This is a genomic window from Algoriphagus confluentis (genome assembly GCF_036245625.1).
GTDB lineage: Bacteria > Bacteroidota > Bacteroidia > Cytophagales > Cyclobacteriaceae > Algoriphagus > Algoriphagus confluentis.
In genome coordinates this window covers 286371-344041 of the sequence record NZ_BTPD01000005.1, presented here as the reverse complement: position 1 = coordinate 344041, position 57671 = coordinate 286371, and the positions used below count along the sequence as shown (strand labels likewise).

The window sequence follows — 57671 nt, the reverse complement described above, 5'->3', positions numbered from 1 at the left end:
ACCTCAATCCTAATTTAAAGTAGTTACTTTTTGGAATCTAAAATTGAGGAACAAAAGAATGTCGTAAATCAAAAATCGTAATTCGTAAATCCCTATTCTTTTTTCACCGTCGGATACGTCACCCCAAGCTGCTCCAAGTAGGTATCGTATTTCGTCTCGTCATAGTAAAATTTCTCCAAAGCTGGACGGAACTGCTTCATAATGCCTTCATTTAGATAAATCGGAGGAGCGTCATCCTTCGTAATCATTGGCTTGTAGGTTTCTTCTTTGGTCTGCACATTTTTGAAGTAGTCCCAAGCCTGATCCACCAGTTCGGGAAGAAGCAGAAAGTCCAAAATAGTCATCGCTTCCGCTTTGGCACCGGCTGTTACACCCTTATGAGCAATAGGTGTCGCCATAGCAATGGCATTGCTCCAGTGATGACCTGGAAGTCCAGGAATATTGGAAGGGAATCTCAAAGTCACGGTAGGCACGACCCAAGACACATCTCCGATATCGTCTGAGCCACCCGAGACAGGCTCTTTCACAGGCAGTCCCAAAGTATCCAGTTTGGTAGCCAGGCCTGTTGGTTTGGAACCCATCTCTTCCTGAACAGCCTTTGCCAAAGTTTGATCGTTTTCATCCCACTCGGGAAGCCCTACCTTAAGGATATTTTGATACATCCTCTCAGCGATCACCTTATTAAAGTGCCTTGGCCATGCAGTGCCCAGCACCTTGTACTCCATGGTCGTTCCGGTCATGAGTGCCGCTCCTTTGGCGATATCATTGGCCTGTGCATACATTTCCATGATCCCGTCGTACTTCACATCCCGGAAATAGTACCAAATCGACGCCTTGGATGGCACCACATTGGGCTGATCTCCTCCATCGGTGATTACAGAGTGCGATCTTTTCAGTGGATGCAAATGCTCCCGCTTGTAGTTCCAGCCAATGTTCATCAGCTCTGTGGCATCAGCGGCACTTTTTCCCCTCCATGGCGCACCAGCGGAGTGTGCGGCATCTCCGGAGAAGGTATATTCCACGGAAATCAATCCTGTGCCGCTAGCCTGTCCGTAGCTGACCGCAAGATTATTTGCCACGTGGGTGAAAATGCAAAGATCAATTCCGTCAAATTTCCCATCCCGAACAAACCACGCCTTTGCAGCTACCAATTCCTCGGCAATCCCCGGCCAAAGAATTAAGGTGCCTCCGATATTCTCCCGCTCCATAATCTGCTTCACGGCCAAGGCAGCCGTGATATTCAGGGGAATCCCGGCATTATGTCCTTCTCCATGGCCCGGAGCTCCTTCAACCATGGGTTTGTGGTAGGCAACTCCCGGATACTGAGAGGCTTTGGGAATATTGTCCACATCAGAACCCAAAGCAATCACCGGACCTTCCCCATTACTCCAAGTAGCCCACCATGCCGTGGGGATGGCAGAGATTCCCGTTTCGATGGTAAAGCCATTTTGCTCCAAAATCCCGGTCAAGTATTTGGAAGATTCAATTTCCTGAAAGCCCAATTCGGCAAAGGAAAAAATCTTGTCCACCATCACTTGGCTTTGCTTGTGATTGGCTTGGACGATTTGGGCCGCTTCGGCTTTGAGTGCCTCTATTTGCTTGGGAGTGTATTTCTTCTGGGGAAAAGCCGAAAGGCAAATTCCTCCAGCCAAGGCGAGTGTAAGCAGTAATTTTCTTCTCATAAGGTTGATTGGTTAGTGTTCTGAAAGTACAAAAAAGACTCCTCTGCCTCAAACAAAATTGATCAGTGGCCAAAATCCCGATTTGGGAGGAATTGGAAATTTGACTACCAAAGCCGCCTGATTTTTCTATTTTTGCAGGCATTTAGTCAAAAAATCAAGAATATTTCAATCATGGCGGAGTACAACTTCAGGGAAATCGAGCAGAAATGGCAAGGCTACTGGAAAGAAAAAGGAACCTTTAAAGCCGAGGTGGACCCCAATCGTCCCAAGTTTTATTCCCTGGACATGTTTCCTTATCCATCCGGTGCCGGGCTACACGTCGGCCACCCGCTGGGATACATCGCTTCAGATATCGTCTCCCGATTTAAGATGCTGAAAGGTTTCAATGTCCTTCATCCAATGGGCTATGATTCTTTTGGTTTGCCGGCAGAACAATATGCCATCCAAACCGGGCAACACCCCGCCATCACTACCGAGCAAAACATCACCCGATACACCGAGCAGCTTAAAAACATCGGCTTTGCTTTTGACTGGGATCGGGAAGTTCGCACCTCGGACCCATCCTATTATAAATGGACCCAGTGGATTTTCATGCAGCTGTTCAAGAGCTATTACGACTTGGATGCGGACAAGGCACTTTCCATCGAGTCTTTGGTTTCCCGATTTGAAAAAGAAGGAAACGCAAAAGTGAAAGCGGTTTGCGATGATGACACAACTATTTTCAGCGCAGAAGAATGGAACGCTTTTTCTGAAAAAGAAAAGCAGGAAATGCTGCTCAAATACCGATTGAATTTCTTGGCTGAAACCACCGTAAACTGGTGTCCGGCTTTAGGAACCGTGCTTTCCAATGACGAAGTAAAGGACGGTTTCTCCGAAAGAGGAGGGCATCCTGTAGAGCGTAAGAAAATGATGCAATGGTCCATGCGGATCACGGCTTATGCAGATCGCTTGCTCCAAGGTTTGGAAAAAGTAGACTGGTCCGAACCCATCAAGGAAATGCAACGCAACTGGATCGGAAAGTCGATCGGCGCTGAAGTTTTGTTTGATGTAAAAGGTTCAGATAGGAAAATTAAGGTCTTTACCACTCGAGTAGATACGATCTTCGGAGTAACCTATTTGGCTTTAGCTCCAGAGTCAGATTTGGCCGCCGAACTGGTCACAGACGATCAGCGGGAAACTGCCGAAGCCTATATCCAAGTCGCTAAAAACCGCTCCGAGCGCGAGCGAATGAGTGATGTAAAGACCATTTCAGGTGCGTTTACCGGTTCCTATGCGATCAATCCATTCAACGGAGAGGAAATCCAAATCTGGGTGGCTGACTATGTATTAGCTGGGTATGGAACAGGCGCTGTCATGGCTGTACCTGCACACGACGAGCGCGACTACAACTTTGCCAAGCACTTTGGACTGGAAATCCGCCAAGTGATCGAAGGCTCGATGGAGAACGGTTCTTTCCCCGGAAAAGGTGGCTTGATTATCAATTCAGGCTTTATTTCTGGGCTTTACATGAAAGAAGCCATGGATAAATGCATCGAGTTTTTGGAGGAAAAAGGGATCGGAAAAGGTAAAATCCAATTCCGAATGCGGGATGCGATTTTCACCCGTCAGCGCTATTGGGGTGAACCGCTTCCCGTATATTTCAAAGACGGCTTGCCTTATTTACTTGAAGAAAAAGACCTTCCTTTAGTCCTTCCAGAGGTAGATAAATATTTGCCTACCGAAGACGGCGAACCCCCACTCGGTCGAGCAAAAGACTGGACTTACAAAACGGCTGACGGTGAATATCCTTTAGAACTCTCCACCATGCCAGGTTGGGCGGGATCGAGCTGGTATTTCTTCCGTTACATGGATCCGAAAAACGAAGCTGTTTTCGCAGATAAGGCCAAAACAGACTATTGGGGTGCCGTGGATTTGTACATCGGTGGTTCCGAACACGCCACAGGCCACTTGCTCTATTCCCGATTCTGGACCAAGTTTTTGTATGATTTGGGCGTAGTGAGCATCGACGAACCTTTCCAAAAGATGATCAACCAAGGGATGATTCAAGGAAGGTCGAATTTTGTGTATCGATTAAAAGGCACGAACACCTTTGTTTCCTACGGATTAAAAGATCAATACGACACCTCTGCCATGCATGTGGATGTAAATATAGTCCACAACGATCAGCTGAATCTGGAGAAGTTCAAAGCTTGGAGACCGGACTTGGCTGATGCCAAATTTATTCTGGAAGACGGCAAGTACCTCTGTGGATCGGAAGTGGAAAAAATGTCCAAATCCAAGTACAATGTGGTCAACCCAGACGATATTATCGAGCGATACGGCGCCGACACGTTGAGATTGTATGAGATGTTCCTTGGACCTTTGGAGCAGTTCAAGCCTTGGAATACCAATGGCATCGATGGAGTGTATAAGTTCCTAAGGAAGGTTTGGAATCTTTACCATAATGCAGCTGGTGAATTTGCGGTTTCTGATGAAAAAGCCACCAAAGAGGAACTGAAGGCCCTTCACAAAGCCATCAAGAAAATGGAGGAAGACATGGCCAATTATTCCTTTAATACCTCCGTGTCCAGCTTTATGATCTGCGTGAATGAACTCACTGCCATGAAGTGCAATAAGCGGGAAGTATTGGAGCCTTTGTCGGTTTTGATTTCTCCATACGCACCGCATATTGCCGAAGAACTTTGGTCGCTTTTAGGTCATTCAGATTCAATTACCACTGCAAGATTCCCTAAGTTCAAAGAAGAATACTTGGTTGAAAGCAACTTTGAGTATCCGGTCATGATCAATGGTAAGATGCGCGCAAAGTTGGACTTGCCACTTTCTTTATCCGTTCCTGAAATTGAAAAAGCAGCTTTGGCCGATACCACCGTACAAAAATGGCTGGAAGGCAAAGCTCCAAAGAAAGTGATTATCGTACCGGGTAAGATTGTGAATTTGGTGGTATAAAGAGCTTAAACACCTAAAAATCAAAGGACCAAGAGAAAATCTTTTGGTCCTTTTCTTTTAATTTGAACTATGGATGAGAAATTAGAAGATAGAGAAAAGATCATTCTGTTTTGGAAAGAATCTTCTGATCAGGACTTTAAGACCATGCAGAACTTATTTAAATCAAGGGATTTTAGTTGGGGATTGTTCATCGGACATTTGGTTCTAGAAAAACTTTTGAAGGCCCACTATGTCAAAGACAATCAAAAACATGCTCTTTTTACCCACGACCTTTTGAGATTAGCTGATAAATGCAATTTTTCACTCGATGAAACCCAAAAAGATTGGCTGGATCAAATCTCTACATTTAACCTAAATGCCCGATATGACAGTTATAAAAGAGAATTTAATAAACTTTGCACCGAAGAATTTTCTTTCCTTTGGAAAGAACGAATCGAAACGCTTAGGCTATGGTTAATTCAGAAATTCTGAAAAATGTAAAAAGCTTCCTAACCTTAATCCCTGAAAACTTGGGATTGAGAGAAGCCTACCTTTTTGGCTCGTACGCTAAAGGCCTTGAGAAAGAATCCAGCGATGTAGATGTGGCCTTGGTCTTTGACCGAATGGATGATTTTTTTCGAACTCAACAGGAAATGAGAAAGCTTAGAAGAAAAATAGATCTGAGAATCGAACCACATCCTCTTAATTCAAAGGACTTCAATTCTCAGAATCCTTTTGCCAAAGAAATCAAGGAAACTGGGATTTTAATAGGCTAAAAATCTATCTCCAAAAGGCTCAATTTTAAGGAATTGAGCCTTTTTCGGTTTAATGGAAATAAGACTATCTTTGATTAATGAACCTATTGAAGACAAATCATGAAGCAATTAACGTTCTTTGTGAAAAACACAAAGTATCAAAGCTTTATGCCTTTGGTTCGGTGCTTACTTCTGCTTTTAATGATGAAAGCGATGTGGATTTTTTGGTGGAATTCCATATTAAAGATATTGATAAGTACGTGACCAATTTTTTCTCCCTCAAAGAGGAACTGGAAACACTTTTTAATAAAGAAGTTGACCTCATAGAATATAGGTCAATTAGCAACCCTTACTTTAAAGAAGAAATCGACGAAACTAAATCTCTTTTGTATGAGTCGAAAAATTAAAAAATACCTTTTTGATGATTTGACCTGTATTGATGAAATCGAATCCTTTTTTGATGGAAAAGAAATCACAATCGAACACCTAACTGGAGATCGGAAAACGCTCCGAGCAGTCGAGCGAAATCTTGAAATAATTGGGGAAGCAACTAAAAGATTGATCAAAGTCGGGCCAAAAATCCCAATCTCTGACGCAAATGAGATAATTGGGGCTAGAAACTATATTGCTCATGAATATGAGTCCGTTTCGTATATTATTATTACCAGAACTATTAGGGATCATTTCCCACTTTTGAAAAAAGAAGTCAAAAAACTCTTGGAGGAAAAATGATCCTCTACGCCTTCCCCGTCCGCACCGCATTTACCGACCGTGACCTGGAAATGATCAGTCCGGTGGCTGCAATCAAGCCTTTGGAGTTTACCCAAAGCCCGGTCAAACTTCCATTTCATTTTATTCTTCAGTTTTTTCAACTGCTTTGGTTTCTACCCCGCACCAGTCAATACCTCTGCTTTTTCGGAGGATACCATAGTGTGTTGCCGGTTTGGTTTGGGAAGGTGTTTGGAAAAAAATGCACCATCCAAGCAGGAGGCACCGACTGCATCAATATGCCCGAGATAGGTTATGGGAATTTTCGGAAAAAATGGCTTCGCAAAGCCACGGTTTACTCTTTTAAAAACTGCTCGTTGATTTTGCCAGTAGCCGAGGCCTTGGTCAAGCAGGATTATTCGTATGATTCAAGTATTTCGCCAAAGCAAGGTCTTTTGAATTTGATTCCAGATCTGAAAACCCCCATTCAGGTCATCCCCAATGGTTTTGATACAGATTTCTGGAAAGCTTCAGGAAAAGAACGTAATACGTTAACCTTTATATCGGTAGCAACCGGCACTTCCAATCTTTCCCGCGCGATGGTCAAAGGCTATGATTTGATCGAAAAATTAGCAAAGGCTCATCCAAATTGGGAATTCACCTTGGTTGGCGATTCGAATTATGTATCACCAAATTCGAACGTAAAGGTTTTAGGAAAAATGAATCCTTCCGAACTTTTGAAGCTTTACAATTCCCATCAATTTTACCTTCAACTTTCTACTTCGGAGGGTTTCCCAAATGCACTTGGAGAAGCCATGGCTTGCGGATGCATTCCCATCGGATCGGCGGTAGGTGCCATTCCGGAGATTATTGGGAGGGCAGGCTGGATAGTGAAAGTAAAGGAATATGAGGTTTTGGATAAGGCAATAAAAACACTCCTGGCGAAAGATTTAAAGATGATATCCAAAGAAGCCACAAGTAGAATTTCCCAAAATTATCCTTTCGAATCGAGAAAGATTCTCTTGTTGAAAAACCTTGACCTTTTGAAATAAAGTCCAATTTAAAGTCTGGGATTGCCTCGCAAAATCCCGCAACCTCTCAAATCTTCCAAAAATCCATTTTTCATTTCGTACCTACAGGAGATTATTCCTTTTTACTTTTATTTGATTCGATCAAGCAGGTCGGCCCTTTCTCACCCACCGGAAGGATTGTAGGTCAGGGAGCCAATTGGGGTTAAGCCGTAACTTTCTTCTCAGCAAGAATTAACTTGGTGCCTGGATTCCCAACTCGGTCACTGGGTTTGCGCAAATGTAGAAGTCATTTTGATGTACAAACATCCTTGAGAAAATCATAAATAAAAATCATTAAAGAGAATGAAGAATGTATCGGGTCAAAATCGGCAATATTTATTCATTTCATGATTTTTTTGAAAAAGGTCATTTTCCAGAGGAAACAAAGAATAAGAAGCATCTCTAAAGAAACCTAACTTTACCAAATATTAGGGAAGGTTTCTTTGATTTTTGGCCTTTAAACAGAATTTCCAAGAAATCGATTTCCTAAAATCAAGAAAACCAATTTTTCTACTTTTTACAAAAATTAGTATAAAACAGGCTTTTTTTTAAACCACTTTTTTCACTTTATACAAAAACAATAAATTATATAGCAAAAAAAAAGGGAGCCTTTTTGAAATTTGGCTCCCTGTTGGGGTTTATTGTTAATGGATTAAAACCATATAAACTTTGGCTAAGTACTGGGTTGAGCTATTTTTCTTGTTGCCAAAGTTTGATAAACCTATCAAAAGCAAATAAAAAATCAAAATTTCAGTAAAAAATTTCCTGAATATTTTACGATGAGCTCAGAAATACCATCGCTGTCAGTTGAACGTCTTTCTTGAATCCACGGATGAAATGAGCAAAATTTTTAGAAATCCAACATCAATTCTACTTCCCCAAGGTCTATATCCCCAATCAGATGAATGCAGGTTTACAGATGTTGCTTGGTCAATTCCATCCTTTCTTTGAGTACAGGCTATTAGAAGGTCAAGCTCAGTTCCTGCTTTTCTCACTTAACCCCTTAGTCCATGCTGATCTTTACTTTTTGAGACTATCCTACCAATTTTCAATTGAAATATTGCTTTCGCCCTTTCCAGTAAATTTCCCATGCGATCTGAACAATAAGAACAAATTCCAAGACCTCTCTTCCCGACCATTTTAGCTATATTCATTGGCAAAACCCCAGCAGATGAAAAAAATCCTAATCTTCCTAGCCCTTCTTTTTATCGTATATCTGATCGGGATAAACACGGTCCCCCAGTATATAGAGATGCAAAGGAATCCGGTAAAAAGCCCGGCCCCTTATTCCGTTTCTCTGGAAGCTCAAGCCCTTTATGACAGGTTGGATTTCATATCTGACCTTCACTGTGACGCCCTTCTCTGGGGTAGAAATCTTAACGAACGAGGGGACAGAGGCCATGTGGATTTTCCCCGAATGCGAGAAGCCAATGTGGCTCTGGAGATGTTTACCATCGTATCCAAATCTCCGGCAGGGCAAAACATGCAAAGCAATTCGGAAGATGCCTTTGACAATATTACTCCACTGACCATCGCCAAAGGGGAAAGTCCTTGGAATTGGTTTAGCCTGATCAACAGAACTCTGGGCCAAAGTGAAGCACTTGCTCAATTTGTAGAAAAGGAGGAAGGGAAAGCCATCTTCATCCGATCCAAGGCAGACTTGGAGAAGCTTTTGGAAGCCAGAAATACCGATAAGTCAGTGATTGGAGCTATGCTCGGAGTAGAAGGTGGGCATGCACTGGAAGGAAGCTTGGAAAACCTGAGCAAAGTCTACGAGGCAGGTGTGCGAATGATAGGACCCACTCACTTTTTTGACAATGAATTTGGTGGTTCGGCTCATGGAGAGAATGGAGCAGGGCTTTCTGATTTTGGAAAAGATGCCGTGAGGAAGATGAATGAATTGGGAATTTTTATAGACTTGGCACATGCTTCCCCTGCCATTGTGGAGGATGTATTGAACCTTACTTCCAAACCAGTCATCGTATCTCATACTGGTGTGCGGGCCGTTTTAGACTCTCAGCGAAATCTTAGCGATGCTCAAATCCAAAAAATTGCTGCCAATGGGGGGATAATCGGTATTGCTTTTTTTGACATGGCTGTAGGCGAACCCGAACTCCCCAATATCCTCGCCTCCATCAAACATGTACGTGATTTGGTTGGTGTGGAATATGTAGCCTTGGGTTCGGATTATGACGGTTCAGTAGCCGTTCCTTTTGACATCACGGGGCTTCCTTTGATCGTGGAAGGCTTGATGGAGGCGGGATTTTCTGAGGAGGAAATCCGCGCAGTTATGGGAGAAAATGTCAAACGCTTTTTCCTACAAAACCTCAACTAATCATGGAAGAAAAGCAGCATCTCCCAAATACCAATTTTGGGAAGCTCCAGGAATACCTCCGGGAATTTGTCTATGGAGGCATTGACGGGGCTGTGACCACCTTTGCCGTTGTAGCCGGTGGCTATGGGGCAAACCTCGACCCAGGCATCTTGATTATTCTAGGTTTTGCCAATTTGTTGGCAGATGGTTTTTCAATGTCAGTGGGAGCCTATCTTTCTGCCAAAAGTGAAAGGGACAATTTCGATAAACACGAAAAAATCGAATATTGGGAAATCGAAAATCTTCCCGAAATCGAGCGAGAGGAAGTGGCTGAAATCTATCGGGAAAAAGGCTTTAAAGGTGAGCTTTTGGATAAAATTGTCGATCACATCTGCGCGGACAAGGATCTCTGGGTAGCTGAAATGATGAAAGACGAATTGGGCATGATGAAGGAAACCAAAAGCCCATTTAAAATCGGCTTGGCCACCCTGATTTCCTTTATTTTGGTAGGCTTTATCCCCTTGATGGTCTATCTCTGGAATTTCTTCTTTCCGATGGAAATCAACACCTTTTTTTGGACAAGTGTATTAACTGGGCTGGCTTTTTTGATTGTAGGGTGGCTCAAAGGAATCGTCAATCAAACCTCCACCCTTCGCAGTATTTTGGAGACCGTGGGTTTGGGTCTGTTGGCAGCAGTTGTAGCCTATTATGTCGGCGATGTTCTGGAAAGTTTTTTCAAATAACTCATGAAGACAATTGATGAAGTATTGGTCCGGATGGATCAGATTGTAGACGAATGCAGGACCTCCGATAGCCGAATTGGCTATTTCTCCATTCTTTACCGACAAGTAACCCGAAGAGTTCGAGACGGGATTTTGGCTGGGGAATTTGAAGACAATCCACGAATGGAAATTTTGGACGTACTTTTTGCGAAACGATTTATCGATGCCTATGACTTATGGAAATCCGGTCAAAAACCGACCGAAAGCTGGAGATTGGCTTTTGAAGCAAGCAAAAATTCAGGTCACCTGGTCTTACAACATCTTTTTTTGGGTATCAATGCGCATATCAATTTGGATCTTGGAATTTCAGCCTCAGAGACGATGATCGAAAAAGAGCTCGATGGAATTAAGGGAGATTTCGATAAAATCAATTCGATATTGAGTGAATTAGTCGATGGAGTCAAAGCCAATATCAGCGTGGTTTCACCGATTTTTGGCTGGCTGATTCCTTTGGCCAAAGGAAAAGACGAAATGCTCCTCAATTTCTCTATTCAAATCGCCAGGGATGGAGCTTGGAAATATGCCGGGGAATACCATGCAGACCCTGACAAAGCCTTTCAGATTCAGGATCGGGATAAAAACATCTCCAAGCTTGCTAAAAAACTGATCAATCCGGGAAAGTTTCTGGGCTTTTTGATCAAATTCGTAGCAATTGCAGAATGGAAATCCGTTCAAAAAACAATGGACCAGCTGGATCAGGTGGCCAATAAAACCCTCCAAGGGTCCTAAACGCCAGAAGGGTTAAAACTTTTAAAACACCACTTCTTCCAGAAACTTACGGCAATCATACACTGGGATTTCTGAAAAATAGAACCCTTCAGAATCCTCCGTAATGATGGCTTTGCAGTCAACCTGCAACGCTGAATAATACTCCAACCCATCCTCAAAGTCCATTACACTTGGATTTGAAACAGCACTTTTGACAGTTTGGGAGTCCACAGCCGCAATGTGAATTTTGGAAGAAAGAACCTGCATTTTTTGCTTGGCTTGGGCAGTTCCGCATTTTTTCTCAGCAAAATAAAAAGCAATAGCCAAGCAAATCGGTGTGGTAAAAAGTTGGAATCGCTGCTGATCCGCCAAACTTAAAATCCGAGCAGAATGCGGAAAAAGCGGGTATTCCTTATTCAGAACGGACACCAACACATTTGCATCCAGAAATACCCTCATTTTTTGCCTTCGAAGAACTCATCCTTCATGGCCTTGCGACTGGAAGGCATGCGCTTATACTCAACCCCCCCCTCCGACACCCTATTCACCCAATCGGAAATCGGCAGCTCCTCCAAAGATTTGTAGTTTTTGGAAGTCATCTGTGCATACAGAAACTCAGTCAACCGGGAAAGACTGATGTTATTTTGGTCGGCAAAATCCTTGGCTCGGTCAATGATGTCTTTATTGAAAGACAAGGTGATCTTGGTATCCATAACTCGCTGATTTTGAGGTACACCGTAAAGAAAAATAAATTTACACGTAATTCAAAACAACTCCCTGAATTTCTTTCTATTCACTCCCAACTAGCCAATTCCCGATCGGTTTCGGCTCGGTTTTTCCGATTGGTTTTTTCCTTTTTCAAATCTGTTGCATAGAAATGAGTATCCTGAAAATAACCCACCCGAGCCTCTGATTCCCCTTTGGCGATGATCCATTTTTCTCCTTTGAACAGCTTCACTTTTTCTTCATGGAGCTCCAAAAGTTCGTCATAAGGGCCGCGGCTGGAGATCAATTTGACAAATATTGGGGCAGTCTCAATGGCTATGAAAAGCAGCATGATAAATACATTAGCCATAGCCATGGCTGAGCTTTCGGTGGTTAAAATGGAAAGGGCATCCATACGTGCCGCCAAACCATCAAATCCTTCAATTCCCGGCTGTTGCTTTTCAAACTCAGCCTGACGAAGGGCCATAAACTCCCTAATCTGAGCTTCCAAAGTATCGATACGCTTTTGATTTCGTTTTCGAAGGTCATCCAAAGCAAGCTGAGCGGCATCGAGTTGCTGCTCCTTCTTTTTGGCATTGGTCCCCAATCCTACAATTCCGCTGGTGCCAGAAGTCTTTTCTCCAAATCGCTCCGCATCGTATTCCTTCTGGAGTTGATCCCGGAAAGCTTCGGCTTGGGTTACTTCTGCCTTTAGGGTATCGATTTTCCCTTCCAGCTCTTGGATTTCAGGGAAGCCTTTGGCCAGATTTGCTTTGGATTGGGCGATAAACTCGGTCTTCTTCTCATCCAGTTTTCGGTTGATCTCGCGCTCAAACATTTTCAATTCCAAAGGCTTGGAAATCACCAAGGCCAGCAAAACAGCCAAAACCAAACGAGGAATGGCCAACTTCCATTCCGCCCATGCATTTTCCTTTTTCCGCATACTGGACACGATAAAGCGGTCCAGGTTAAAGATCATCATCCCCCAGAGCAAGCCAAAAAAAATAGCAGGAAGGAGACTTTGAAACACCGTGAAAAGCGCATATCCAGCAGCCAAAGCCGCCAAAATACCGGTAAAAAATACCGTGGCGCCAATACCGACATATTTGTTTGACTCAGTTGGTGTTCTTTTTAAAATGGCAAAATTGGCTCCGCTACAAAACCAGAAAAACCGGGTGACTGAATTCATGGAAAAGGGGTTTGGATGTTGGACACAATATCAACGCTAAAACATGACCAAAGAAGGGGGTCTGACTACCAGATCCCTTCTTTTGGGATGAAAAGTGCCTTTTTGGGGACAGAAAGGGCTTTTCTTCAGGCTCTGGAAAATTCTGGACAAATCTGTCAATTGTACGCGATGTTCGAATACGTTCAGCGAGATGAACGGTTTTGGTTCAGAAGAATTTTGATTTATGTTTGGTCTTATGAAAAGATTCCCCATACAGCTAATTGCTCTTCTCGTTTTCCTTTGTCAGGTGGGACTAGCCCAAGAAGTCCCTTTTGAAAACGAAGTCAAGCGGATTTCAGCCAAATACGACAGTTTGGGTTGGCGGCAAGGGGCCACGGTATTTACCGGGAGTTCGACTATCCGGATGTGGAGTACTTTGGAAGAAACTTTTCCTGAGGAAAGTCTAATCAACACAGGTTTTGGAGGCTCAAAAGCTTCCGATCTGGAACGGCATCTGTTCCCTTTGGTGATCAAGTTTGAGCCCAGCCGGGTCTTTATTTACGAGGGAGACAATGACCTCTGGGCAGGCGTGGAAGTTTCTGATATCCTGACCCGCTTAGACAACATTGTCACCCGGATTCACCTTATCAATCCTGACATTGAGATTTTTTTGATCGGAGCCAAACCCAGTCCTTCCCGCTGGGAGAAAAAAGCCAGCTACCAGATCTTCAACCAAAAGCTGAGCGAATACTGTCGGGCCAAAGAGAAGGTAGAGTTTGTGGATGTCTGGAAAGCTCTGACCACTTCGGATGGGAGTCCAAGGCCTGAGCTATATATCCAAGACCAACTTCACCTGAATCAGGATGGGTATGTGATTTGGGCGGGGATATTTGAGGAATATCTCAAGAATTAGCCTATTCTTTCTTTCGGAGTTTGGCTTCAAAAACGCTTAATGGTAAAATCCCTCCAACTGACCAAGAAAAGCCTTCCCATCGCCGGTCAAACTGACTTGAAGGGGCATCCCCATATTGCACTTGGTATTCTCTATTAGAGCCTAGGGAGAAAAAGGTACCCCATTCGAAATTCAAGAAGGCCGAATTAAACACCCTTAACCTGGAATGGATACCGGTCATGAAGAAAAATGGACTTTTTGCTGAGGAAGTAATGGAATACGTTCCTTGATTTTCTCCCACTTGGATCATACCTGATCGGCTATCATCATCCTTCAGAGTGATCATTGACCAATTTGCGTTAATAAAAGCACCTATTCGGAGATTCTCCTTTTTCCCCATAGGAATATCATAGCGAAAAGTAACAGGCAGAACCAAAAAGGATAAATCAGAATTCATTAAATATTCTCTTCTCTCCCAAATCGGAAAATAAATAGCGCTAGAGGAATGATGAATAACTGATAAGCCAGATTCCAAGGAGAGATTTTCCTTCCGATATCCAAAGCCCATTCCATAAATCAGACTCAAATCTTCTATTCCCGTTTGTAAATAATCAGGGACATTTCCATATCTCATCCCAAAGTGAGGGAAAAAGTAGTATCCATTATCATCACTCAGGGATCGATAATTTTCACTTTTTACAATTCTGGAAGCTTTTTTAGAAGCATTGGTTTGTATCTGAGCTAGGGAGGAGCTGAAAAAAAACAAGCAAAATAGGGGTAGGATATAGCCTTTCATTGGTCGAATAATTTTAAAAATAACTAAACTCCATATAAAAAATTGTAGCCCGATCCTGCTATTTTTCTTCAATTTCCTTTTTGCTCCAGAAAGAGGCTAAAATAGACCCGGAAATATTCATAACAGGCCCAAAAACAGCAGAGGCAAGTCCAATGGTCGCTATTTTTCCCATTTCTTTGGCAATTCCTGAGGCGAGACCTGCATTTTGCATCCCAACTTCCAAGGCCACCGTCCGGCAGTCTTTTTCGGCCAATCTCAGTATTCTTGCAAACCAATAGCCAATAAAATACCCACTGAAATTGTGGATCAAAACTAATCCGATGAGCAAGATTCCTATTTCAAGAAGGGCATCTCTACCTGCTGCCGTGATTACGACAATTATCAGTCCTATACCAATCATTGATACCAAAGGCATGGCTTGATCGAGCCATTTGGATTTCCCACTAAAAAGCTTGTTGAAAAGGAGACCAGCTCCGATCGGGATGATAATCATTTTGAATATATCCCACATCATTTTAAGAACATCTATTTCAACCAAAGCTCCTGCCAAAAACTTCATCAATAGAGGAGTCATCAATGGAGCCAGCATGGTCGTAACCGACGTCAGAGTGATCGAAAGGGCTAGGTTAGCCTTGGCTAAATAGCTCATTACATTGGAAGCAAGCCCACTGGGTGAACTGCCGATCAAAACCAGTCCTGCCGCTACTTCCGGCTCCAAACCACTCATCGTAGCCAATGCCAAACCCAAAAAAGGCATGATGCAAAACTGAGCCAAAACTCCGATCAGCACGGACTGAGGAGTTTTGACTACCCCTGCAAAATCCTTGATGCTCATCGAAGTCCCCATTCCAAACATAATTAGCTGAATCAGGGGAGTGATTGTATTGGATAGCTTGTACCCTCCTATTTCAGTGAACCATGCCGGAAAAGCCATCGCCAATGAAACTGCCGCGAAAATCATGGTCGAATAGGTAAATCCTTTTAACGTGGGACTACCCTGAAAGCTAATCCCAAGACAAGTAAAAAACCCTGTAGCAGACCACCCTACCCCAATCCAATTTTGGACGAAGAAGAAATAAATCAAGGAGCAAAAAGCCAGGCCGGCAAGCGCAAGAAAGGTCTTGGTCAAGGAAGGGTTCATCGTTAATTTTTGGGGTTAAAGCTAAAATAAAAAAACCTGCATCGGAACCTTACCGATGCAGGCCAAGGAGGTCAGCTGTATGTTCTGTCATGAGAGCGTTTCTCCGTCCATTCCTCGGTAGGCGCAAAATAGGTCTTATCCGTGGCATGAAGATGCTGTTTGAGCACCTCTTCATTAAGTTCTATTCCTAATCCAGGAGCAGTCAACGGAACAGGGGCGTACCCCTTGTCGATAATCTTGTCTCCTCCGGTCATGATCACCAAGTCTTCCCACCAAGGCAAATCTACCGAATGATGCTCCAAAGAAAGGAAATTCTGGGTAGCTGCCGCACAGTGCACATTGGCCATAAAGGATACCGGAGTACCCGCCTGATGCATGGCCATGGCAATCCCAAACTCCTCGGCATAGTCTCCGATCCGCTTGGTTTCTAACAAGCCTCCGCTTGAAGCCAAGTCAGGATGGACAATGTCCACAGCCCGGTTGTGAATGAGATCTTTAAACCCGTTTAAGAGGAAAATATCCTCACCGGTAAGGTTTGGGGTATCCAAAGTGTCTGTGATGACTTTGTGTTGTTGCCACATTTGCCAAGGCACCATGTCCTCAAACCAAGCCAGGCGATATTTATCCAAAGCCTTGCCCAATCGTATGCAATTGTTCATGTCGATGTGGCCATAATGATCTGTAGAAATAGGAACTTCATAGCCCACCATCTCCCTGACATTGTGAACAATTTTTTCGAGCTCGTCCAGCCCTTTTTCGGTAATTTGGATTCCTGTGAAAGGATGGGCTGTATTGGAATAGGACATATATCCTCCCTGCCACTGGCTTGATCCACCGCTCTTGAATATCTCGGTGTTATTGAGACAGCCTGGGATATCTTTGATTTCGTTGATGGATACATCCATCTTGAGCCAAGTGTACCCTTGGTCTTCCATCCGGTATTTGATCCTTTGCTTTTGATCTTCTGGATCTTTGCCTTCGGGAGTGTCTGCATACAGTCGAACTTTGTCCCGATATCTTCCTCCCAACAATTGCCAAGCAGGCACATTATACGCCTTGCCACATAAGTCCCAAAGTGCCATCTCGACGGCACAGACTCCTCCTGCCTGACGGGCGGGGCCTCCAAACTGGCGGATGATCTTAAATATCTTTTCAACATTGCAGGGGTTTTCTCCCATGATCCTGCTTTTTAACATGAGTGCGTACCGGGGATCTGCCCCATCCCTGACTTCCCCAAGCCCGTAGATGCCCTGATTGGTATCTATCCGGATGATGGCTGTTCTCCCCATGACCGCAGTCACGCAGTAGCGTAAATCTGTGATTTTCAAATCCGAAGGTGCTGAAGTCCGGGAAACGTTTCGGGTAGTCTCGGCCATGGTATCTTCAAAATTCAAGCCTGTCAGTGCCGCTAAGCTAAAGCCTCCCAAAGCGGTTTTTTTTAAGAAGTCTCTTCTTTTGGATCCCGTAGAGGGATTTTCTTGTTCTGCCTTTCTTTGTCTTGCGTAGGTACGTTCTTCCTCCCGCTGCTTTGCGATGATTTCTTGTAATCTATTTTTCATTTTGATGGTATTTTGGGTTAATGTTTTGGAAAGAAAGAGTTACCAATTTCTTTCCTTGAAATAGTTATCCAGTTCCTCTTGGGTCATCGGTAGCTTACCCGGATAGTTTTTTAACCAATCCATGAAATCTTTCTTGATTTCATCAGTCCATTCCGAATCGATTTGGCCTGCCAAATATTTCTTTTCGCGGAGTCGCTGATGACCAAATTGATCCCGAAGCGCCGTCACTTCAGCCGTAATTACCAAATCCTCTACTAAGTGGGCAGGAATAAAGATTACCCCGTATTTTTTTGCCAAGACCACATCTCCAGGCAAAACCGTGGCTCTTCCTATCCGAATAGGCGCATTGATGGAGGTCAGCATCATTTCCCGGATAAAAGATGGGTCTTGTCCTTTGATCCATGCATTAAATCCTTCGATCTCAGATAGCCCTTCTTGGTCACGGACAGATCCGTAAAAAATAACCCCCCGCTGCGATTTGGCATAAATGGAATTGCCCAAGTTGTCTCCGATCAAAGTACCATCGGCTATTTTGCCATAGCCATCAGCTACATACACATCTCCTGTAGTCAGGATATCTATGGGCCATGAATTGGTACCTCCTTTAGCGGACCTTCCTTCTGCAGATACGCCCTGTTCCTTGATTTGATTCTGATAATCCGGACGAAGGGGCATATACTGAGCTGTGACCACTCGACCAGTCATGGCAGAATCTGGCCAGATGATTTGCCAATCTCCTTCGTATTGGTTGTTGTATCCTTTATTTCGCAAGACACCCCAAGCTTCCTCTATGGAGATATTTTTCAGCCGCTCAAGTAGGGCATCGGACACTTTGGGGCGACCGTCTGACATTCTTTCTCCTTTCCACTCTGAGGTCAACGCCTTGATAAATTCGGCACTTGCACCCACTTCCTGGGCCTGAACAGACTGCAGCAGTACCCAAAACAAGGCAATACTCCAGATTCCTAGTAGTTTGGTTTTTTTCATGGTATGGTTGTTTTCTTATTCAAAAAAGGGGATACCTGGTTGGGCATACTTTTTCATTCCTTCCTCATGGATCTCCACCCCGATTCCCGGTTTTTCGGAAAGGGTAATGAAGCTATTTTCCGTACGGGGGCCGTCGTATGTGACGATATCTTTCCATAGCTGATCCGTATCCATGTAGATTTGCCATTCCAAAATCTGAAAATTGGGAACGGAAGCACACACATGACAGGAGGCCATTGCGCCTAAAAAAGATGCGACCATGTGGGGTGAAAATGGAACATAGTACAAGTTAGCCAAGTTGGCAATCCGCTGTGCTTCTCCTAATCCGCCTGCTTTTTGCAAGTCCGGCATGATGATGTCTACTGCCTGATCGGCTAGGATCCGGGTGAACCCATAGGCCAGGTAGATGTTTTCTCCGGTGCAGATGGGAGTAGAAGTCTCTTGGGTGATTTTTTTGTATACGTCCACATTGTCTGCAGGGACAGGCTCCTCCAGCCACATCAAGTCCAAGTCTTCATACAATTTGGCCATCTTTAATCCAGTGATTGCATCGTATCGTCCATGCATATCCACACAGATATCAATATTGGGGCCCACTGCTTCTCTGACTGCTGCTATGGAATTGTACATCCTGTCGATTTCCATGGGATTGGCGGTCCAGTTAAACCGATCGTATTTGTTGGGATCGCGACCATTGTCCACATCGAACTTCACTGCGTTGTAGCCTTTGCTAACCGCATTTTTTGCCGCATCAGCATAATCTTGGGGAGTTGGGTTACTGGAGGCATACAGAGCAGTATCACAGTAAACCCTGATTTTGTCCCTGTACTTCCCCCCCAATAATTGATAAACCGGCAGACCCAACACTTTACCGGTCAGATCCCACAGAGCCGTTTCAATGGCTGTGAGCACTGCAACAAAGACACCCGATTGTGCCCCTCCAAAAAAGGCCGCTTTCCGAAGTTGTTCGGCCAGCCTATTGGGATTGAGTGGACTCTGACCCTTGATCTGATCACCCATTCGCTTGACAAGGTAGTAGGTACCATGAATGGCATCCACTGCCTCTCCACATCCCCAAACGTCCTGGTTGGTGTAGATTTTCACGTAAAGTGCTCCCCGGACATAGCCACATTTTACTTCTGTGATCTTAAGGTCTGAAGGAGCAGAGGCTTTGGGCGTCCGCTCTACAGCGGCTTCCAACCCTGATCCGAAACTGAAAAGAAAAGCTGCCCCGGTGAGTCCTATACTTTTTTGGAAAAATGCTCTTCTGTCTTTTGTTTTTTGATTCATTTGAAAGTTGATTTTGGGTTACCAAGTTCTATTCTTGAGGTATTCTTGTATTTGTGCCTTAGGTACAGGAAGCTCGTCGATGTGATCATTTAACCATTGAGAAAAGTCTCGTTCGATTTCATCCGACCAGCGTGTATCTATCTGTCCAGCGGTATATCTCCCCTCCCTAAGCCGTTCATGGCCAAACATATCTCTTAACCGGACAATTTCGGAGACAATCACCACCTGTTCGGCCAAGTGGGCAGGAATGAAAGAAACCCCACCATCTCTACCCAGAACCACATCACCGGCCATCACTGTAGCTTGCCTGATTCGGGTAGGCTGATTGATTCCGACCAACATGGTATTCAAATTGCCCTGTTGATTGTGGTGAGAAGGGTGATAACTTGAGAAATAAGAGGTAAATCCTCCAATTTCCCTCAATCCAGCTATGTCCCGAATTGCTCCGTCGTAGACAATTCCATTGCCGGTTTTGGCATAAATGGCATTGCCTACATTGTCTCCAATAGTGGGTCCATTGACCTGAATCCCAAACTGATTGGCTACATAGACGTCTCCTTGAACCAAAAGGTCCACTGGCCAAGAGTTCTGCCCTTTTTTTCCCTCAGCCTTTCCCCGCTCATCGATCGCATTATGGATATCGGGTCTCCCCGGAAGAAAAGTGGCAGTAACTGCTCTACCAATCAAAATACTATCCGGATTGATCGTTTCCCAGCCGTCAGCATATTGGTAAAGGTAACCGGCATTTTTCATCACTGCCCAGGCTTCATCATGGGTAACCAGCCTCATTCTTTTTAGAATTTCATCAGAAACCTTAGGCCTGCCGTCCGGAAATCGCTCACCCTTCCATTCTCTGGTCAGGTAGATTAACTCCTCTTTGGAAATTTGCTGGGCAAATGAGAAATAGCTGCAATTCAGCAGAATAACTACAATTAAAATTATTTTCATAGGATTTTGGAAAAACACCCAGTCTTAAAAAAGACCAGGAAAGATGAATTATTTGTCCCACCACACTTTAGTACCAATCTCATCAGGCCCCTGAAGGGAAATAGCTTCCTGCACATTAGCTGCATTGACTGAAATCTCTGAGTTGGGATAAGTAAGGCGGTTGATAAACGGAACTTCTCTTCCGGGGAATGGATTTGGTGCCAGAGCGGGGAATCCACTTCTCCTAAAGTTGGCAAATGCCTCTGGACCATTAAGAAACGAGGCTATCCAATACTGATCATTGATTTGCTCCAGGGCAGAGGCCTGAATCAATGGGTTGGCTTGAAGGAAGGCATTGATTTCTTCCGGAGGAATCATTGAGCCTGCATCTACCTGACCCAATTGGACCATATGGGCACGGATTCCCGCATGAAAATATTCCTCCGCAGAGCCGCTGCTAATCCATCCTCTGTGTCTTGCCTCAGCGAGAAGTAAGTTCGTTTGACTAGCTGTAATCAGAAAATTTGGGGCAGTAAGCTTGGCAACCCTTCTTCGGTCAGCTTGACTAAATTCATAAAAGCTTGCCAATCCCGCATCAGAAGCCGCCTTGACAGCACCTGCATTGTCATTGCCCATGGGCATTCCAATTTGCAAATCAGCAGAAAAAGAAGCTCGTTCGGGGGTTTGTTCAGGCCCAGAAGAAGCTCCAACATACCTCACGGCGATTGCTGAAAGCCTTGGATCGTTGGAATTTTTAAGAAAATCGACAAAAGGCTGGGTAAGGTAGAAATTTGATGCTTCGGTAGAATTCAGTGTGTTTCCAGTTGGGTTTTGGTAATTATTATCATGCCTGATTGCTGCATTGTCCGTATTGTCCAAAATGAAAGGTCCCGATCCTAGGGATGAAACCACCTGCTGCGCCAAAGCTGGATCCACCTCGCTGAGTCTCATTCCCAGCCTCAATAAAAGGGAATTCCCAAACGCCTTCCACTTGTCTATGTTACCGGCATACAGCACATCTGCCGTTTCTATCCTCTGGCTTGAACTTAAAGCTCCAGTAGCTTCTCTGACTTCCTTGATCAAATCAGCATAAATATCCTGCTGTGCATCGTATTTGGGCAAAAACACTTGGTTGGTGTAGCCTTTTCCTCCGTCAAAATAGGGTATACTGCCATAATCATCGGTCAATACCATGAATCCATAGGCTTGGACCAGGCGAGCCATTTGCAATAGATTTCCGCGGTTGGAGACTCCCTCCACCCTTGAGATCACATCCCTCGTGTTTTTGATTACGTTGCGGTAGTACCCCTGCCATAGACTCTGGGAAAACTCCCGATTGTCTTGGTTGTAATTTGCCCCTGTCAATACCCCGGAATTTGGGGAAATGATTTGTTGCACAATACCGATATCAAAAGTCAGGGTCCCCAAAGTGGGAAAGGCCAATCCAACCACCGCTGCATTGAGCTGAAATGCCGGATCGATAGCTGTAGCATTGACTTGGTTGGTATTAAATTCGTCGAAGTTTTGATCACAAGAGATGGTGTATCCCATCAAAATGATCAAGGAAAGGGAAGAAATTATCTTTTTCATTGGTTTATGGGATTAGAATTTGACATTAAGATTAAAGCCTAACCCTCTGGTGGTTGGCAATCCGGTAGATTCCATACCGACTAAGTTGTCAGAAGAGTACCCAAAAGACTCCGGGTCTATGTTGTCCACCCATTTTTGAAGCAAGAGGACATTATTGGCTACAAAATTCAATTTGAGCCCTCTGATCGGAGATTTTTCCTTCAGGTGTTTGGTAAAGTCGTAGCCTAAAGTGATTTGGCGGAGCTTCCAATAGCCACCGTCAAAAACAGCCGGCTCGATCAAGGCCTGAGATCTCACCACTTCCCAATAGGACTGGACCGGAGCTGCCACCGTATTGGGTTCTCCGTTTTGGTTAACCCCTTCGCCAATTACCCCTCCCTCTCTGCCTTGGAGGGTCATTTTGTGAAGACCGTGACGGATGGCGTTGAAATTAGTCCCGGACAACATCATATTCCCCAGCTTGAAATCAATCAAAAATGAGAACATTACCCCTTTGTAATTAAAGGCATTATTAAACCCGCCAAACCACTTGGGTAGGGCAGATCCAAAATTGATTAGATCGGGCGTTCGCAAGGGAATTCCGTTTGCCCCGTAAATTATTCTCCCCTGTTCATCCCTACGAAATCCAAATCCAGCAATTTGGGCCATTTCTTCTCCTACAATCTGCCTGAGCTCTCCATTAAAAACGTGAGTCCCTACCGTGATCCTTTCACCGGGTGTATCTGTTAACAGACTCAATACTTTGGTTTTATTGTAGGTAGCATTGGTGGTAAATTCCCAGGTGAAATTTGAGTTTTCTATAGGAACTAGGGTCAAAAGCATCTCAACCCCCTGATTTTGGCTCTTTCCACTATTGATCGAAGTTGTTACAAATCCCGACGCATCTGAAATCTGGGCTCTGACGATCTGATCTGTCGTGATCTTGTGATATCCTGCCACATCCAGACTTACCCTACCCTGAAACATCGTCAACTCAAAGCCTACTTCTGTCTCTGCGACCCGCATGGGTCTTAGGTCTGGGTTAGGAAGGGTGGTTCCGATAGGACCTCCGACAGGCTGATTTCCAAAAAGATTGTTGTTGATCCCGTAGAATAGCACATCGGAATACGGAGCAACATCTGAATCACTGCCCACTTCAGCATAAGCTACTCTCAACTTGCCAAAATTCAACCAACCCGATTCACCTGTATTGTCTTTGAAAACCCAACTGGTAGCTACCGAAGGATACAGAATGCTTCTATTGGCTTCAGATAAGGTGGAAAACCAATCGTTGCGTAGGGTACCTGTCAGAAAAAGTCGATTCTTTAGGGAAACCTCTGCAGATCCATACAGAGAGTTGACGGCCCGTTCGGAAAGATCAAAAATAGGATCCTTTGCTCTTCCGTTTTGGACAGTATAAAGTCCCCGAACCACAAAATCAGTGACCTGCACGCTGTTGACATCAGACCTTCGATACATATGATTGCCCCCAAATGAGGCATTGAATCCGATATCCCCAAACGATTTGTTGGCTGAAATCAAAAAATCCGCATTGATTTCCCTAAATCTCCTGGACTCTTGGGTATACACTCCGTTGACAAATCCTGCGGGCGCAGGTGCTCTGGAGGCCTGTCCCGTTGGAAAGTTATTGTAATCCTGATCTCTTGACCAGTAATCCTGTCCTACTCTTCCTTGGATATTCAGCCATGGAGTGAAATTGTATTTCAATGAAACATTTCCAAATATTCGATCCCTGATAATTCGGTTAAACTGTTCTGCCAGGGTAAAATAGGGGTTGGTTCTGTTTCTGAACCTGGAATACACCGCTTCATTTCCATCCTCATCGTACTTGTTTTCATCAAGCACATTGAGCGGCATAGAGTTGGCCAGGTTGTACAAGGCCACAGGAATGGTGTTGTCCTGTTGTCCGATGTTTGGCGGATTGGTATTTTTTTCATTCGAGTAATTAATATTACCCCTGAAGCTGAGTTTGGGAGTGAGATCGTAGCCAAAACCTAAGTTGATGGTTTTCCTGTTGTAGCTATTGTTTGGAACGATCCCTCTGCTTGTCAAATCTGAAAATGAAAGATTGAATCCTCCTTTTTCACTTGCTGAAGCCAAGGAAAGGGAGTTGGTTAGATTTTGTCCATTTCTGAAAAAATCACGAATATGGTTCCTTACAGGCTGATAAGGAACGGTAACCCCGTCAAATAAAACCTGAGTCATTCCGGGTTGAAACCTTTCCCCGAAAGACCATTGACCTGAAGTGGGATTTGGAGTGGTAGGCCTTACGCCCTGCTCCCCCTGTCCGTATTCATATTGATAGTCCGTAAAGTCCAAGGGAGCTTCATTGGTATAATTGATATTGTAAGTAACCCCGATTCCCTGACGATCCCCCTTGCTTTTGGTAGTGATCATGATGACTCCATCCTTGGCTCTTGAACCGTAAAGAGCGGCGGCGGCAGCTCCTTTCAGGACGGTCATGCTTTCCACGTCATCGGGGTTGATGCTGCTGAGTCCATCCCCACCGTCAGAGGTGACTCCTCCTCCTCTGACACCTATTGAGTTATCTGAGGCATTGTTTCCTGGATTGGTCCCAAAATTGGTGTTGTCTATAGGCACCCCGTTGATAACTATCAAGGGATTATTTTGGCCTGAAATGGAAGACTGTCCCCTTATTCGGATTTTGGATGTTCCACCTGGACCGGTTCCCAAGGATGAAATATTCACACCGGCAATTTTTCCCTGAAGTGCATTCATCAAATTGGGAGTTCTGTTTATTGTCAGTTCATCGGATTTAACCCTTGCTGTAGAATACCCCAAGCTTTTAGCGGATTTTTCTACTCCCAGTGCAGTCACGACGATCTCCTCGAGGCTGCTCTCATCCAAAGACATGGAAACATTGATCACAGACCGATTTTGAACCTGCACTTCTTGAGAATTATATCCTACAAATGAAAAAACCAATACGGAACTCCCATCCGGGACATTGAGGGAGTAATTGCCCGATATGTCAGTTACTGTCCCCTGAGTTGTCCCTTTGACCAAAATATTGACTCCTGGGAATCCATTTCCTTTTTCATCCATCACTCTACCGGTCACGGAAAATTCCGCATGGGAAGGCTTCCTCACTTCTCTCTTTATTCCCATACGCTCGTGGGGTACATTTTGAGGATTTGTTCTGTCCAGAAATCCAGCGGGGATCTCCGGGTTTACCGAAGAGGAGGCTTTTGATGAAGCTTTAGGAAAAAGCACATAAGAACCCGCTCCTACCTTTTCATATTGAATACCTGTGCCTTTTAGCAATAAAGACAAGGATTCCTCAGGAGAAGCCTTAGGAAAAAAACCAGGTTGAACCACCTTCTTCTGGACCAAGTCATCTTTAAATGCAATGGAGACTTGAAAAACTTCCTCTAAGTCATGAAGTCGGTCTTTGAGTAAGGCTTTAGGCTCTTTGGTTGATTTTTCGAATGGATCCGATCTCTTTGAAGAGGCTATCAAAGGCTCATTCTGAGCATTTGCCATATGCCAGCAGTACCATAGTACACTTGTGATAAATAAAAACTTTTTCATAGGAAATTTTGGGGTTTGGAGTTGAGTACATGGGTTATTGGATATAATAAATGGAATCTTTTTTCTCAAAATTGAAATTAAACACCTTGGAAATCAAAGACATAAACTCATCTCCGTTTTCCAAAGGGATCGAGCCAGAAGCAGTCTGATTTACAGAGACTGATTCATCCACTACCACCCGAAATCCGAACGTTTCCTCTGCCACTCGGATAATCTCGGACAGGCTGGTCTCATTGAGGATCAACATTCTTCTCGTCCATGAGGTGTAAGCATCTGTATCTACCTGTTTCCTGCTTATTTTTTCCGGAGAAATGGACACTAAGTCTCCGGGCGACATTTCGATATGACGGAGGTTTGATTTGGGAAACTTGAGTGAAACCTTCCCTTCGCTCAATACCACCCGGGTCTCCTTGTTTCTCTCGTAGACATTGAAAGACGTCCCCAATACCTGTATTTCAAGGCCCTGGTTCGGTACCACCTGAAATGGCCGATGATCCTCCAAGTGTCTTATATTGAAATAAGCCTCTCCGTGAAGGGTGACTTTTCTAATCTTCTCAGCTCCCCATTCTGCCGGATAAGTGAGACTGGAATTGGCATTTAAAATCACCTCTGAACTATCCGGCAGGTAAAACGAAATCGTCTCTCCATTGCCTGTGCTATGCTCAATGTATTTGATCGGCTTTTCAACCCACCAAATTCCAGCAAAGACCAATACCGCTACCATCCCTGCAGCGGCGACCTTGATTCTCCAATTCAATCGGGAGGAAAAATGGAGCTTGGTCGGGGCGGTGTGAATTTCCTTTTGAATACCAGACCAAATACCCATGACTTCATTATTTTCAAGTGAAAATGAGGGCTGATTTAAGCTGATAAGGATGGACCTTGCCTCCTCGGATATAGGCTTGAGGTCCGGATAGTTTTCAAACAGAAGCTTCCATTGATGAATGGAAACCGGGTCAGGATGAAATACATAAGTCTGAAAATCAGGATCACTGATCCAATCTTCAAGGGAAAAATCAAAATATGCTGATGGAGATAATTTCACTGTTGGTCGGTTTGGCTTAAAGAGTACTTTCCAAAAGAAATCTCACCGTACAAACAGACTTTTTTTCTAATTTTTCACGAGCAGCCTGAGTTTTCCGATCGCTTTTGACATCAAATTATAGATTCCTTCCTTGGAAATACCCAATATATCAGCAAGTTGATCATTATTCAATCCGTTGAAAAACTTCAAAATAACTACTTCTCTCTGCCTTGGAGGTAAGCCCTCGATGGCATTTTTGATCCTATCCGCATTGGCCTTGCGTGTCTCCATTCCGATCCAGACTTCCTCTGTTGAAACTTCAGCCAACTCATTTCCATTGGGGATTAAGTCAAGCGGCCCCCAATTGTCTTTTTCTTTTATCCGTCTGAAAACGAGATTTCTGTAGCAGATAAACAAATACCCATTGACTTGATGGACTTCCTTGAGTGAGGACCTGTTTTGCCACAAAAAAGAGAACAGTTCCTGAATCAACTCTTTATTGGCCTCCCTATCCGGATATAAATGCATTCCATAGTTGAATAAAGCATTCACATACTTATTATAAATAGCACAAAAAGCCAGTTCATTTCCATTCAAAAAATTGGCCCAAAGCCTTTCATCCTCTTTTGAAGTAGGAGATCCCAAAAATTCGGTTTTTTCGCTTTTTGAAGAAAGGAACATAATCAAACCTTATACTTTGTAAAATTAAATTAAGGTATTTTATACCTCAAACCATCGATTATCCTGATATTTTTTGAAAGCAAAAAAATTTTATGAGCCCAACTCAATCAAAGAATCAGGCCAACTTCCCCAAACTTCATAAGGCGATAACCTTACTACCAAATTAAATTCTTACTTTTGCGCCTTCAATTAGGCAAACCATGCAGAATATTCGGAATATCGCGATCATCGCACACGTTGACCACGGTAAAACAACCCTCGTGGATAAAATCATCCATGCTTCAAAAATCTTCAGAGAGAATCAGCAATTTGACGATCTGATTCTTGATAACAACGACCTGGAACGTGAACGCGGGATCACCATTCTTTCCAAAAACGTATCTGTACGCTACAAAGACCACAAAATCAACATCATTGACACACCTGGTCACGCCGATTTTGGTGGGGAGGTAGAGCGTGTATTGAAGATGGCTGACGGGGTTATTCTGCTCGTCGATGCTTTTGAAGGTCCAATGCCTCAGACCCGCTTTGTCTTGGGCAAAGCCCTTGCACTTGGCCTTACTCCTATCGTGGTAGTAAATAAAGTCGATAAAGAAAACTGCCGTCCAGATGAAGTGCATGAAGCCGTTTTCGAATTGATGTTTAACTTGGATGCCACCGAAGAACAGTTGGAATTCCAGACCCTCTACGGTTCGGCCAAGCAGAACTGGATGGGGCCTGATTGGCAGAATCCTACCGATTCTATCCTTCCGCTATTGGATGCTATTTTGGAACATATTCCTGCTCCTAAAATCTCCGAAGGATCCTTGCAGATGCAGATTACCTCCTTGGACTATTCCAACTTTGTGGGAAGAATTGCCATAGGAAGAGTAGCACGCGGTACTATCTCAGAAAACCAGCAGATTGCTCTATGCAAAGCGGACGGTTCCATCAAAAAAATGAGAGTAAAGGAACTCCATACCTTTGAAGGTCTTGGAAAAAATAAAACTCAAACCGTAACCGCAGGAGATATCTGTGCAGTAACCGGAATTGAAGATTTTGAAATCGGTGATACGATTGCCGATGTAGAAAAGCCGGAGCCCCTTCCCCGGATCTCTATCGATGAGCCTACGATGAATATGCTCTTCACGATCAACAACTCACCGTTCTTCGGTAAGGAAGGAAAATTTGTGACTTCCCGACACCTAAGAGACCGATTAATGAAGGAAACGGAGAAAAACCTGGCTCTCCGTGTAGAACCTACTGACTCCGAAGACCGGTTTTTGGTCTATGGCCGAGGAATCCTTCACTTGTCAGTCTTGATCGAGACCATGAGAAGAGAGGGGTATGAGCTTCAAGTAGGTCAGCCTCAGGTGATTTTCAAGGAAATTGACGGCGTAAAGTGCGAGCCAATTGAAACGCTAGTAGTGGATGTGCCTCAAGAGACTGCAGGAAAAGTAATCGAATTGGCAACACAGCGTAAAGGTGAACTTTTGGTTATGGAACCGAAAGGTGACTTGCAGCACCTTGAATTCAAGATTCCTTCCAGAGGCTTGATCGGGTTGAGAAACAACGTCCTGACGGCCACTCAGGGTGAAGCCATCATGAACCACCGATTTACAGCCTATGAGCCATTCAAAGGCCCTATACCAGGCAGAATCAACGGTTCATTAATTTCGATGGAAGGCGGTCCTTGTACAGCCTACGCAATCGACAAGCTTCAGGATCGCGGGGTGTTCTTTATTGAACCGGGTGATGATTTGTATACGGGTCAGGTCATCGGAGAGCACTCACGGGACAATGATATCGTGGTAAACGTCCAGAAAGGTAAGAAATTGACCAACATGCGTGCTTCAGGATCCGATGACAACGTGAGAATTGCGCCTCCAAAACGCTTCTCTTTGGAAGAATCCATGGAGTACATCCAGAAAGACGAATACCTCGAAATCACGCCGAAGTCTATCCGAATGAGAAAAATCTATTTGGATGAAAACGAAAGAGCAAGAATGTCCAAAAAAGAGGATTAATCACCCCTAAAAAGACCTTGATTTAAAAGCCCTTTGGTATCGAAGAGCTTTTTTTTTGGAAAAAAAAGGATTCAAAAAACCTAATTACGTATTCTTTCGTCAAATATTCAAAAATAGATTGATTATGAAAAAACCCGCACTCCTAGTCGCATTTGGTTTTGCCAGCTTGACCGCCTTTTCCCAATCCAACTCAGACATCCTCTATTTTCTAGATGGACAAAAAGAAGTTAAAATCAAGGAGGTGGGGCTAACCAGCATCAAGTACACCTATCCCAATGAAGAAACAGTTTACACAATCAGCAAGCATCAGGTTGAAAAAATTGTATTTGGATCAGGAAGAGAGGAAGTTTTTGAAAGCCCTATCAAAGAAGTGACAGGACTGAGTGATTTCAAAAAAGTCTTTATCACTTACAACCCTGAAGATATAGCGGGACTCCAATCCAAAGGGCATTTGTTCAGCAAAGCCACCGGAGTCACTACGCTATCTAGTATCAATGAGGTGAATAACAGAGCCCTGAACAAACTCAAAATGGAAGCATCCATGATTGGTGCCAACGTAGTTTTTGTCGGAAACACTTTCCAGAGGGGCAATCAGTATGGAGGAGAAAATCAGGCAGGTAACTCGACCCAAACGTCCTTCAGCGGAATGGGATATTCTACCAATGAAATCAATACCGAGGCTGTAAAATCACTTATCGAATCCCGTACTTTTCATCACTATCAGACCCACAAACTCAACCGGAACTCGTGGTCTCCCGATCGGATCATTGCTACCAAGTATGGGCCAGATCGAAAACCCCTCATGTTTAAATTGGATTCAGTAATCGAAAGAGACGGGGAGTTGTTCATAAAGACCAAAGAAATCCCTTCAAAAACGAAAGAACTGAAGGTGATTCATGCCGATGATGAAAAACTCGTCCTGATGGAAAGAAATGAAAAAGTGACCTACAACTATTTCCTGATTACCGATCAAAACAACTTTTTCAAAAATTTAACCTACTAAGTTACTCAAAATAAGGAGGCTGGTATTTTTGAATACCAGCCTCTAGTTTTACCAAAGGTGGTGTACCTCCTCTTTGACATACGTATTGTAAATCCTTTCAGCCTCTTGAAGTTGACGCGAGGTTAATTTTCTCAGCTTAGCAGCCCTAATATTTCCAAGGACCTGATCCACCGAAGAGGCGCCGGGGATTACAGTCCCCACTTCTTTAAACATAAGGATCCATCGAAGGGCCTGAGCCGCCAAATCTGCATCCCCACAAAACGCTCCCTTAAGCTCCTCCACGGCTGGAAACGCCTTTTCCAAAGGTACTCCAGAGAAGGTTTCTCCCTTGTCAAAGGCTTTACCCTCCCGATTGAAGAATCGGTGATCATCTTTGGAGAATCGGGTTTCCCGGGTGATTTTTCCGGTCAATAGCCCGCTAGCCAATGGGACTCTTACGATAAGTCCAATAGTATTGACATCAGCATGGCTGAACAGCAGCTCAGCCGGACGCTGCCTAAATAAGTTGAAAATGATCTGAACTGTAGAAACAATGTCATACTTCATGGCCGTCATCGCTTCATTGATCCGTTCCACAGAGACCCCCATTGCTGCAATTTTCCCCTCCTGCTTCAGGTCCTCAAAAAGGGAAAATATTTCACCTCGGGTATAGACTTGACTCGGGGGACAATGTAGCTGAATCAAATCAATCTGCTCCAGACCCAAATTTCTCAGGCTGTCTTCTACGTACTTTCGCAAGCGCTCAGGGGTATAACCTTCATGGGTGTGCGGCTGAATTCTCCGTCCACACTTGGTGGCCACGAAAATCTTCTCCTTCCTTTCACGAACCGCTTTTCCCACAGAGGCCTCGCTTAATCCTTCGTCGTAGACATCGGCAGTATCCACAAAGTTGACCCCCTGATCAAATGCGGTATGCAGAATGAGGTCGGCTTTTTTGGGTTCAAAGGCATTTCCCCAACCCCCTCCGACCTGCCAAGTACCCAGACCGATCTCAGATACCTTCCAATTTGTTTTTCCAAGAACTCGATAGTTCATAATTTTCTTACCTATTTCACCTCGTTTGAAAAACCTTAAACCATCTGATTGAAGAATAGCAATTTAAATTTTTATCTTTAAAATCGCTTCCCAAATCTTACTATGGAAAGTTAATTCCTACACTCGAATTCCATGACTTCAAGAAGAAAAGTATTGCAATCCTTGGGAATGGCAGGAGCCGTTTCCTTATTTCCGTTTCATTTTACCCAATCCAAATCCATGGCCCAACCACTCATTCACCAAGTCTACTTCTATCTACACAACGAATCCGATTTGAAAGAATTTATGACCGATGCAGCTCCCATGCTAGGGCGCTGCAAAGATGTGTCCCGATTTATTATGGGAACTCCCGCCCCTACCGAAAAAAGAGAGGTGGTAGATCATAGCTTTCATGTTTCTTGTACTTTATTCTTCGATTCACTAGAGGCCCAACTAGCCTACCAATCAGACCCCTTGCACCTGGAATTCATCGAAAAGTATTCCCGCATGTGGAAGACGGTCAAGGTTTATGACATCGCCATCTAAACCTTTTCCACCGTTTACCTCGTTTATCGAAAAAAATAAGTTATGAAAAAGCTCAATTGGATATTTGTGTGGGTTTTTCTGGGGGTTTGGGCTTGTAATTCCGAAGAAACCCCAGCTCCTGTGCTTCCGGAACAGGAAGTAAAGAAAGCCATTGTAGACACCATGCGTGAATGGTATTTCTGGAATCAGGAATTACCTACTCCGGTTGATTTAACCCAATTTGGAAGCAATGAAGAACTGCTGGATGGAATCATTTTTAAACCCCTTGACAGATTCTCCTACTTGACTACCCAACAAGCCTTTAACAACTCTTTTGTAGGTAGAAATGCAGGCCATGGCTTTGGATTTGCCTTCACACCTGAGGAACGATTGTTTGTGTCCTTTGTCTTTAGTGAAGCTCCCGCCGGGAAAGACGGATGGGAAAGAGGCTGGGAGATCATCGAAATCAACGGAAAGTCTATCGCTTCATACAAAACCTCCTCTGGAGGGTATGATTTTCAGCTGGGTCCTTCAGACCCGGGAATCTCCAACACCTTCACTTTCAGACTACCTGATGGCACTACTACTACTCGCACCAATGTGAAGGCTGAGTACCAGTCCAATTCTGTATTGGATAGGAGAGTTTTTGAAGAAGGAGGTAAAAAAGTAGGCTATTGGGCCTATCAAAGCTTTAGAGCAACTGCAGGACTTACTCCTACGCGAAGTCAGGAAGTCCAAAACTCCATGGAGTATTTCCAAAATCAGGGCATCAATGAACTAATCATTGATCTGAGATACAACGGCGGAGGTTCTGTGGCCGTGGCAGAACAGATTCTCAACTACCTCATCCAAGCCTCCAATACCGGAAAAGTGATGTACACCAATAAGCTCAATTCATTAAAATTCAGCTTAAACGAAACAGAAAACTTCAATAAAATCGGCAGCCTTGCCCTTAATCGGGTGATTTTCATCACTTCCAGAGGTTCAGCTTCTGCATCCGAACTGATCATCAACAGTCTGGACCCTTACATGGAAGTGGTGCTGATCGGAGACAATACCTTTGGTAAACCGGTAGGTTCTTTTCCGCTATCACGCTACAGCAGAACCCTACAGCTTAATAATGTCGAGTTGGTCCCAATTACCTTTGCGATAGCCAACTCACAAGGAAAAGCCGAGTATTTTGACGGATTTCCGGCCACATTTCGAGTAGGAGACAGCCCTGAGTTCAATTGGGGGGATCCTAGAGATCTTCGATTGGCGGCTGCGCTTCAGTACATTCAGGACGGTGGAGTCAGCGGAAGATGGGCCAATACATATTACAAACCCGTTTGGGAGATGATTGATGCCTTCAAAGGCTTGGAACAGGAATTTCCAGCCTATTAACAAAAAACTCGAAGAGTAAGCCCGGAAGAATTTTCGGGCTTATTTTTTTTGGTGCCTCTGGATGAGTACATCCATCACTTCATCGAGTTCATACCCCTTGGCCTCAAGAAGCACGAGATAGTGAAAAAGTAGATCAGCCGCTTCTCCTAGGAAAAGCTCTTTATTGTCATCTTTCGCCTCAATCACGATTTCTACGGCTTCTTCACCCACTTTCTGAGCTACTTTGTTAATGCCCTTAGCAAAAAGGGAAGCGGTGTAAGATTTATCCGAAGGATTGTTTTTTCGATCCTTGATAATGGACCGAAGTTGATCGATAAAGCCAGTTTTGGAGGTGTTTTCTTCATCCCAGCAAGTATCCGAACCCGTATGACACACGGGGCCTCTCGGGTTCGCCTTTACTAAAATGGAATCCCCATCACAATCCACTGCAATCGAAACTACCTCCATAAAATTACCGGAAGTCTCTCCTTTCGTCCACAAACGATCCTTGCTTCTGGAGAAAAAAGTGACCATGCCAGTCTCTTTCGTTTTTGCCAAGGCCTCCTCGTTCATATAGCCCTGCATCAGGACTTTTCCGCTCAAGGCATCCTGGACAATGGCTGGGACAAGGCCGTTCATTTTAGTAAAGTCGATGTTCATGTTTTTTATTTCTTTGAAATACAATAAGATAGCTGCGCAGATATTTTAAAAGATAAGGCTAAAGCTGAGATATGTAATTCGCTGTTAAGCGGCCATCTCGCTTTGCACATCTTAATTCATTATCTCGCAAAGCATATCTTAATTTTTATATCGCAGGGCATATCTTTAATTCATTCTCAATTATTTCCTAATACTTATCCCCTCTCCAATCAGATACTCCTTCAGTTCTGGAATTCCGATTTCTTTGAAGTGGAAAATACTCGCCGCCAAGGCCGCATCCGCTTTTCCAAAAGTAAACACATCCTTGAAATGCGGCATACTTCCCGCTCCTCCAGAAGCAATCACGGGGATTGATAGAGCCGAAGAAATCTCTGCAGTGAGTTCATTGGCAAAGCCTGCCTTGGTCCCATCATGATCCATGGACGTGAGCAAAATCTCTCCTGCTCCCCGATCGGCCACTTCCTGAGCCCATGCTTGGGTTCTTAGCAAGGTGGGCTTTCTCCCTCCGTGAGTATGGACAAAATCTAATCCATCCACATTTCGAGTATCGATCGCTACCACCACACACTGCGAACCAAATTCTTTGGCCATTTCGTCAATTACTCCGGGATTTTTGACTGCGGCGGAGTTGATGGAAATTTTATCTGCACCCGCTGCCAAAAGCACTTTCACATCCTCCACCGTGGAAATGCCTCCACCTACGGTGAAAGGAATATTGATCGCCTTGGCCACTTTGGTTACAAGTTCGGCGAGGGTCTTCCGCTTATCTACAGTCGCCGTTATATCCAAAAAGACCAATTCATCCGCTCCTTCGTCCGAGTAGATTTTCGCCAACTCCACCGGATCTCCGGCATCTCGAAGCTGGACAAAATTGACTCCCTTGACGGTGCGTCCGTCTTTGATATCGAGGCAAGGGATAATTCTTTTAGTCAGCATGATTAGATTTTCAAAACTTCATTATTCAATATTCGGAGTTCGATGTTGGAAGATTTACGAATGACGATTTACGAGATTTTTGGGAACCTCAAACCTGAAATCCAAAGGTCAAGATTTCCTTTTTTATGATTGAAGTTCAAAATAATGTCGTAAATCAAAAATCATAAATCGTAAATCAAAAGGCTGCCAATTCCTCCAAAGTCACTCTCCCCTCATAGTACGCCTTCCCTACAATCGCTCCGTAAACCCCGACTTTCTCGAGTTCTTCGAGGTCTTTGACGGAAGACACTCCTCCACTGGCGATGAGCTTCAATTCGGGAATTTCCTGCAAAATCTCCCGATACAAGTCCACTGATGGTCCTTGAAGCAAACCGTCTTTGGCCACATCGGTACAAATCACATAGCGGATTCCTTTGTCGAAGTAGCTTTGGATAAATGGAATCAAATCCACCGATGTAGTCTCTTCCCAACCACCCACCGCGATTTTCTTGTTTTTAGCATCGGCACCGAGGATGATTTTCTCCGAACCATACTTCGTAATCCATTCATCGAAAAGAGTTGGATTTTTCACCGCAATGCTTCCTCCGGTCACTTGCTTGGCTCCTAGTGAAAAGGCTTTTTCTATTTCCTCATCCGCTTGAATACCACCTCCAAAATCCACCTGCAAACTCGTCCCTGCACAAATTCGCTCCAAAACATCTCCGTTGATGATTTTTTTAGCTTTGGCACCATCCAAATCCACTAGATGCAAACGGGAGATTCCAGCACCTTCAAAGCGCTTAGCCATTTCGAGCGGATCGTCGTGGTATTCTTTTTTGCTGCTGTAATCGCCCTGACTGAGGCGAACGCACTTGCCTCCGATAAGGTCAATGGCGGGAATGATATACATAGTAAGACTTTAGATGCAAGACCTAAGACACAAGACTTGCGGGATTTAAGGTTTGAGGTTCTATTGGGCCAACTCCCCCTTTCAAAGGGGGCTGGTGGGATTAATTTACGATCTACGAATGACGATTACGACCACTTTCTGAACTTCAATCATTCCACTCAAAATTTAAACTTTGAGAATTAGGTCTGAAGTCCCAAAACATGTCGTAAATCAAAAATCGTACATCTTAAATCCTTTAAATGTTTAAGAAGTTAGCTAGCAATTTCTCCCCGACCGTACTGCTTTTCTCCGGGTGGGCTTGAATCGCCCAGTAATTATCCCGATGAAGGATAGCTGTAAAGTCATGAATGTAATGGGTAGTAGCAATCGTGGCTTCACTCAACTCAGCGTAATAGCTATGCACGTAGTACAGGAACTTCGGATCCGGCAAGTCTTTCAGAAGGATGTTGTCGGCCAGATTTTCAATTTCATTCCAGCCGATATGAGGCACTTTAAATTCCTGTGAATTCTCCGGAATAAAGCGCTTCACTTTCACCGGAAAGATTCCCAAGCACTCGGTGTCATTTTCCTCGGAGTGCTCGCAAAGCAACTGCAAACCCAAACATACCCCTAAAAAAGGCTGCTTGATATCCTTAATCACTTGGTCAAGTTGACGGGCTTTGAGGTAAGTCATGGCGGAGCTCGCCTCACCCTGACCGGGAAAGATCACCTTGTCCGCAGCGTGAATTTCCTCCGGATCATCCGTCAAAACCGCATTCGCCCCCAATCGCTCCAAGGCATAGAGGACCGATTGTACATTGCCGGCGTTGTATTTGATTACTGCTATTTTCATGCGTGAAGACGGAAGACGGGAGACGGAAGACAGAAGTCAGTGCTTCGGTCTTCGGTCTTCGGTCTTCGGTCAGTTTAATTTTCCATCTTTTCTTTCAACATCTCTTCAAGCACCTCCTCAATCTCAGGAAGTGAATTGAAAAGCTGCTCGTAGCTGTCGATCACCCAATATTTATCCTGAAAGCGATCTTTCCAGTACTCGGTACTCATGATGTGGCGCACATCGTAGGAGAAATGCTTCGGTTCGTCTGAAAGAGAAAACTTGGTCTCTCCCGCAGAACTCAAAATCCCAGCGCCATATACCTTCAATTCTCCATCTTCCCGAATCAGTCCAAACTCAATCGTAAACCAATAAATCCGGCTCAGCAACTGAATCGCCCAAGGATCCTGAATGTGCTTCAGCGCAATTCCGCTGAGCTTTTCCAGAAAATCCACATAGTGCTGATTGGTCAGCAAAGGCATGTGAGCAAAGGCATCGTGAAACATGTCCGGCTCCTCGAGGTAGTCCAGCTGTTCCATTTTGCGAAGCCAGGTGGAAGAAGGAAAACGCTTGTTGTTCATCAATCCGAAAAACAAATCGTCATCGATCAATCCCGGCACGACTTGGACCGCCCAGCCTGTGGTCTTCAAAAGGATCTCGTTAAGTTCCTCAAAGTTGGCAATACGATCCGCGGTGAAGTTTACAGTTTTCACCCCTTCCAAATAGGCCTTAGAGGCTGCTTTGGGAAGGTTGGGCATCTGCCTTTCGAAAAGAATTTTCCAGACCTTAAAATCTTCCTCGGTGTAGGCAGCGTAATCCTGCCTCATTTCTTTCAATCTCGGGTCGGAAAAGACCCAGTCTTTGGCTTGGTTAATCATTTTATAGTTGGGTTTATCTCTGTTCATTTTACTTCTAAAACTGGAAAAGGCCTAAACCGGTTACGGAATAGGCCTTTTTATCTTCAGCAAAAACCAAAGTCATCCCTATCCCTCATTGGAGGAAGTGATAAGAATGATGCACATAGGTTCTTGGTGTCGGATTCATGCTGTGAAGTTAAGCAGGGTTTTGCCTTGGTACAAAAGTTTTTTATAGAAGGTCAAAAGTTTTCCTATCTAGATAATATCAAATTCTATTCAGTGGATTCGAATTTGGCTTTGAGAAATCAAAAAAATATTTAAACTGTCCTGCTTTATGGTTTCCAAAAACTGTTCTAATCGTGCCGTAGGGAATTTCATCATTAGCCAAATACGCTGAACCAACAATCTCCCAATCAACCCCTTCATCTCCGAGTCTTTGTGAAATAAAATCCTTCATTAACTTATTCGCCATAGATAAACTATGGCAGTCTAAAATATAAGGAGCCTTAGAGGTCAATCCTAGTTGAGGATTAGGTCTGTAGACAATCTTGATGAAATTGCTGATAACCTTCTTGGTTGAGTATAAGTTTTTGCTGCTAAAATGCATCGCAATACCAATAATGTGGTGTTTTTTATAGCAGTAGGTATTTATTTCAGAAAGATTTAACCCAAAATCTTGGTACAACCAAACAAAATATTGTTTTGGAAAAATTTTACAATATTCAAATGGATCAAAATCGTTTGAAATTTGGATATCTTTTTCCCACAAGTCAAAGAAGAATTTTTCTTCTTTTTTCATTAAAAGCTTTTGGATAAAACTTTTTTTCGCCAATGAATCAAAAAAATGGGTCTTAAACTGTGAGTCTAAATGAACATTAAAAGCAAGATTAAGTACCACCAAATTGAAAAAATTAACTAGATCATCTTCGGAAATTGAATACTCATGTCCTACATATTCTTGAAAAGAATCATTTATTTGTTTAAAAATCTTGCCGCAATCTCCTCTGAATAAAACCTTATTTTTTGAAGCATCATGCCAAATATTTAACAGAGGTAAAAAGTCAATTGTCTGAAACCTATTTCCAAGTTCACTATTGATTTAACTAAATGCCGCTAAAATCTCGTTTTTGCTTTGACTTTTAAAATGCTCTTGGATTAGTTCTCCAAACTGGGCTCCAGCGAATTGACCAATTAAACTTTCTACCATAAAAATTATAAAACTAATGGTTAACGTAATGAATAAAGCTACTTATTGCCAATTGTTTTTCAAAACCTAAAATTTTTAAGCGCGAAAACTTGTATTGAAACACTTAATAATGGTATCGACAGGCAATGATCAAAAGTTCGGAATTTTGAAAGGAATAAACCAGTCGGTGTTCTCCATCAATCCTTCTGGACCAAAAGCCTTGCAGATCATGCTTTAGCGGCTCGGGATTGCCGATTCCTTTAAATGGATCCTGAATGATCCCCTTGACCAGTTCGTTGATCCGCTTGAGTTTTTGTTTGTCGATCGTCTGCCAGTACAGGTAACCCTCCCAAGCCGTGACGCTCCAGGCGATCCTCATTCCTCAATCAAAGGCTTTTCAACCACTTTCCCAGCTTTCGCTTCCTCCAGAGATTTCATCAAAACCTCACGGTTTTTTCCCGAAAGCAAATAGCTGGTTTCCTTGAGCGCATTGTATTCGTCCAAGGAAATCAATACCAGATCTCTATTGTCCTTTCGCTTAATGATGACCTCTTCCAAATCATCCACTACCAAATCAAACCATTTCTTCAAATTGACTCTCAGGTCCGTGTAATTCACCACTTTCATAGCTGCAGAATTTTATCAAATGTACCTTTTTCCGTACGTAATCAAAAACTCTTTGGTTTGAATAACCTTTCAAACAAGATTTGATTAAAGCAATTCAAAAGTTTTCCTTTTCGCAAAAATCTCTCTGATCCAAGTGGCTAGTCTTGCACTTTGGGCGAAGTCCAAGGTTTGCTGTCCGTCGGAATAGGCTTTCTCGGGAACTTCGTGCGACTCATAGATGATGCCATCTGCTCCGGCCATGACTCCTGCCAAAGCCATCTGAGGCACATAGGCCCGGATTCCAATCCCGTGTGAAGGATCGACGATTACCGGCAAGTGAGATTTGGCTTTCAGGATCGGAATGGCATTGAGATCCAGCGTATTTCGGGAAGCGCGCTCGTAAGTTCGGATACCTCGCTCGCAAAGGATCAGTTTTTCATTTCCTCCGGAAAAGACGTATTCCGCGGACTGAAGCAATTCCTCGATCGTACCGGAAATCCCCCTTTTGATCATCACGGCTTTGTCCACTTTGCCGAGTTCGTCAAGCAAATTGAAGTTTTGGGAGTTTCTCGCACCAACTTGGTAAATGTCCACGTAGGGGTACATTTCCTCGATTTGGGAGGTCTGCATCACTTCGGTGACGATCTTCACCCCTGCTTCGGACGCGATGGAATGCCACAATTTCAGTCCATCGATACCCATCCCTCGGAAGGCGTAAGGGGAAGTTCGGGGCTTAAATACGCCTCCACGCATCATGGTAATGCCATTTTCCACGCAGTGGTTGACGACTTTGCGGATCTGGTCTTCGGACTCGATGGAGCAAGGACCAGTGATGATGGCCATTTCCCCATCCTTGATAAAAACCCCATCGCCAAGATCAACGGAAGTGGGCTTGGCTTTCCACTTTTTGGAAACGAGCTTGTATTCGTCCGAGACGATATGGATGTCCTGAATGCCGTCCATCTGACCGATGCGGCGGATGTCAAATTCATTTTTGCCAATACCGATGATGTAGTCGCCGAGTTGGGTTTTGACCTCGGTGGTTTTGTAACCGCTCTCATTGACTTTGGAGATCAGTTTTTCTTTTTGGGAATCGGTGATATCGGGTTGAAGTTGGATAATCATGGGGAAGTACGATTTTTGATTTACGCCATTGTGAGTAGTGTTGAAACTTTTCCAAAGTTTAAAACTTTGGAAAAGTTCCTATCGAATAACTGACTGAATGTAGGCTTGGATTTCCTGATTGAGGTTTTGAGCATCTTTAATCTTTTTGATAAAAGCCGAACCGATAATCGCTCCGTTGCTGTACTGAGAAGCTGTGCTGAAAGTTTGGGCATCTGAAATACCAAAGCCGATCAGTCGGGGATTTTTGAGGTTCATGGCTTTTACCCGCTCGAAATAGGCAATCTGCTCATCCGAAATATCTGCCTTGGCTCCCGTAATCGAATGAGAAGAAACCATGTAGATAAATCCGTCGGTGTTTTCATCGATTTCCCGGATGCGCTTTTCGGAAGTCTGGGGAGAGATCAAAAAGGTATTGACCAAGTCGTAGGAGTCAAACAGGCTTTTGTACTCATCCAAGTATTGCTGCATAGGCAAGTCGGGCACAATGAGTCCGTCCACTCCGACTTCCTTACACTTTTTGCAAAACTCCTCCATTCCAAACTGCATGATCGGATTCAGGTACCCCATCAGCACCACGGGAAGATGTACTTTGGCACGAAAGCCTTTGAGTTGCTCAAAGAGTTTTTTCATGCTCATTCCATTTTCCAGAGCGATCATATTGCTGTCTTGGATCGTAGGACCGTCGGCTATCGGATCGGAATACGGAATCCCGATTTCGATAATGTCCGCTCCTCCCGCCTCAATGGCTTCCATGACCGGAATAGTATCTTCCAGCTTGGGAAATCCCGCCGTAAAATAGATCGAAAGCACCCGATCCTGTTTGGTATTGAATAAGTAGTGAATTCTATTCATCAGTGTAATTACTATTTTTTGCGTAGGTATTGAAAATTACGATTTACGAGCTTGTGAGTGGTGTTGATCCATTAATCAAAATCAAACTGCTTTTGGATTTGGTGATTGAGATCCTGAAGATTTCGTAAATCCAAAATCGTCAATCGTAAATCAATAATTTCCCCACTTGATATACGTTTCCAAATCCTTATCTCCCCTGCCGGAAAGATTGATCACAATCACGTCGTCTTTGCGGTACTCGATCATGTTGAGGGCATGGATGGCGTGAGCAGTTTCGATCGCGGGGATGATTCCTTCGGTGCGACTGAGCAAAATCCCTGCTTTCATCGCATCTTCGTCCTCCACAGCCACAAACTCTGCTCTTCCGATATCAAACAAGTGCGCATGAACCGGCCCGATTCCCGGATAGTCCAAACCTGCAGAAATAGAATGTGGCTCGACCACTTGTCCGTCTTCGGTTTGCATCAGAATGGTTTTGGATCCGTGCAAAATCCCCGGAGTACCCAATGCCGTGGTAGCTGCGGATTTCCCCGAACTGATTCCCAAACCAGCTGCTTCGGCTGCGATTAAGCGAACTTCAGGCGTATTGTAATAGTGGTAAAAGGCTCCTGCAGCATTCGATCCACCACCTACACAGGCGATGACCGCATCTGGATTTTCACGTCCTTCTTTTTGCTTCAGCTGCCATTTAATTTCCTCAGAAATAACCGACTGGAATCGAGCAACCATTTCCGGATAGGGGTGCGGCCCAACGACTGAACCGATGATGTAATGGGTATCCACAGGATTGTTGATCCAAGCACGCATGGCCTCGTTGGTGGCGTCTTTGAGGGTTTTGGAGCCGGAAGTCGCGGGCACGACTTTGGCTCCCAGGATTCGCATCCGCTCCACGTTGGGTCGCTGACGCTGAATATCCAACTCGCCCATGTAGACTGTACAATCCATGCCCATCAAGGCACAAACAGTTGCCGTTGCTACCCCATGCTGACCGGCGCCGGTTTCGGCGATGATTCGCTTTTTACCCAGTCTTTTGGCCAAAAGGATTTGTCCGACCGTATTGTTGACTTTGTGGGCACCGGTATGGCAAAGATCTTCCCGCTTGAGATAGATTTTGGCTCCGTATTGCTCAGAAAGACGATGGGCGAAATAGAGCGGTGTCGGACGACCCACAAAGTCCCTCAACAAGGTCTGAAACTCCTGCTGGAACTCCGGACTTGCCACAATCGCCTCGTAGTTATCCCTTAGCTCCTCAATATTCGGATGAAGCATCTCAGGGATATAGGCCCCGCCAAACTTTCCGTAAAATCCCTTTTCATCTACACGTATCATCGGTTACTAGTTATAAGGTTATTAGTTATTAGTGCCAGAATGAATCAGGCGACTTTTGAAATTTATCAGTTTTTCAATGTTTTTTAGACCGGGAGCCTCCTCAAATTTGGAGTTGAGATCCACGCCTTGGAGTTGGGGGATTTGCTCTCGCAAATCCAAGACTTCTTCAGCACACTCTTCATCCAAACCTCCACTGAGCAGAAAGCCTTTGTCAAAGGGATAAGTTTTCAAAATTTCCCAGTCAAACCGCTTTCCCGAACCTCCATGGGCCGCTGTAGCGGTATCGAAAAGAAACTTGCTCACAAATGGCAGGTAGCCTTCCAGGCTTTTCCAATCGATCTCCGGTCCTACCGAAATAACTTTCCAGAGTTCTGAATCGGTTTTTTCAGATAGCTCTTTGACAAAGTCCACCGTTTCCATTCCATGAAGCTGAATAGCGGCAAGACCAAATTGATCCACTTTTTTGAGGATTTCTTGCTCTGTTTCATTAACAAAAACCCCAACTTTTTTCACCGGAAATTCTTTCAAATGAGCAGCTTTCTCATCTGGTACATTGCGAGGCGATTTGGGATAAAAGATCAATCCCATCCAATCCGGACCCACTTCCGAAATTAAGCTTCGGATATTTTCAGGATCTCGCATGCCGCAGACTTTAAGTTCCATCAGGCTTGGAATAGTTCTGGTTCCACTGCTTTCAGCTTTCCGAATTCCTTGATGAAATTGTAAGCAGCCTGCTCTGGTCGGCTGGATTTCATGAAGTTTTCTCCAATCAGGAAACCATCAAAGCCCGCTTTTTTCAGTTCCACCAGCGTCTTCGGTTCAGAAATCCCACTCTCTGACACCTTGACAAATTGGGAAGGAATCCGCTCAACCAACTGCAGAGAAGTATCCAAAGAAACATGGAAGGTTTTGAGATTCCGGTTATTTACCCCAATCAAATCCAAACCATCGCAAAGGCTTCGATCCAGCTCTTCGCCATCATGCACTTCCATTAAAACCTCAAGCCCCAAACTCTTGGCGAAATAGGCCAAAGACTTTAATTTTTCAGGCTCCAAGGCTGCCGCAATCAACAGAATGCAATCTGCCCCGATGGATTTGGCTTCGATGATTTGATATTCATCCACCACAAAATCCTTTCTTAGAATCGGACAAAAATTGAATTTTCGGGCGATTTTGAGATCCTCATTGGTGCCACCGAAGTACTCCTTATCGGTCAGGATGGACAAAGCGGAAGCTCCAGCCTGCATGTAGCCAATACTTACAGTTTCTACAGAAGCACCTCCATTGATAATTCCTTTGGATGGGGATTTTCTCTTGAATTCTGCGATGATTCCCGACTTGTCCGGGTGGCTTACGTACTTTTTCATGGACACTACCGGCCCGGAGAAGTAAATGCTTTTTTCAAGTAATTTGACAGGAATCAGACTCTTTTTCTCGTCTACTTCCCTGTATTTATCAGCAATGATTTTTTCCAGAATATTCATAAGAATTTGTTAAGCGAATGAAACTGTAGTTTGGGGATTGACCAGGCCGTTGAATACTTTCAGTGCCTTGCCGCTCAGCAGAACTTCTTCGGCCTCCAAGACGGCATCTGCAAAACTCACTCCTTCTCTTGCGGTCACCAAGGCGGCTGCTGCATTGGCAATGACCACTTGATTTTGGGCTTTTTCCCCTTTCCCTTTCAATATATTTTCAAAGATTTTGGCTGATTCTTCAACCTTAGAGCCTCCCTTGATGCTTTCAGCAGAAAGCCTTGAAAGACCAATGGACTCTGGCATATATAGTTTCTCGCCGGAATTAGAGATCATTTTGAATGGTCCAGTGAGTGAAATCTCATCGTACCCATCCAAGGCATGAAGAATGGAGAATTTCCCTTCGGTCTCCTGGTATAGGTATCCATATAGCCTTGCTAATTCCAAGCTAAAAACGCCAACCAATTGCTTTTTGGGAAAGCTGGGATTCACCATGGGACCCAGCATATTGAAGAAGGTCTTCACGCCGAGTTCTTTCCGAATAGGAGCTACATTTTTCATAGCCGGATGGAAAAGCGGAGCATGCAAAAAACAAAGACCTGCTTCATCCAAAGAGCGGCGGATTTCCTCGATATCATTGGTAAACTGGTAGCCAAAATACTGAAGCAAGTTGGACGAACCACAAATGGAAGAAACGCCCGTATTGCCATGCTTGGCCACATTTTGCCCCGCACCAGCGACGATAAAGGAAGAAAGCGTGGAAATATTAAACGTATCCTTGCCATCTCCTCCTGTGCCGCAAAGGTCCATGGCATCGTATTCGTCGATTTCCACGGGAATACAAAGCTCCAGCATCGCTTCACGAAATCCCCGAAGCTCTTCCACCGTGATGGATCGCATCAGGTAAACCGTCATAAAAGCGGCTATTTGACTGGTATTGTAGCCTCCAGTGGCAATATTTTTCAACACTTCCCGGGCTTGTTCCTGAGAAAGCGTTTGATGGGCAATCAACTGATTTAAAATATCTTTCATGGGTGATTATGGAGTGGGTGAACTTCAAATTTAAGAATCTAACCAATTCTGCATGATTTTGACGCCGTTTTCTGTCAAAATACTTTCCGGATGAAACTGAACCCCTCTTACATCAAACTGTTTGTGGCGCACAGCCATAATCTGTTGATCGGGCGTCCTGCCGATCACTTCTAGGTCAGGGGAAAGCGTAGACTCGTCAATCACCCAAGAATGGTAACGGCCGATTTTGAAAGTCTTGGGAACGTCTTTGAAAAACAAATCATCCTGCACCGTCACCTCAGAAGCAACTCCGTGAAGCACTTCAGACAGGTTGATCAGGCTTCCGCCAAATGCTTCTCCGATCGCCTGATGTCCCAGGCAAACTCCCAAAATGGACTTTGAGGAGGAATATTTTTTCAACAATTCAGGCATAATTCCGGCTTCCGAAGGAACTCCCGGACCAGGAGAAAGGAGAATCTTATCGTAGTTGGCGACGTCTTCCAAGTTGATTTTATCATTTCGAAAGACATCCATTTGCGATCCATACCCCAATTGCCGGACGATATAGACCAGATTGTAGGTGAAGGAGTCGTAGTTATCGAGAACAAGAATACGCATCGTTTTATTTTTCAATTCGGTTGCAAGGTGGTAAAGTTGTAAAGTGGCAAGGTTCATGAACCCTAATCCCCGTATTTAATCCTTTTTATTTTTCAGGTAAGTAATTAATGCTTTGATCTGCTTTGAAAGTCCGATCAATTCCTCTTTTAAGTTTAAATAATCTTCTTTAGAGACTCTTCCAACTTCAACTAGAAGGGCTAATTGGCTTCTCAATTCTCCAGCAGATCCTTTAGCATATCCAAGAAATTTGATGAATTGAATTCTATTATTATACTCAAAACCTTCAGCAATATTATTTGAGATGGAAACAGCAGATCCAATGAGCTGATCTCTTGATTTATAATCATTCTTCAAGGGGAGTTGGTCAGATAAACGATAAACCTGAACTCCGATAGCAATTGATTTTTGCCAAATAACCAATTCTTCAAAACTATTTGCTTTCATGATTTTAAAGTTCGGATTAGCTCAACTTTACAACCTTACCACATTCCAACTTTACCACTCAAATTTTCTCAGCAGCCCGTAAAGCCACTCGCAGCGCCTCCAGCTTATTGGCCACTTCCTGTAACTCTGAGGGAATCGAGCTTTTCGCTACCACCCCTGCTCCAGCTTGGAATCTCAGGTGATTGTTTTCTGAGACAAATGAGCGAATCAAGATTGCGTGATTGAAATCGCCATTGAATCCCAAGTAGCCGATCGCACCGCCGTAGAATTGACGGCTGACGTTTTCCAACTCGTCGATCAGTTCCATTGCCCGGTATTTAGGAGCTCCTGAAAGCGTACCCGCTGGAAAAGTATCCGCAACGAGTTGAAGCGGATTAGCCCCTTGCGCCAACTGACCGGTCACTTTAGATACCAAATGAATCACGTGAGAATAGTATTGGATTTCCTTGAATACTTCCACTTCGACCACATCAGAGGATCGGGAAAGGTCATTTCTGGCCAAATCCACCAACATCACATGCTCAGAATTTTCCTTGGGATCGTCGAAAAGCTTCTTAGCCAATTCCGCATCCTCGATGTCATTACCTGTTCGCCGGAAAGTACCCGCAATCGGAAAAATGGTCGCTTTACGGTTTTTGACCACAATCTGTGCTTCGGGCGAACTTCCAAACACTTTGAAAGAACCGTAGTCAAAATAGAACAGATAGGGGGAAGGATTGACCGATCGAAGAGCCCGATAGACGTTGAATTCATCGCCTTTAAACTCCGTGGAAAAGCGTCTGGATAGCACGATCTGAAACACATCCCCTCTGAAGCAATGCTCACGGCCTTGGTTCAATATCTTCAAAAACTCCTCGTCGGTGTAGTTGGAGACCTCCTCGCCTACCCTTTTGAAGGAGTAAGCCGGGATGTTTTTATTATTGAGAAGCGTCTCGATCTCAGCGATATACTCCGGATTATTGGCTCCGGCTACGCGGTGCTCGAAAAGGTGCAATTCGTTTTTATAATGATCCACTACGATGATATTCTGATACATCGCATAGTGCATCATCGGGATTTCGTTGGGTGAAGTTTTGCTCAGTTTGATATCCTCAAACCAGCCCACCGTATCGTATTGAATGTATCCGAAAAGTCCGTTGGTACTAAACTTAAACTTATCCGGAGTCGGGTCAAACTTATTCCCAAAAGCCCTGAGACAGTCCATCAGTCGCTTTTGTGCCGTCACTTGATAGCTCAGCACTTTGCCGTCAGGGAGCTTTTCGGTGACCTGCCCGGCATTGAAGTCAAAGGTTGCCAAAGGATTAAAACAGATATAGGAATAGCTGTTTTCCTGCCCGTGATAGTCAGAGGACTCCAGCAGAATCGGATTGGCAAAACGGTCCCTAATCTGCAGGTAAATGCTCACCGGCGTGATGGTATCGGCCAGTCGCTTGCGGTAGGTGGTGAGAATCGGGTACTTAATGTGGTTCATCTGTGGTTATTTTTTGGCATTAAAAAAAGGCTTACCGGGGAATCCAGTAAGCCTTCTATGGTATGTGCTGCGCAAAATTTAGGCAACGGCTTTCTGAGCTTTCCCTTGGAAAGAACTAGAATGCCACCACCAATATTTATTTGCGACTGTTTTCATAATCGATGAGCAAATTTAGAAAGGGATTGGAAAAGACAAAGCATCGTTTCGGAATTTTCAAAAAAAATAATTTTATGGTGTCATTTTGATAAATAAGGAGATGGGATTTGCTAACCAAAACATTTGAACCTCAAGCAAATGATTTCGTTGAAGCTATCAACTAACAGCCACTCCCATGCAAACCCGTTCTCTTTTTCTTCTTATCGGATTGTTGATTCTTTCCTTCCAAGCCAATTCACAATCCACCGCTTCTTGGGAAGTACCGATGATCGAAGTGAAATACCAAGAATCCGGAGGTGAAAACACGCTGTTGAAAATCGATCCCGGATTTCAATATGCAGATCTTCATTACGATGGGCGTGTTTTCCGACTGTTCTACCATAATGGCAATGGAATTCTAAAAAACGCTAGAATTGTAGACAAAGACTCCAAACTGCAAGTGGCAAGAGGAAAAGGAAGTTACTTTTGGGGAAATGCCCGGTTTGAGTTTGTGGGAGGAGAAGTTTTCAGATTGAAACGAACACGAAATCGAAATGGACATGAAATCATCGGGCCTTTCGGACCACTCTTCGTCGTAGAAAATTTCGGAATTAACCCCGTGAAGACCCTGAATGAACAAGATTTCCTTGCCCACACCTTTTTTGTCTTCGATCAGATAAAAGCTACTCAAAAGCCACCAGCTGATGTGATCTACTACGCAGCACCTGTCACCTCTTTCAATAACAGGAAATGATTGACTAGCTTCGCAAAAAAAAGTATGGCCAAAGCAATTTCACAGTATTTCAAGCGGGTATTTGACGATTACCAGGTTTTGGTCAAGGTAAACCCGACAGATTTCACCGGGATCGAACTGATTGTTCATCCGGATGGCAAAATCGAAAAAACGTCTATAGAAGCCGACGAAGATATTTTTGAAGACTTGGAGGCAGATGAATTTCTACCCTGCAGCCCTTTGGAGTTTCAACTTTTACTGGCCAAAGGCCAAGATTAGGGGTTTAGAGAGGGCACAGAAAGAAACGGCAACCATTCCTCTGCTTGTCTTTCCGCATATTCTGCCAAAAAGTAGGATAGGGATGGTTTAAAGGGTTCTTTTTTCAGCATCATTCCTGCCTGTTCGGGGGTTTTATCCCCTTTGTTCACGTTGCAGCGATTGCAGGCAGTCACCAAATTGGTCCAGGAAGTTTTTCCACCTTTGGAGCGGGGAATAATATGATCGATCGTCAGGTGGCGGCGACTGCCACAATACTGGCATTCCCCGTTATCTCTGCGAAAAAGGTTATTTCGATTCAGAAGGACCCCACGATAGGGGACATTTTTGTATTGGCTCAGGCGGATTACAGCAGGATATTCAAAGCTCCGGCTCACCGTACGGATTTCCAACAGCTGATAAGTGGACAATACATTGGCCTTCTCCAAAAGCACCAGCACAATCGCCTTTTGAGGGCTGACTACGGCCACTGGAGAATGATCCAAATTGAGAACTAATACCCGCTTTTCCATACCTTATCCTACTATTGATCTCGCGTCAAAAACGACCTGTTCACTACTATTGTTTCTCAGAAAGTCCTCCCACTCGTCCATATCAGAGATTTTGAGCTTATTGTCCATCCATAGGACTTCTTCAGCTCCCAAAAACAGCCCAAAATGAACAGTTTGCTTTTCCAAATCCCTGAAAATAAAAAGATCTCCCGGTACTGTTTGTTCGGGATCGACACTTCTACCGGGAATTTTTCCTGAAATCCAAGTGTAGCCGGCTATTCCGAAGATCAAAGCGAAACCCTGCTCTTCATCCAACCCAAAAAGACTTCTTCCCCCGGATTGGAAGGGGGCATTTAAAAAGCGAAGTCCGATTTCTACCAGTTCCTCCCTTGTTGCCTTTTTGGCATGGGCACGATAATTTCCCGTAAAACCGATGTGATCCTGCCAATTGAATAGCTCAAACTCCGAAAAATGCAGCCGGCTTCCCGGAAGCAGATAAAGATTGGAACCCAAATATTCGATGACCGCTATCGGGCTGGTGACTATCTGAAAATCCTGATTCAAAAAACCCTGATATTCAGGCCCGGTGATTTCTTTGATCAATGTGGCCCAAACCCAGCCCCCCATACCGGTATCCTCATGATACACCCGGAACCAGTGCCGGTCGGAAGTCAGGCCAACGATCTGGTAACACTCTCCAAACAGGAGCTGGGTGACCAGGGCTGAGTCAAAAGTTGGTTGTTTATAAACTGGCAGTAGAGTCTGTCTGCAAATCCCATACGCATCAATCAAAGGCCATTCTTTGGAGCTCTCTTTTTGCATCTTTTTCCTTCAGGTCCTGTCGTTTATCGTGGAGTTTCTTTCCTCTTGCCAAAGCAATTTCCAGTTTGGCCTTGCCTCGGTCATTGATAAATATACGAACCGGAATGATTGCAAGCCCCTTTTCCGATGACTTAGTTTCCAGCTTTTCCAATTCTTTTTTATTGAGCAGAAGTTTTCTCTCCCGGACAGCCTCATGATTGTAACTTGCTGCCATGCTGTAGGGTGCGATATGCATCTGCCTGATGAAAAGCTCTCCTTCATGAAAGACACAATAGGCCTCGGTCAAAGACACTTTGGCTTCCCTGATCGACTTGATCTCGGTACCTGTCAGCATCAATCCTGCCACATAGGTATCAATAAATTCAAATTCGAAGCTAGCCTTCTTGTTTTTGATGTTGACAGATTTCTCGAATCGATTGGGCTTGGATGACATATCAAAATTTCATTTTGGCAAGGGGAGTGACATCAAGACCGACAAATTCTCCCTTTAGATACTTGTAATGGGCCGCCATGGCAATCATGGCTGCGTTGTCGGTGCAGTATTCGAATTTGGGGACAAAAAGTTTCCAACCCCGCTTTTTGGACAACTCTTCCAAAGCTGCTCGAAGTCCAGAATTGGCAGAGACTCCTCCAGCGATAGCAATTTCTTTCACCCCGGTTTGCTTGACCGCTTCTTTGAGTTTGATCAGCAGCATTTCGATCAGGGTGTATTGGATACTCGCGCAAAGGTCGGCCAGATTTTTTTCAATAAAATCAGGATCTTGAGCCAGCTGATCTCTGAGAAAATAAAGAACCGCCGTCTTGATACCCGAAAAAGAGTAATCCAATCCGGGCATTCGGGTGACTGGAAAAGCAAAGGCTTTGGAATTTCCCTCCTTTGCGTACCGATCGATCAAAGGTCCTCCCGGGTAGGGAAGTCCCAACAGTTTGGCTGTCTTGTCAAAAGCTTCTCCCACTGCGTCATCCTGAGTCTGCCCGATCACTTCCATATCCAAGTGATCTCTTACCAGTACCAGCTGGGTATGCCCTCCACTCACAGTCAGACAGAGAAAAGGAAAACCGGGCTTGGGCTCATCAATAAAATGTGCCAAAACATGAGCCTGCATATGGTTTACATCGATCAGTGGAATATTCAAAGACCGGGCAAAAGCCTTGGCAAAACTGACTCCCACCAGCAATGCTCCCATCAGACCCGGACCTCGGGTGAAGGCCACAGCCGACAGCTGATCTTTGGATATGCCAGAGGAAGAAATGGCCTCTTGGATGACAGGAATGAGGTTTTCTTGGTGGGCTCTCGAGGCCAATTCGGGAACTACACCGCCATATTTTTCGTGGACTGATTGTGTGGCCACAATATTATTAAGTACTTTGCCATTTAAGATAATAGAGGCAGAAGTCTCGTCACACGAGGATTCAATTGCTAGTATAGAGATATCGTTGGTACCCATTGGAAAAGAGCCCGAAAGTTACGGATTTTTTGCACAAAGCCTTTCGCTTGCTGTCTTGGGTGATATTCTCCACCCTTCTGCTGTTAATTCTACTGGCTATGTCCCTCCAAGTCACCTCGGTACAAAACTGGGTCATCGACCGAGTCACGTCCTATCTGAATACAGGCTCGGAATTCACCACCGAAATAGGAAAAATTAAACTCAACTGGTGGGATGCCCTAGATTTGGAAGAAGTCAAAATCTACGACTCCAACGACAGCCTAATGATCGGGGTAGATCGCGCCCATGCAGACTTTGCGCTATTGAGCTTACTCCCTCCCGGTGATATTGTAATAGATCTAATCCGGCTGGAAAAAGCAAAAATCCACTTGCTCACCCATTCTGGAGACAGCCTACTCAATATCAACCAATGGGTCGATGAAATGAATGAACGTTTTGGCTCATCCCAATCCACTTCCAAACCTATTGGCATCAAGTTCAAAACCCTCGAACTCCGACAATCGGAATTTTATTTGGTCAATTACAACTCAGAGCCCACAGTGCAAGGCATGGACTATAGCCGGCTTCAATTTGATGAAATTACAGCCAATGCCGAAAACTTCACCTTAGCAGGCGCTACGATAGGAATTGACATCAAGACGCTGACAGGAAAAGAGCTCAATTCGGGCCTGAGAATTCGGGAGTTAAAAACCCAGCTAACCTACGACCCAGCCTATTTGGAACTGGATGCGCTTTCCTTGAAAACTGATAAAAGTGCCATTCAGGATTACCTGAGGCTGGATTTGATTGGTCCTGAGGGATACTCAGATTTTCTAAATCAAGTCAAAATCACCGCCAAGATGAATGAGACAAAAGTCCATCTCTCCGATTTGCGGCTTTTTGTTCCTGATTTACCGGAAATAGAAGATGTCATTTCTCTCAGCGGTACCGTCCTAGGCCCGGTTGCAGAAATCAAATCTGATGAATTCCTTCTTCGCTTAGGACAGAAAACAGCCATTTTCGGCTCCTTTTTATTGGATGGGTTGCCTGATTTTGAGAAAACTTACCTCAATCTTTCTCTCAAAAACTCTGTGATTTCTGCCAGGGAATTGGCTCCTTACCTTCCCGAAGATGTGGAAAAACAAATCAATAAGTTTAATCTGATTCGATTTGACACAGAATTCCAAGGAGTACCCACCCGCTTTGTGACCAATGGATCCTTCAAAACAAGCATCGGCAATCTGGAAGGAAGAATCACCTATGATTTGGTCAACAACCTTCCCTATATTGTTTCCAGAGTAAAAGTCCAGAATTTGGATTTGGGAATATTGGCAGAAGACCGGGAACTGCTTCAAAAGGTAAGCTTGGAGGGAAATGTGGATTTGAAAGGAAATTCCATAGAAAATCTGCTGGTAGACATGAAAGCTTCCATCAGTCAGATTGGGGTCAATTCCTATAATTTCACAGGAATTCGAACCGATGCAACGTATGGTTTGAATCTTTTCCGGGGAAACCTGGACATCAACGACCCCAACCTGATGGTTCAAATTGATGGTTATCTCAACCTCAACGAAGGGGTGGACTCCGTTCGGTTGATTGCCAATCTGGACACCCTGAATCTGGATCAGATCAATCTTTCGGAGAAACGGGCTTTCATTGCCGGCAAAATGGACATCAATACCAAGGGGGTCTCTCTGGATGAAATAACGGGAATAGCCAAATTTACCGACATGAAATTCGGGTATGAAGACCGCTTTCTGGATTTTGGCGGAGCCTATTTCCAATCCCTTTTTGCAGGAGGAACCCGCACGATTTCTCTCAATTCCGACTACATCGTGGCTGCCGCTTCCGGACAGTTCAATTTGGGACAAATGCTTCAGGATCTGGAAGTCTTGGGAAAGCAATACTTGGCCATTGTGCTGAATGAGCCCCAGCCGATTGCTGATTTGGAGAAGAATTTTTCTGAGCCTTACAATTTGGATCTCAATGTAAGGATGCCCAATATCAATCCAATCATTCAGCTCTTGGAGCCGGATTTTGCCATTTCAAAAAACACCATTTTGGAAGGAGCTTTCTACCAGACCACGGAGAATACTGTCTTCAACTTTTTTACAAGTATCGATACGTTAAGCTATCAGGACAAAACTGCATTTGGAACCAATATTGACTTCAACACATCCAAAATCATCAACAGTGAGGATATCTTGGCCTCATTTTATATCTACTCCAAGGAGCAAAAGATCGGGCAGCAGCTAGCCTTTACCAATCTGGGTCTTGAGGCAATCTGGAATCAAACCAATCTGGATTTAGAATTCAGCTTGGACCAGGACTCCACACAGAGCAAGGCCAGAATCGAGGCTGAGACCACATTTTCCAGTTCGGGTACTGAAATCCGATTCAAACCCTCCCTTCTTCGAGTGCTCGATAGAGAATGGGAGTTTGAGCCCACCAATCGGGTCACAATTGCTCAGGGGGAGATCACCTTTGAAAACCTAAACATTTTTAAAGAGGAACAGCTGCTGGGAGTAGAAGGTACAATCAGTGCAGACCCGGTAGAAAGTCTTCAAATCAATCTTCAAAAAGTCAGTCTTGACCTGTTGAATACAGTCACCAGTTATACCTTTGACGGAACGGCAACGGGTCAGCTTGTCCTTTCCAATCTGCAAGACCAGGCTAGATTCAAAGGCAATCTCTCCATCTCAGACATGGAGATCAATCAGTTTCCTATAGGTAATCTTCAGGCCAATGCTAGTTTGGATGAATCCGAAGTAAGACTGGGATTGACCAATGATATCAATGGGATAGAAAAAATCACAGCCAATGGCACCATCGGCCTGGACAGCAAAAACGTGGATGTGGAAGCGCGATTGGATGAAGCCAATTTGGTGATTTTTGAGCCTTTTCTTTCCCAATACATTACCAATCTGGGAGGAAACATGACCGGAAATCTGCAACTCAGAGGAACCTTGGATGTCCCGGAACTGATCGGAACCGGCAGACTCAATCAAGCCAAATTCCGAGTCAATTACCTTAATACCAGCTATCAGCTGGATGGAAGTGTCCTATTCCAACCCACCTTAATCAGTTTTCGTGATTTAGTACTCCGGGATATCAATGGCAATAGGGCCACCTTTACCGGAGGGGTCAGGCATCAAGGCTTCACGGACTTCAATCTAGACATCAATTCCCGACTGAATAATTTTCAGGTCTTGAACACCACAGCCCGGGAAAGTGAGATGTTTTACGGAACCGCCTACACATCCGGTACTTTGGAGGTGAAAGGAAGCACCAGCAATCTGAATATCAACGCATCCGTCACTTCCCAGCCCAACACACGGATGTATATCCCACTGGTGAGTAGCAATGATCAGTACCAGGAAGACTTCATCCAGATCATCAACATTCAGGATACCGTGCGGATCAATGCCTTGGCAGAAGAGGTCAACCGCCTGGATATCCAGAACGTACGGATGAATTTTATTCTGGATGTGACTCCAGACGCCTACGTAGAGATCATCATTGACCCAAAAACAGGGGAAAGTATTCAAGGAAGAGGGCGTGGAGTATTGACCATGAATGTTGACACCCAGGGCAATTTTGGACTCAGTGGCAACTATGAGATATCGGAAGGGCTCTATAACTTCTCCCTGTACAATGTGGTCAAAAAGCAGTTTATCATTCAGCCGGGAGGAAGAATCACCTGGTTTGGAGACCCTCTGCAAGGCATAATGAATTTGAGAGCAGTCTATGAAGAAAATGTAAACCTTCAGCCGCTAGCCAGCTCTACCGCCCTCCAGGAAAACAGCCAAATGAGACGAAGATTTCCACTGAAAGTCCTCATGGATCTGGAAGGGGAGCTCTTGTCCCCCAATATCAGCTTCAGCTTTGATTTCTCTGAGTTTCCCTCATCCGGGGATGTACAGACGACCATATCGGCCTTTCAAAACCGGGTAGCCGCCGATGAGCAGGAAATGAATCGACAAGTGGTATCGGTGATCATCAGCCGAAGCTTCTCTCCGGAGGGGGAATTTACCGGAGTAGCCACCATTTCCTCCAGCTTGAGCAGCTTGGTATCTTCTCAGCTGAACAACTTGATCGGAAGTTTGGACAAAAACCTCGAAATCAATATCGACTTGGCTACTTTGGATCAAAACGCCCTCGAAAACTTCCAGCTGAGCGTAGCATATACCTTCCTGGACGGAAGGCTGCGGGTATCCCGAGACGGGGGATTTACTGACAATCAAGGAAATGCCAATGCCGCTTCCATCATCGGAGACTGGCAGGCCGAATACCTGATCACGGAAGACGGGGTATATCGCCTGAGAATTTTTAACCGAAATAATTTCAATACCTTTACCTCGCTATCCTTGACACAAAATGTGCTCACCTACGGAGCTTCACTTACTCAAAACGTGTCATTCAACTCCTTCTCCGAACTCTTCAATATTATTTTTAAGAAAAAGAATAAGGAAAATCTGACCAACGACTCTGATGATTTCCTGAGAAGAGATTATCAGCCGGATGAAGACTGGACGCCTATTGATCTGGAAAAACTCCCCCCTTTCAGCCCTCCTGCCAAATCAGATACTACCCGGGTCATCCTACCCACCAAAGAAAATCTCTGAAACATTTACTGCCTTGGATCTATTCTTTTGAAAAAAATAATCATGAAAAAAACCACCCTTTTTTGGTTTCGCCGAGACCTGAGACTGGAAGACAACACCGGCCTTTACTATGCCTTGCAGCAGGAACATAACGTACTTCCCCTTTTCATTTTTGACAGCAATATTCTGGATCTTCTGGAGGAAAAAAAGGACGCAAGGGTCGAATTTATTCATAGAGAAATCCTGAATATCAAAGCTGAATTGGAGAAAAAAGGGGGGTCACTGCTGATGAAATATGGAAAGCCGGAAGAGCTATTTCCCAAGCTCTTGGAGGAGTTTGAGGTGGAATCCGTGTACACCAACCGGGATTATGAACCCTACGCAAAAGACCGCGACAAGAAAATAGAAAAGCTTTTGAAAGCGAAATCGGTCTCATTTTTTGCTTTCAAAGATCAGGTCATCTTTGAGCCCGGTGAAATCCTGAACGGTTCGGGAGAATTCTACAAGGTCTTTACTCCCTTTAGCAAGACTTGGCTGGACAAATTCAAGGAAAGCCAAGTGGAGCCATTGGGAGAACCGACATGGAAAAACCTGAAAAAGACCGATCCTCTACAGGAAATTTCCCTCAGGGATATGGGCTTTGAAAAATCAGGGATTGAAATCCCTCCTCGAGTCGCAGACAAAGACCTAATCAGCCATTACGACCAAACCCGAAACTTTCCAGCCAAAAACGGCACCTCCCGATTGGGAATTCATCTTCGCTTTGGGACCATCTCTATCCGAAAACTCGCCAAAACAGCCTACAGCCTCAATGACACCTACCTCAATGAATTGATTTGGAGGGAATTTTACATGATGATTTTGGGATACAATCCTCAAGTGGTAGATCATGCTTTCAAGCCTGCCTATGATCAGATTCCCTGGAGAAACAATGAGGAGGAATTTCAGGCTTGGTGCGAGGGAAAGACAGGATACCCGATAGTGGATGCCGGGATGCGTGAACTCAATACCACCGGCTACATGCACAACCGGGTCCGGATGATCGTAGCTTCCTTTCTCACCAAGCATCTCCTGATTGACTGGAGGTGGGGGGAAGCTTACTTTGCCAAAAAATTGCTTGATTTTGAGCTTGCCTCAAACAACGGCGGCTGGCAGTGGGCCGCGGGTACCGGTACGGATGCTCAGCCTTATTTCCGTGTTTTCAATCCGGAATCCCAAACTGAAAAATTTGACAAAGACCTGAAATACATCAAAAAATGGGTTCCGGAATTGGGTACTTCCAAGTACCCCAAACCGATCGTAGATCACAAATTTGCGAGACAAAGAGCCTTAGATACCTATAAAAAAGCCCTAGATCAATGAATATTGGAGACCGAGTCCGGTTGCTTCACGGAAAAGAGGAAGGCGTAATCCGCAGGATCTCCTCGAGCGGAAAAATAGAAGTGGAAATCGAGGATGGATTTGTCATTCCAGCCCTGAAATCGGAAGTGGTTCTGATTGCTTCTACGGAAAAAAACTATTTTGGAAATCAAGCCCAAACCGATCAGGAAACCTTCACCCCAGCTCCGATTTCAGCCCCAAAAGATCAGGGACTCTACTTGGCTTTTGTCCCGCTCAATGACCAAAACCTCAGTATCTACCTAATCAATGACAGCAGGCAGACCTACCTTTCCCATACCGCTGAGGTCTATGGGGACAATCACCGAACCCTTTTTGCGGGAACACTCAATGCCGGTGAGGCAAAAAAAAT

Annotated in this window: 55 protein-coding genes (1 of these 55 only partly in view); 19 read left to right on the top strand and 36 right to left on the bottom strand. The window is 44.3% G+C overall.

All coding sequences use genetic code 11. The features are described 5' to 3' along the window. Positions 1 to 92 precede the first annotated feature (92 nt). Positions 93 to 1682, bottom strand: a complete 1590-nt coding sequence (locus AAA943_RS09780; protein WP_338224048.1) for an amidohydrolase — start codon at positions 1680 to 1682, stop codon at positions 93 to 95. 171 nt (positions 1683 to 1853) lie between these two features. Between AAA943_RS09780 and leuS the strand changes: the two genes are divergently transcribed. The 9 genes from leuS to AAA943_RS09735 all read left to right on the top strand — a co-directional run bounded on the left by leuS (position 1854) and on the right by AAA943_RS09735 (position 10965). After that, positions 1854 to 4628 carry a leucine--tRNA ligase gene (leuS, locus tag AAA943_RS09775; RefSeq protein WP_338224047.1) on the top strand — a complete coding sequence of 925 codons (2775 nt, stop codon included), beginning with the start codon at positions 1854 to 1856 and terminating at the stop codon, positions 4626 to 4628. Positions 4629 to 4697: 69 nt separating this feature from the next. Next, positions 4698 to 5099 carry a HEPN domain-containing protein gene (locus AAA943_RS09770; protein ID WP_338224046.1) on the top strand — a complete coding sequence of 134 codons (402 nt, stop codon included), beginning with the start codon at positions 4698 to 4700 and terminating at the stop codon, positions 5097 to 5099. Beyond that, complete coding sequence (locus tag AAA943_RS09765) at positions 5078 to 5383, top strand: nucleotidyltransferase domain-containing protein (RefSeq protein WP_338224045.1); 306 nt, start codon at positions 5078 to 5080, stop codon at positions 5381 to 5383. Before AAA943_RS09770 ends, AAA943_RS09765 begins: the two co-directional genes overlap by 22 nt. Before the next feature lie 77 nt (positions 5384 to 5460). Beyond that, positions 5461 to 5769 (top strand): nucleotidyltransferase family protein, encoded by a 309-nt coding sequence (locus AAA943_RS09760; protein ID WP_338224044.1) that lies wholly within the window; start codon positions 5461 to 5463, stop codon positions 5767 to 5769. Further along, positions 5753 to 6094 carry a HepT-like ribonuclease domain-containing protein gene (locus AAA943_RS09755; protein ID WP_338224043.1) on the top strand — a complete coding sequence of 114 codons (342 nt, stop codon included), beginning with the start codon at positions 5753 to 5755 and terminating at the stop codon, positions 6092 to 6094. The genes AAA943_RS09760 and AAA943_RS09755 overlap by 17 nt, the downstream gene beginning before the upstream one ends. Further along, positions 6091 to 7122, top strand: a complete 1032-nt coding sequence (locus AAA943_RS09750; protein WP_338224042.1) for a glycosyltransferase family 4 protein — start codon at positions 6091 to 6093, stop codon at positions 7120 to 7122. Before AAA943_RS09755 ends, AAA943_RS09750 begins: the two co-directional genes overlap by 4 nt. A gap of 1189 nt (positions 7123 to 8311) precedes the next feature. After that, entirely contained in the window at positions 8312 to 9475 is a 1164-nt protein-coding gene (locus AAA943_RS09745; protein ID WP_338224041.1) for a dipeptidase, read from the top strand. 2 nt (positions 9476 to 9477) lie between these two features. Then, the gene (locus AAA943_RS09740) at positions 9478 to 10197 is read left to right on the top strand and encodes a VIT1/CCC1 transporter family protein (protein ID WP_338224040.1); all 720 of its coding nucleotides are present in this window, start codon (positions 9478 to 9480) and stop codon (positions 10195 to 10197) included. 3 nt (positions 10198 to 10200) lie between these two features. Then, on the top strand, positions 10201 to 10965 hold the full coding sequence (locus AAA943_RS09735) for a DUF5995 family protein (protein ID WP_338224039.1): 765 nt from the start codon (positions 10201 to 10203) through the stop codon (positions 10963 to 10965). 21 nt (positions 10966 to 10986) lie between these two features. Here the strand turns inward: AAA943_RS09735 and AAA943_RS09730 are convergent, their stop codons facing one another. The 3 genes from AAA943_RS09730 to AAA943_RS09720 all read right to left on the bottom strand — a co-directional run bounded on the left by AAA943_RS09730 (position 10987) and on the right by AAA943_RS09720 (position 12838). Beyond that, positions 10987 to 11403: a type II toxin-antitoxin system VapC family toxin gene (locus AAA943_RS09730; protein WP_338224038.1), complete on the bottom strand. Its 417-nt coding sequence runs from the start codon at positions 11401 to 11403 to the stop codon at positions 10987 to 10989. Beyond that, positions 11400 to 11657, bottom strand: coding sequence for a DUF6364 family protein (locus AAA943_RS09725; protein WP_338224037.1), 258 nt, complete (start codon positions 11655 to 11657; stop codon positions 11400 to 11402). The genes AAA943_RS09730 and AAA943_RS09725 overlap by 4 nt, the downstream gene beginning before the upstream one ends. A gap of 80 nt (positions 11658 to 11737) precedes the next feature. Beyond that, a complete protein-coding gene (locus AAA943_RS09720) occupies positions 11738 to 12838 on the bottom strand; it encodes a DUF4407 domain-containing protein (RefSeq protein WP_338224036.1) in 1101 nt (366 codons plus the stop codon). Between the two features lie 235 nt (positions 12839 to 13073). Between AAA943_RS09720 and AAA943_RS09715 the strand changes: the two genes are divergently transcribed. Next, positions 13074 to 13730, top strand: coding sequence for a GDSL-type esterase/lipase family protein (locus AAA943_RS09715; RefSeq protein ID WP_338224035.1), 657 nt, complete (start codon positions 13074 to 13076; stop codon positions 13728 to 13730). A 1-nt stretch (position 13731) separates the two neighbouring features. Here the strand turns inward: AAA943_RS09715 and AAA943_RS09710 are convergent, their stop codons facing one another. From AAA943_RS09710 to AAA943_RS09665, 10 genes are all read right to left on the bottom strand, one after another. Further along, on the bottom strand, positions 13732 to 14505 hold the full coding sequence (locus AAA943_RS09710; RefSeq protein ID WP_338224034.1) for a hypothetical protein: 774 nt from the start codon (positions 14503 to 14505) through the stop codon (positions 13732 to 13734). Positions 14506 to 14563: 58 nt separating this feature from the next. After that, the gene (locus AAA943_RS09705; RefSeq protein WP_338224033.1) at positions 14564 to 15646 is read right to left on the bottom strand and encodes a bile acid:sodium symporter family protein; all 1083 of its coding nucleotides are present in this window, start codon (positions 15644 to 15646) and stop codon (positions 14564 to 14566) included. Positions 15647 to 15717: 71 nt separating this feature from the next. Beyond that, on the bottom strand, positions 15718 to 17205 hold the full coding sequence (locus AAA943_RS09700) for a mandelate racemase/muconate lactonizing enzyme family protein (RefSeq protein WP_338224032.1): 1488 nt from the start codon (positions 17203 to 17205) through the stop codon (positions 15718 to 15720). Positions 17206 to 17244: 39 nt separating this feature from the next. Then, the gene (locus AAA943_RS09695) at positions 17245 to 18192 is read right to left on the bottom strand and encodes an RraA family protein (protein WP_338224031.1); all 948 of its coding nucleotides are present in this window, start codon (positions 18190 to 18192) and stop codon (positions 17245 to 17247) included. 15 nt (positions 18193 to 18207) lie between these two features. Continuing rightward, the gene (locus AAA943_RS09690) at positions 18208 to 19482 is read right to left on the bottom strand and encodes a mandelate racemase/muconate lactonizing enzyme family protein (protein ID WP_338224030.1); all 1275 of its coding nucleotides are present in this window, start codon (positions 19480 to 19482) and stop codon (positions 18208 to 18210) included. A gap of 18 nt (positions 19483 to 19500) precedes the next feature. Then, positions 19501 to 20430 carry an RraA family protein gene (locus tag AAA943_RS09685; RefSeq protein WP_338224029.1) on the bottom strand — a complete coding sequence of 310 codons (930 nt, stop codon included), beginning with the start codon at positions 20428 to 20430 and terminating at the stop codon, positions 19501 to 19503. Positions 20431 to 20478: 48 nt separating this feature from the next. Further along, positions 20479 to 21999 (bottom strand): SusD/RagB family nutrient-binding outer membrane lipoprotein, encoded by a 1521-nt coding sequence (locus AAA943_RS09680; protein WP_338224028.1) that lies wholly within the window; start codon positions 21997 to 21999, stop codon positions 20479 to 20481. Between the two features lie 12 nt (positions 22000 to 22011). Then, positions 22012 to 25128, bottom strand: coding sequence for a SusC/RagA family TonB-linked outer membrane protein (locus AAA943_RS09675; protein WP_420915601.1), 3117 nt, complete (start codon positions 25126 to 25128; stop codon positions 22012 to 22014). Positions 25129 to 25585: 457 nt separating this feature from the next. Beyond that, positions 25586 to 26596 (bottom strand): FecR family protein, encoded by a 1011-nt coding sequence (locus tag AAA943_RS09670; RefSeq protein ID WP_338224026.1) that lies wholly within the window; start codon positions 26594 to 26596, stop codon positions 25586 to 25588. A 66-nt stretch (positions 26597 to 26662) separates the two neighbouring features. Further along, positions 26663 to 27256 (bottom strand): RNA polymerase sigma factor, encoded by a 594-nt coding sequence (locus AAA943_RS09665; protein ID WP_338224025.1) that lies wholly within the window; start codon positions 27254 to 27256, stop codon positions 26663 to 26665. Between the two features lie 200 nt (positions 27257 to 27456). Between AAA943_RS09665 and typA the strand changes: the two genes are divergently transcribed. Together typA and AAA943_RS09655 are read left to right on the top strand one after the other, a co-directional pair. Continuing rightward, complete coding sequence (gene typA / locus AAA943_RS09660) at positions 27457 to 29262, top strand: translational GTPase TypA (protein WP_338224024.1); 1806 nt, start codon at positions 27457 to 27459, stop codon at positions 29260 to 29262. Between the two features lie 124 nt (positions 29263 to 29386). After that, entirely contained in the window at positions 29387 to 30265 is an 879-nt protein-coding gene (locus AAA943_RS09655) for a hypothetical protein (RefSeq protein WP_338224023.1), read from the top strand. Positions 30266 to 30313: 48 nt separating this feature from the next. Here the strand turns inward: AAA943_RS09655 and AAA943_RS09650 are convergent, their stop codons facing one another. After that, positions 30314 to 31300, bottom strand: coding sequence for an aldo/keto reductase (locus AAA943_RS09650; protein ID WP_338224022.1), 987 nt, complete (start codon positions 31298 to 31300; stop codon positions 30314 to 30316). A gap of 132 nt (positions 31301 to 31432) precedes the next feature. Between AAA943_RS09650 and AAA943_RS09645 the strand changes: the two genes are divergently transcribed. Together AAA943_RS09645 and AAA943_RS09640 are read left to right on the top strand one after the other, a co-directional pair. After that, on the top strand, positions 31433 to 31825 hold the full coding sequence (locus AAA943_RS09645) for a Dabb family protein (protein WP_338224021.1): 393 nt from the start codon (positions 31433 to 31435) through the stop codon (positions 31823 to 31825). A 42-nt stretch (positions 31826 to 31867) separates the two neighbouring features. Next, positions 31868 to 33187, top strand: a complete 1320-nt coding sequence (locus AAA943_RS09640; protein ID WP_338224020.1) for a S41 family peptidase — start codon at positions 31868 to 31870, stop codon at positions 33185 to 33187. A gap of 39 nt (positions 33188 to 33226) precedes the next feature. Here AAA943_RS09640 and hisIE read toward each other — a convergent pair whose 3' ends face one another. From hisIE to AAA943_RS09555, 17 genes are all read right to left on the bottom strand, one after another. Then, entirely contained in the window at positions 33227 to 33835 is a 609-nt protein-coding gene (gene hisIE / locus AAA943_RS09635) for a bifunctional phosphoribosyl-AMP cyclohydrolase/phosphoribosyl-ATP diphosphatase HisIE (RefSeq protein ID WP_338224073.1), read from the bottom strand. Positions 33836 to 34006: 171 nt separating this feature from the next. Next, a complete protein-coding gene (gene hisF, locus AAA943_RS09630; RefSeq protein WP_338224019.1) occupies positions 34007 to 34762 on the bottom strand; it encodes an imidazole glycerol phosphate synthase subunit HisF in 756 nt (251 codons plus the stop codon). A gap of 175 nt (positions 34763 to 34937) precedes the next feature. Continuing rightward, on the bottom strand, positions 34938 to 35651 hold the full coding sequence (gene hisA, locus AAA943_RS09625; RefSeq protein ID WP_338224018.1) for a 1-(5-phosphoribosyl)-5-[(5-phosphoribosylamino)methylideneamino]imidazole-4-carboxamide isomerase: 714 nt from the start codon (positions 35649 to 35651) through the stop codon (positions 34938 to 34940). Between the two features lie 235 nt (positions 35652 to 35886). After that, the gene (gene hisH / locus AAA943_RS09620; protein WP_338224017.1) at positions 35887 to 36483 is read right to left on the bottom strand and encodes an imidazole glycerol phosphate synthase subunit HisH; all 597 of its coding nucleotides are present in this window, start codon (positions 36481 to 36483) and stop codon (positions 35887 to 35889) included. A 74-nt stretch (positions 36484 to 36557) separates the two neighbouring features. Then, positions 36558 to 37340, bottom strand: a complete 783-nt coding sequence (locus tag AAA943_RS09615) for a phenylalanine 4-monooxygenase (RefSeq protein WP_338224016.1) — start codon at positions 37338 to 37340, stop codon at positions 36558 to 36560. A gap of 244 nt (positions 37341 to 37584) precedes the next feature. Continuing rightward, on the bottom strand, positions 37585 to 38118 hold the full coding sequence (locus AAA943_RS09610) for a hypothetical protein (protein WP_338224015.1): 534 nt from the start codon (positions 38116 to 38118) through the stop codon (positions 37585 to 37587). Between the two features lie 511 nt (positions 38119 to 38629). Continuing rightward, positions 38630 to 38884 (bottom strand): Txe/YoeB family addiction module toxin, encoded by a 255-nt coding sequence (locus AAA943_RS09605; RefSeq protein ID WP_338224014.1) that lies wholly within the window; start codon positions 38882 to 38884, stop codon positions 38630 to 38632. After that, on the bottom strand, positions 38881 to 39132 hold the full coding sequence (locus tag AAA943_RS09600; protein WP_338224013.1) for a type II toxin-antitoxin system Phd/YefM family antitoxin: 252 nt from the start codon (positions 39130 to 39132) through the stop codon (positions 38881 to 38883). The genes AAA943_RS09605 and AAA943_RS09600 overlap by 4 nt, the downstream gene beginning before the upstream one ends. 84 nt (positions 39133 to 39216) lie before the next feature. After that, the gene (aroF, locus tag AAA943_RS09595) at positions 39217 to 40236 is read right to left on the bottom strand and encodes a 3-deoxy-7-phosphoheptulonate synthase (RefSeq protein ID WP_338224012.1); all 1020 of its coding nucleotides are present in this window, start codon (positions 40234 to 40236) and stop codon (positions 39217 to 39219) included. Between the two features lie 78 nt (positions 40237 to 40314). Further along, positions 40315 to 41088: a tryptophan synthase subunit alpha gene (gene trpA / locus AAA943_RS09590; protein ID WP_338224011.1), complete on the bottom strand. Its 774-nt coding sequence runs from the start codon at positions 41086 to 41088 to the stop codon at positions 40315 to 40317. A 150-nt stretch (positions 41089 to 41238) separates the two neighbouring features. After that, positions 41239 to 42417, bottom strand: a complete 1179-nt coding sequence (trpB, locus tag AAA943_RS09585; RefSeq protein ID WP_338224010.1) for a tryptophan synthase subunit beta — start codon at positions 42415 to 42417, stop codon at positions 41239 to 41241. Positions 42418 to 42438: 21 nt separating this feature from the next. Next, on the bottom strand, positions 42439 to 43080 hold the full coding sequence (locus AAA943_RS09580; RefSeq protein WP_338224009.1) for a phosphoribosylanthranilate isomerase: 642 nt from the start codon (positions 43078 to 43080) through the stop codon (positions 42439 to 42441). Further along, on the bottom strand, positions 43080 to 43901 hold the full coding sequence (gene trpC, locus AAA943_RS09575; protein WP_338224008.1) for an indole-3-glycerol phosphate synthase TrpC: 822 nt from the start codon (positions 43899 to 43901) through the stop codon (positions 43080 to 43082). The genes AAA943_RS09580 and trpC overlap by 1 nt, the downstream gene beginning before the upstream one ends. 9 nt (positions 43902 to 43910) lie before the next feature. Beyond that, positions 43911 to 44921 carry an anthranilate phosphoribosyltransferase gene (trpD, locus tag AAA943_RS09570; RefSeq protein ID WP_338224007.1) on the bottom strand — a complete coding sequence of 337 codons (1011 nt, stop codon included), beginning with the start codon at positions 44919 to 44921 and terminating at the stop codon, positions 43911 to 43913. A 30-nt stretch (positions 44922 to 44951) separates the two neighbouring features. Next, positions 44952 to 45518 (bottom strand): anthranilate synthase component II, encoded by a 567-nt coding sequence (locus AAA943_RS09565; RefSeq protein ID WP_338224006.1) that lies wholly within the window; start codon positions 45516 to 45518, stop codon positions 44952 to 44954. A 75-nt stretch (positions 45519 to 45593) separates the two neighbouring features. Continuing rightward, a complete protein-coding gene (locus AAA943_RS09560; RefSeq protein ID WP_338224005.1) occupies positions 45594 to 45962 on the bottom strand; it encodes a four helix bundle protein in 369 nt (122 codons plus the stop codon). Between the two features lie 58 nt (positions 45963 to 46020). After that, positions 46021 to 47433: an anthranilate synthase component I family protein gene (locus AAA943_RS09555; RefSeq protein WP_338224003.1), complete on the bottom strand. Its 1413-nt coding sequence runs from the start codon at positions 47431 to 47433 to the stop codon at positions 46021 to 46023. A 331-nt stretch (positions 47434 to 47764) separates the two neighbouring features. Between AAA943_RS09555 and AAA943_RS09550 the strand changes: the two genes are divergently transcribed. Both AAA943_RS09550 and AAA943_RS09545 read left to right on the top strand, forming a co-directional pair. Then, positions 47765 to 48322 carry a hypothetical protein gene (locus AAA943_RS09550; protein WP_338224002.1) on the top strand — a complete coding sequence of 186 codons (558 nt, stop codon included), beginning with the start codon at positions 47765 to 47767 and terminating at the stop codon, positions 48320 to 48322. 24 nt (positions 48323 to 48346) lie between these two features. Then, positions 48347 to 48580 carry a hypothetical protein gene (locus tag AAA943_RS09545; RefSeq protein WP_338224001.1) on the top strand — a complete coding sequence of 78 codons (234 nt, stop codon included), beginning with the start codon at positions 48347 to 48349 and terminating at the stop codon, positions 48578 to 48580. Here the strand turns inward: AAA943_RS09545 and AAA943_RS09540 are convergent. The 4 genes from AAA943_RS09540 to tsaD are packed head-to-tail and all read right to left on the bottom strand — an operon-like array spanning position 48577 to position 51338. Then, positions 48577 to 49089 (bottom strand): HNH endonuclease, encoded by a 513-nt coding sequence (locus AAA943_RS09540; protein WP_338224000.1) that lies wholly within the window; start codon positions 49087 to 49089, stop codon positions 48577 to 48579. The two genes, AAA943_RS09545 and AAA943_RS09540, sit on opposite strands and share 4 nt — an antisense overlap. 3 nt (positions 49090 to 49092) lie before the next feature. Next, entirely contained in the window at positions 49093 to 49890 is a 798-nt protein-coding gene (locus tag AAA943_RS09535; protein ID WP_338223999.1) for a hypothetical protein, read from the bottom strand. After that, the gene (gene smpB, locus AAA943_RS09530; RefSeq protein ID WP_338223998.1) at positions 49853 to 50323 is read right to left on the bottom strand and encodes an SsrA-binding protein SmpB; all 471 of its coding nucleotides are present in this window, start codon (positions 50321 to 50323) and stop codon (positions 49853 to 49855) included. The genes AAA943_RS09535 and smpB overlap by 38 nt, the downstream gene beginning before the upstream one ends. A 1-nt stretch (position 50324) precedes the next feature. Continuing rightward, positions 50325 to 51338, bottom strand: coding sequence for a tRNA (adenosine(37)-N6)-threonylcarbamoyltransferase complex transferase subunit TsaD (gene tsaD, locus AAA943_RS09525; RefSeq protein ID WP_338223997.1), 1014 nt, complete (start codon positions 51336 to 51338; stop codon positions 50325 to 50327). Between the two features lie 98 nt (positions 51339 to 51436). On the opposite strand from tsaD, the gene AAA943_RS09520 reads away from it, so the two are divergent. The 3 genes in view from AAA943_RS09520 to AAA943_RS09510 are tightly spaced (at most 42 nt apart) and all read left to right on the top strand, a layout consistent with a single transcriptional unit that may run on beyond the window. Next, the gene (locus tag AAA943_RS09520; RefSeq protein ID WP_338223996.1) at positions 51437 to 55942 is read left to right on the top strand and encodes a translocation/assembly module TamB domain-containing protein; all 4506 of its coding nucleotides are present in this window, start codon (positions 51437 to 51439) and stop codon (positions 55940 to 55942) included. Positions 55943 to 55984: 42 nt separating this feature from the next. Continuing rightward, positions 55985 to 57283 (top strand): cryptochrome/photolyase family protein, encoded by a 1299-nt coding sequence (locus AAA943_RS09515; protein ID WP_338223995.1) that lies wholly within the window; start codon positions 55985 to 55987, stop codon positions 57281 to 57283. Next, positions 57280 to 57671, top strand: the 5' end (the start) of a protein-coding gene (locus AAA943_RS09510; RefSeq protein ID WP_338223994.1) for a Smr/MutS family protein. It continues 559 nt past the right edge of the window; 392 of the gene's 951 nt are visible here — the first part of the coding sequence; the start codon lies at positions 57280 to 57282; the stop codon falls past the right edge of the window. The genes AAA943_RS09515 and AAA943_RS09510 overlap by 4 nt, the downstream gene beginning before the upstream one ends.

Excerpts from the sequence above, each read along its gene's own strand:
- AAA943_RS09780 (WP_338224048.1), bottom strand. The coding sequence starts at position 1,682 with ATGAGAAGAAAATTACTGCTTACACTCGCCTTGGCTGGAGGAATTTGC.
- leuS (WP_338224047.1), top strand. The coding sequence starts at position 1,854 with ATGGCGGAGTACAACTTCAGGGAAATCGAGCAGAAATGGCAAGGCTAC.
- AAA943_RS09770 (WP_338224046.1), top strand. The coding sequence starts at position 4,698 with ATGGATGAGAAATTAGAAGATAGAGAAAAGATCATTCTGTTTTGGAAA.
- AAA943_RS09765 (WP_338224045.1), top strand. The coding sequence starts at position 5,078 with ATGGTTAATTCAGAAATTCTGAAAAATGTAAAAAGCTTCCTAACCTTA.
- AAA943_RS09760 (WP_338224044.1), top strand. The coding sequence starts at position 5,461 with ATGAACCTATTGAAGACAAATCATGAAGCAATTAACGTTCTTTGTGAA.
- AAA943_RS09755 (WP_338224043.1), top strand. The coding sequence starts at position 5,753 with ATGAGTCGAAAAATTAAAAAATACCTTTTTGATGATTTGACCTGTATT.
- AAA943_RS09750 (WP_338224042.1), top strand. The coding sequence starts at position 6,091 with ATGATCCTCTACGCCTTCCCCGTCCGCACCGCATTTACCGACCGTGAC.
- AAA943_RS09745 (WP_338224041.1), top strand. The coding sequence starts at position 8,312 with ATGAAAAAAATCCTAATCTTCCTAGCCCTTCTTTTTATCGTATATCTG.
- AAA943_RS09740 (WP_338224040.1), top strand. The coding sequence starts at position 9,478 with ATGGAAGAAAAGCAGCATCTCCCAAATACCAATTTTGGGAAGCTCCAG.
- AAA943_RS09735 (WP_338224039.1), top strand. The coding sequence starts at position 10,201 with ATGAAGACAATTGATGAAGTATTGGTCCGGATGGATCAGATTGTAGAC.
- AAA943_RS09730 (WP_338224038.1), bottom strand. The coding sequence starts at position 11,403 with ATGAGGGTATTTCTGGATGCAAATGTGTTGGTGTCCGTTCTGAATAAG.
- AAA943_RS09725 (WP_338224037.1), bottom strand. The coding sequence starts at position 11,657 with ATGGATACCAAGATCACCTTGTCTTTCAATAAAGACATCATTGACCGA.
- AAA943_RS09720 (WP_338224036.1), bottom strand. The coding sequence starts at position 12,838 with ATGAATTCAGTCACCCGGTTTTTCTGGTTTTGTAGCGGAGCCAATTTT.
- AAA943_RS09715 (WP_338224035.1), top strand. The coding sequence starts at position 13,074 with ATGAAAAGATTCCCCATACAGCTAATTGCTCTTCTCGTTTTCCTTTGT.
- AAA943_RS09710 (WP_338224034.1), bottom strand. The coding sequence starts at position 14,505 with ATGAAAGGCTATATCCTACCCCTATTTTGCTTGTTTTTTTTCAGCTCC.
- AAA943_RS09705 (WP_338224033.1), bottom strand. The coding sequence starts at position 15,646 with ATGAACCCTTCCTTGACCAAGACCTTTCTTGCGCTTGCCGGCCTGGCT.
- AAA943_RS09700 (WP_338224032.1), bottom strand. The coding sequence starts at position 17,205 with ATGAAAAATAGATTACAAGAAATCATCGCAAAGCAGCGGGAGGAAGAA.
- AAA943_RS09695 (WP_338224031.1), bottom strand. The coding sequence starts at position 18,192 with ATGAAAAAAACCAAACTACTAGGAATCTGGAGTATTGCCTTGTTTTGG.
- AAA943_RS09690 (WP_338224030.1), bottom strand. The coding sequence starts at position 19,482 with ATGAATCAAAAAACAAAAGACAGAAGAGCATTTTTCCAAAAAAGTATA.
- AAA943_RS09685 (WP_338224029.1), bottom strand. The coding sequence starts at position 20,430 with ATGAAAATAATTTTAATTGTAGTTATTCTGCTGAATTGCAGCTATTTC.
- AAA943_RS09680 (WP_338224028.1), bottom strand. The coding sequence starts at position 21,999 with ATGAAAAAGATAATTTCTTCCCTTTCCTTGATCATTTTGATGGGATAC.
- AAA943_RS09675 (WP_420915601.1), bottom strand. The coding sequence starts at position 25,128 with ATGGGAATAAAGAGAGAAGTGAGGAAGCCTTCCCATGCGGAATTTTCC.
- AAA943_RS09665 (WP_338224025.1), bottom strand. The coding sequence starts at position 27,256 with ATGTTCCTTTCTTCAAAAAGCGAAAAAACCGAATTTTTGGGATCTCCT.
- typA (WP_338224024.1), top strand. The coding sequence starts at position 27,457 with ATGCAGAATATTCGGAATATCGCGATCATCGCACACGTTGACCACGGT.
- AAA943_RS09655 (WP_338224023.1), top strand. The coding sequence starts at position 29,387 with ATGAAAAAACCCGCACTCCTAGTCGCATTTGGTTTTGCCAGCTTGACC.
- AAA943_RS09650 (WP_338224022.1), bottom strand. The coding sequence starts at position 31,300 with ATGAACTATCGAGTTCTTGGAAAAACAAATTGGAAGGTATCTGAGATC.
- AAA943_RS09645 (WP_338224021.1), top strand. The coding sequence starts at position 31,433 with ATGACTTCAAGAAGAAAAGTATTGCAATCCTTGGGAATGGCAGGAGCC.
- AAA943_RS09640 (WP_338224020.1), top strand. The coding sequence starts at position 31,868 with ATGAAAAAGCTCAATTGGATATTTGTGTGGGTTTTTCTGGGGGTTTGG.
- hisF (WP_338224019.1), bottom strand. The coding sequence starts at position 34,762 with ATGCTGACTAAAAGAATTATCCCTTGCCTCGATATCAAAGACGGACGC.
- hisA (WP_338224018.1), bottom strand. The coding sequence starts at position 35,651 with ATGTATATCATTCCCGCCATTGACCTTATCGGAGGCAAGTGCGTTCGC.
- hisH (WP_338224017.1), bottom strand. The coding sequence starts at position 36,483 with ATGAAAATAGCAGTAATCAAATACAACGCCGGCAATGTACAATCGGTC.
- AAA943_RS09615 (WP_338224016.1), bottom strand. The coding sequence starts at position 37,340 with ATGATTAACCAAGCCAAAGACTGGGTCTTTTCCGACCCGAGATTGAAA.
- AAA943_RS09610 (WP_338224015.1), bottom strand. The coding sequence starts at position 38,118 with ATGAAAAAAGAAGAAAAATTCTTCTTTGACTTGTGGGAAAAAGATATC.
- AAA943_RS09605 (WP_338224014.1), bottom strand. The coding sequence starts at position 38,884 with ATGAGGATCGCCTGGAGCGTCACGGCTTGGGAGGGTTACCTGTACTGG.
- AAA943_RS09600 (WP_338224013.1), bottom strand. The coding sequence starts at position 39,132 with ATGAAAGTGGTGAATTACACGGACCTGAGAGTCAATTTGAAGAAATGG.
- aroF (WP_338224012.1), bottom strand. The coding sequence starts at position 40,236 with ATGATTATCCAACTTCAACCCGATATCACCGATTCCCAAAAAGAAAAA.
- trpA (WP_338224011.1), bottom strand. The coding sequence starts at position 41,088 with ATGAATAGAATTCACTACTTATTCAATACCAAACAGGATCGGGTGCTT.
- trpB (WP_338224010.1), bottom strand. The coding sequence starts at position 42,417 with ATGATACGTGTAGATGAAAAGGGATTTTACGGAAAGTTTGGCGGGGCC.
- AAA943_RS09580 (WP_338224009.1), bottom strand. The coding sequence starts at position 43,080 with ATGGAACTTAAAGTCTGCGGCATGCGAGATCCTGAAAATATCCGAAGC.
- trpC (WP_338224008.1), bottom strand. The coding sequence starts at position 43,901 with ATGAATATTCTGGAAAAAATCATTGCTGATAAATACAGGGAAGTAGAC.
- trpD (WP_338224007.1), bottom strand. The coding sequence starts at position 44,921 with ATGAAAGATATTTTAAATCAGTTGATTGCCCATCAAACGCTTTCTCAG.
- AAA943_RS09565 (WP_338224006.1), bottom strand. The coding sequence starts at position 45,518 with ATGCGTATTCTTGTTCTCGATAACTACGACTCCTTCACCTACAATCTG.
- AAA943_RS09560 (WP_338224005.1), bottom strand. The coding sequence starts at position 45,962 with ATGAAAGCAAATAGTTTTGAAGAATTGGTTATTTGGCAAAAATCAATT.
- AAA943_RS09555 (WP_338224003.1), bottom strand. The coding sequence starts at position 47,433 with ATGAACCACATTAAGTACCCGATTCTCACCACCTACCGCAAGCGACTG.
- AAA943_RS09550 (WP_338224002.1), top strand. The coding sequence starts at position 47,765 with ATGCAAACCCGTTCTCTTTTTCTTCTTATCGGATTGTTGATTCTTTCC.
- AAA943_RS09545 (WP_338224001.1), top strand. The coding sequence starts at position 48,347 with ATGGCCAAAGCAATTTCACAGTATTTCAAGCGGGTATTTGACGATTAC.
- AAA943_RS09540 (WP_338224000.1), bottom strand. The coding sequence starts at position 49,089 with ATGGAAAAGCGGGTATTAGTTCTCAATTTGGATCATTCTCCAGTGGCC.
- AAA943_RS09535 (WP_338223999.1), bottom strand. The coding sequence starts at position 49,890 with ATGCAAAAAGAGAGCTCCAAAGAATGGCCTTTGATTGATGCGTATGGG.
- smpB (WP_338223998.1), bottom strand. The coding sequence starts at position 50,323 with ATGTCATCCAAGCCCAATCGATTCGAGAAATCTGTCAACATCAAAAAC.
- tsaD (WP_338223997.1), bottom strand. The coding sequence starts at position 51,338 with ATGGGTACCAACGATATCTCTATACTAGCAATTGAATCCTCGTGTGAC.
- AAA943_RS09520 (WP_338223996.1), top strand. The coding sequence starts at position 51,437 with ATGTCCCTCCAAGTCACCTCGGTACAAAACTGGGTCATCGACCGAGTC.
- AAA943_RS09515 (WP_338223995.1), top strand. The coding sequence starts at position 55,985 with ATGAAAAAAACCACCCTTTTTTGGTTTCGCCGAGACCTGAGACTGGAA.